General features: G+C 70.9%; 48 protein-coding genes (1 of these 48 only partly in view). 16 read left to right on the forward strand and 32 right to left on the reverse strand.

Annotation, left to right across the window (positions count from 1 at the left end; translation table 11 throughout):
• The 6 genes from AB0B96_RS09170 to AB0B96_RS09195 form a co-directional block, all read right to left on the reverse strand.
• A protein-coding gene (locus tag AB0B96_RS09170; RefSeq protein WP_362897311.1) for a glycoside hydrolase family 2 protein crosses the window boundary here: on the reverse strand, window positions 1–2045 show its 5' portion. 328 nt of this gene lie to the left of the window's left edge; only the first 2045 of its 2373 coding nucleotides appear in the window; it begins with the start codon at window positions 2043–2045; its stop codon lies off the left edge, out of view.
• Window position 2046: 1 nt separating this feature from the next.
• Complete coding sequence (locus AB0B96_RS09175) at window positions 2047–2934, reverse strand: ATP-binding cassette domain-containing protein (RefSeq protein ID WP_362897312.1); 888 nt, start codon at window positions 2932–2934, stop codon at window positions 2047–2049.
• 17 nt (window positions 2935–2951) lie between these two features.
• A complete protein-coding gene (locus AB0B96_RS09180) occupies window positions 2952–3893 on the reverse strand; it encodes an ABC transporter ATP-binding protein (RefSeq protein ID WP_350947734.1) in 942 nt (313 codons plus the stop codon).
• The gene (locus AB0B96_RS09185) at window positions 3894–4709 is read right to left on the reverse strand and encodes an ABC transporter permease (RefSeq protein ID WP_350947816.1); all 816 of its coding nucleotides are present in this window, start codon (window positions 4707–4709) and stop codon (window positions 3894–3896) included.
• A gap of 86 nt (window positions 4710–4795) precedes the next feature.
• On the reverse strand, window positions 4796–5791 hold the full coding sequence (locus tag AB0B96_RS09190) for an ABC transporter permease (RefSeq protein ID WP_350947735.1): 996 nt from the start codon (window positions 5789–5791) through the stop codon (window positions 4796–4798).
• Between the two features lie 129 nt (window positions 5792–5920).
• The gene (locus AB0B96_RS09195; RefSeq protein ID WP_362897313.1) at window positions 5921–7702 is read right to left on the reverse strand and encodes an ABC transporter substrate-binding protein; all 1782 of its coding nucleotides are present in this window, start codon (window positions 7700–7702) and stop codon (window positions 5921–5923) included.
• A gap of 164 nt (window positions 7703–7866) precedes the next feature.
• On the opposite strand from AB0B96_RS09195, the gene AB0B96_RS09200 reads away from it, so the two are divergent.
• Window positions 7867–8895, forward strand: a complete 1029-nt coding sequence (locus tag AB0B96_RS09200) for a LacI family DNA-binding transcriptional regulator (RefSeq protein WP_362897314.1) — start codon at window positions 7867–7869, stop codon at window positions 8893–8895.
• A gap of 251 nt (window positions 8896–9146) precedes the next feature.
• Here AB0B96_RS09200 and AB0B96_RS09205 read toward each other — a convergent pair whose 3' ends face one another.
• From AB0B96_RS09205 to AB0B96_RS09250, 10 genes are all read right to left on the reverse strand, one after another.
• On the reverse strand, window positions 9147–10838 hold the full coding sequence (locus AB0B96_RS09205) for a DEAD/DEAH box helicase (RefSeq protein WP_362897315.1): 1692 nt from the start codon (window positions 10836–10838) through the stop codon (window positions 9147–9149).
• 368 nt (window positions 10839–11206) lie between these two features.
• Window positions 11207–11593, reverse strand: a complete 387-nt coding sequence (locus tag AB0B96_RS09210; RefSeq protein WP_362897316.1) for a metal-sulfur cluster assembly factor — start codon at window positions 11591–11593, stop codon at window positions 11207–11209.
• A complete protein-coding gene (gene sufU, locus AB0B96_RS09215) occupies window positions 11590–12027 on the reverse strand; it encodes a Fe-S cluster assembly sulfur transfer protein SufU (RefSeq protein ID WP_350947740.1) in 438 nt (145 codons plus the stop codon). Before sufU ends, AB0B96_RS09210 begins: the two co-directional genes overlap by 4 nt.
• Before the next feature lie 118 nt (window positions 12028–12145).
• Window positions 12146–13405, reverse strand: coding sequence for a cysteine desulfurase (locus AB0B96_RS09220; protein WP_362897317.1), 1260 nt, complete (start codon window positions 13403–13405; stop codon window positions 12146–12148).
• The gene (gene sufC, locus AB0B96_RS09225; protein WP_362514373.1) at window positions 13405–14139 is read right to left on the reverse strand and encodes a Fe-S cluster assembly ATPase SufC; all 735 of its coding nucleotides are present in this window, start codon (window positions 14137–14139) and stop codon (window positions 13405–13407) included. The genes AB0B96_RS09220 and sufC overlap by 1 nt, the downstream gene beginning before the upstream one ends.
• A 37-nt stretch (window positions 14140–14176) precedes the next feature.
• Window positions 14177–14494, reverse strand: coding sequence for a non-heme iron oxygenase ferredoxin subunit (locus AB0B96_RS09230; RefSeq protein ID WP_350947742.1), 318 nt, complete (start codon window positions 14492–14494; stop codon window positions 14177–14179).
• Window positions 14491–15612 carry a Fe-S cluster assembly protein SufD gene (gene sufD / locus AB0B96_RS09235; protein ID WP_362897318.1) on the reverse strand — a complete coding sequence of 374 codons (1122 nt, stop codon included), beginning with the start codon at window positions 15610–15612 and terminating at the stop codon, window positions 14491–14493. The genes AB0B96_RS09230 and sufD overlap by 4 nt, the downstream gene beginning before the upstream one ends.
• Complete coding sequence (gene sufB / locus AB0B96_RS09240) at window positions 15612–17024, reverse strand: Fe-S cluster assembly protein SufB (protein WP_344920891.1); 1413 nt, start codon at window positions 17022–17024, stop codon at window positions 15612–15614. The genes sufD and sufB overlap by 1 nt, the downstream gene beginning before the upstream one ends.
• Window positions 17021–17800 (reverse strand): metalloregulator ArsR/SmtB family transcription factor, encoded by a 780-nt coding sequence (locus tag AB0B96_RS09245; protein ID WP_362897395.1) that lies wholly within the window; start codon window positions 17798–17800, stop codon window positions 17021–17023. The genes sufB and AB0B96_RS09245 overlap by 4 nt, the downstream gene beginning before the upstream one ends.
• 105 nt (window positions 17801–17905) lie before the next feature.
• On the reverse strand, window positions 17906–19138 hold the full coding sequence (locus AB0B96_RS09250) for a multidrug effflux MFS transporter (protein WP_362897319.1): 1233 nt from the start codon (window positions 19136–19138) through the stop codon (window positions 17906–17908).
• Window positions 19139–19378: 240 nt separating this feature from the next.
• On the opposite strand from AB0B96_RS09250, the gene AB0B96_RS09255 reads away from it, so the two are divergent.
• The 4 genes from AB0B96_RS09255 (at window position 19379) to AB0B96_RS09270 (ending at window position 23844) form a co-directional block, all read left to right on the forward strand.
• Window positions 19379–20287 carry an ABC transporter ATP-binding protein gene (locus AB0B96_RS09255; RefSeq protein ID WP_350947745.1) on the forward strand — a complete coding sequence of 303 codons (909 nt, stop codon included), beginning with the start codon at window positions 19379–19381 and terminating at the stop codon, window positions 20285–20287.
• Between the two features lie 35 nt (window positions 20288–20322).
• Window positions 20323–21090, forward strand: coding sequence for an ABC transporter permease (locus AB0B96_RS09260; RefSeq protein WP_350947819.1), 768 nt, complete (start codon window positions 20323–20325; stop codon window positions 21088–21090).
• Window positions 21091–21269: 179 nt separating this feature from the next.
• A complete protein-coding gene (locus AB0B96_RS09265; RefSeq protein WP_362897320.1) occupies window positions 21270–22697 on the forward strand; it encodes a glycosyltransferase family 39 protein in 1428 nt (475 codons plus the stop codon).
• 229 nt (window positions 22698–22926) lie between these two features.
• Window positions 22927–23844 (forward strand): EamA family transporter, encoded by a 918-nt coding sequence (locus AB0B96_RS09270; protein ID WP_362897321.1) that lies wholly within the window; start codon window positions 22927–22929, stop codon window positions 23842–23844.
• A gap of 224 nt (window positions 23845–24068) precedes the next feature.
• Here the strand turns inward: AB0B96_RS09270 and AB0B96_RS09275 are convergent, their stop codons facing one another.
• From AB0B96_RS09275 to AB0B96_RS09325, 11 genes are all read right to left on the reverse strand, one after another.
• Window positions 24069–24761 carry a GntR family transcriptional regulator gene (locus AB0B96_RS09275; protein ID WP_362897322.1) on the reverse strand — a complete coding sequence of 231 codons (693 nt, stop codon included), beginning with the start codon at window positions 24759–24761 and terminating at the stop codon, window positions 24069–24071.
• Between the two features lie 138 nt (window positions 24762–24899).
• Window positions 24900–25625 carry an ABC transporter ATP-binding protein gene (locus AB0B96_RS09280; RefSeq protein WP_362897323.1) on the reverse strand — a complete coding sequence of 242 codons (726 nt, stop codon included), beginning with the start codon at window positions 25623–25625 and terminating at the stop codon, window positions 24900–24902.
• Window positions 25618–26529, reverse strand: coding sequence for an ABC transporter ATP-binding protein (locus AB0B96_RS09285; RefSeq protein ID WP_362897324.1), 912 nt, complete (start codon window positions 26527–26529; stop codon window positions 25618–25620). The genes AB0B96_RS09280 and AB0B96_RS09285 overlap by 8 nt, the downstream gene beginning before the upstream one ends.
• Window positions 26526–27551: a branched-chain amino acid ABC transporter permease gene (locus tag AB0B96_RS09290; RefSeq protein ID WP_362897325.1), complete on the reverse strand. Its 1026-nt coding sequence runs from the start codon at window positions 27549–27551 to the stop codon at window positions 26526–26528. The genes AB0B96_RS09285 and AB0B96_RS09290 overlap by 4 nt, the downstream gene beginning before the upstream one ends.
• On the reverse strand, window positions 27548–28441 hold the full coding sequence (locus AB0B96_RS09295; RefSeq protein WP_350947752.1) for a branched-chain amino acid ABC transporter permease: 894 nt from the start codon (window positions 28439–28441) through the stop codon (window positions 27548–27550). Before AB0B96_RS09295 ends, AB0B96_RS09290 begins: the two co-directional genes overlap by 4 nt.
• Window positions 28438–29610 carry a branched-chain amino acid ABC transporter substrate-binding protein gene (locus AB0B96_RS09300; RefSeq protein WP_362897326.1) on the reverse strand — a complete coding sequence of 391 codons (1173 nt, stop codon included), beginning with the start codon at window positions 29608–29610 and terminating at the stop codon, window positions 28438–28440. Before AB0B96_RS09300 ends, AB0B96_RS09295 begins: the two co-directional genes overlap by 4 nt.
• 388 nt (window positions 29611–29998) lie before the next feature.
• On the reverse strand, window positions 29999–31000 hold the full coding sequence (locus AB0B96_RS09305; RefSeq protein ID WP_362897327.1) for a proline racemase family protein: 1002 nt from the start codon (window positions 30998–31000) through the stop codon (window positions 29999–30001).
• Between the two features lie 130 nt (window positions 31001–31130).
• Window positions 31131–32024: a dihydrodipicolinate synthase family protein gene (locus AB0B96_RS09310; protein WP_362897328.1), complete on the reverse strand. Its 894-nt coding sequence runs from the start codon at window positions 32022–32024 to the stop codon at window positions 31131–31133.
• Window positions 32021–33535 carry an FAD/NAD(P)-binding oxidoreductase gene (locus AB0B96_RS09315; protein ID WP_362897329.1) on the reverse strand — a complete coding sequence of 505 codons (1515 nt, stop codon included), beginning with the start codon at window positions 33533–33535 and terminating at the stop codon, window positions 32021–32023. The genes AB0B96_RS09310 and AB0B96_RS09315 overlap by 4 nt, the downstream gene beginning before the upstream one ends.
• A gap of 7 nt (window positions 33536–33542) precedes the next feature.
• Window positions 33543–34022, reverse strand: coding sequence for a (2Fe-2S)-binding protein (locus AB0B96_RS09320; protein ID WP_362897330.1), 480 nt, complete (start codon window positions 34020–34022; stop codon window positions 33543–33545).
• A gap of 184 nt (window positions 34023–34206) precedes the next feature.
• Complete coding sequence (locus AB0B96_RS09325) at window positions 34207–35451, reverse strand: FAD-dependent oxidoreductase (protein ID WP_362897331.1); 1245 nt, start codon at window positions 35449–35451, stop codon at window positions 34207–34209.
• A gap of 242 nt (window positions 35452–35693) precedes the next feature.
• Here AB0B96_RS09325 and AB0B96_RS09330 point away from each other — a divergent pair, with 242 nt between their 5' ends.
• The gene (locus tag AB0B96_RS09330; protein ID WP_362897332.1) at window positions 35694–36698 is read left to right on the forward strand and encodes a COX15/CtaA family protein; all 1005 of its coding nucleotides are present in this window, start codon (window positions 35694–35696) and stop codon (window positions 36696–36698) included.
• Window positions 36699–36937: 239 nt separating this feature from the next.
• Here AB0B96_RS09330 and AB0B96_RS09335 read toward each other — a convergent pair whose 3' ends face one another.
• Together AB0B96_RS09335 and AB0B96_RS09340 are read right to left on the reverse strand one after the other, a co-directional pair.
• On the reverse strand, window positions 36938–38200 hold the full coding sequence (locus tag AB0B96_RS09335; RefSeq protein WP_362897333.1) for a PrsW family intramembrane metalloprotease: 1263 nt from the start codon (window positions 38198–38200) through the stop codon (window positions 36938–36940).
• 346 nt (window positions 38201–38546) lie between these two features.
• Complete coding sequence (locus tag AB0B96_RS09340) at window positions 38547–39500, reverse strand: heme o synthase (protein ID WP_350947761.1); 954 nt, start codon at window positions 39498–39500, stop codon at window positions 38547–38549.
• Between the two features lie 303 nt (window positions 39501–39803).
• Here AB0B96_RS09340 and tkt point away from each other — a divergent pair, with 303 nt between their 5' ends.
• The 6 genes from tkt to pgl all read left to right on the forward strand — a co-directional run bounded on the left by tkt (window position 39804) and on the right by pgl (window position 48072).
• A complete protein-coding gene (gene tkt / locus AB0B96_RS09345) occupies window positions 39804–41915 on the forward strand; it encodes a transketolase (protein ID WP_362897334.1) in 2112 nt (703 codons plus the stop codon).
• Between the two features lie 2 nt (window positions 41916–41917).
• Window positions 41918–43021, forward strand: coding sequence for a transaldolase (gene tal, locus AB0B96_RS09350; RefSeq protein ID WP_362897335.1), 1104 nt, complete (start codon window positions 41918–41920; stop codon window positions 43019–43021).
• Window positions 43022–43028: 7 nt separating this feature from the next.
• On the forward strand, window positions 43029–44657 hold the full coding sequence (locus tag AB0B96_RS09355) for a glucose-6-phosphate isomerase (RefSeq protein ID WP_362897336.1): 1629 nt from the start codon (window positions 43029–43031) through the stop codon (window positions 44655–44657).
• A 169-nt stretch (window positions 44658–44826) separates the two neighbouring features.
• Complete coding sequence (zwf, locus tag AB0B96_RS09360) at window positions 44827–46350, forward strand: glucose-6-phosphate dehydrogenase (protein ID WP_362897396.1); 1524 nt, start codon at window positions 44827–44829, stop codon at window positions 46348–46350.
• The gene (locus tag AB0B96_RS09365) at window positions 46351–47262 is read left to right on the forward strand and encodes a glucose-6-phosphate dehydrogenase assembly protein OpcA (RefSeq protein WP_350947765.1); all 912 of its coding nucleotides are present in this window, start codon (window positions 46351–46353) and stop codon (window positions 47260–47262) included.
• Window positions 47263–47319: 57 nt separating this feature from the next.
• Window positions 47320–48072 carry a 6-phosphogluconolactonase gene (pgl, locus tag AB0B96_RS09370; protein ID WP_362897337.1) on the forward strand — a complete coding sequence of 251 codons (753 nt, stop codon included), beginning with the start codon at window positions 47320–47322 and terminating at the stop codon, window positions 48070–48072.
• Between the two features lie 87 nt (window positions 48073–48159).
• On the opposite strand, the gene add is transcribed toward pgl, so the two are convergent.
• Window positions 48160–49194: an adenosine deaminase gene (gene add / locus AB0B96_RS09375; RefSeq protein ID WP_362897338.1), complete on the reverse strand. Its 1035-nt coding sequence runs from the start codon at window positions 49192–49194 to the stop codon at window positions 48160–48162.
• A 210-nt stretch (window positions 49195–49404) separates the two neighbouring features.
• Entirely contained in the window at window positions 49405–50436 is a 1032-nt protein-coding gene (locus AB0B96_RS09380; protein ID WP_362897339.1) for a GNAT family N-acetyltransferase, read from the reverse strand.
• A gap of 178 nt (window positions 50437–50614) precedes the next feature.
• Between AB0B96_RS09380 and AB0B96_RS09385 the strand changes: the two genes are divergently transcribed.
• The 3 genes from AB0B96_RS09385 to AB0B96_RS09395 all read left to right on the forward strand — a co-directional run bounded on the left by AB0B96_RS09385 (window position 50615) and on the right by AB0B96_RS09395 (window position 54978).
• The gene (locus AB0B96_RS09385) at window positions 50615–52015 is read left to right on the forward strand and encodes an FAD-binding oxidoreductase (protein WP_362897340.1); all 1401 of its coding nucleotides are present in this window, start codon (window positions 50615–50617) and stop codon (window positions 52013–52015) included.
• A gap of 233 nt (window positions 52016–52248) precedes the next feature.
• Window positions 52249–53862, forward strand: coding sequence for an amidohydrolase (locus AB0B96_RS09390; RefSeq protein ID WP_362897341.1), 1614 nt, complete (start codon window positions 52249–52251; stop codon window positions 53860–53862).
• Window positions 53863–54147: 285 nt separating this feature from the next.
• On the forward strand, window positions 54148–54978 hold the full coding sequence (locus AB0B96_RS09395) for an MBL fold metallo-hydrolase (protein WP_362897342.1): 831 nt from the start codon (window positions 54148–54150) through the stop codon (window positions 54976–54978).
• Between the two features lie 136 nt (window positions 54979–55114).
• On the opposite strand, the gene AB0B96_RS09400 is transcribed toward AB0B96_RS09395, so the two are convergent.
• Entirely contained in the window at window positions 55115–56350 is a 1236-nt protein-coding gene (locus tag AB0B96_RS09400) for a beta-ketoacyl-[acyl-carrier-protein] synthase family protein (protein WP_362897343.1), read from the reverse strand.
• A 70-nt stretch (window positions 56351–56420) separates the two neighbouring features.
• Between AB0B96_RS09400 and AB0B96_RS09405 the strand changes: the two genes are divergently transcribed.
• Window positions 56421–57002, forward strand: coding sequence for a TetR/AcrR family transcriptional regulator C-terminal domain-containing protein (locus AB0B96_RS09405; protein ID WP_362897344.1), 582 nt, complete (start codon window positions 56421–56423; stop codon window positions 57000–57002).
• Window positions 57003–57227 lie beyond the last annotated feature (225 nt).

Below are 57227 nucleotides of genomic sequence, written 5' to 3' on the forward strand. Positions count from 1 at the left end.
CGAGGGACGGCCACCGGGTCCGGGAGGGGGATCCTCGCCACCGAGCGGGGCGCCACCTCGACCTGGACGCTCTCCTTGGCCAGCGGCTCCCCGTCCAGGGCGAGTCGCCGAAGCTCCAGCTCGCCCGTCCAGGGCTGCGGACCGTCGTTGACCACGGCCACCGCGCCGTCCTGGACGGTGAGCAGGCGGTCGGCGTAGACGCGGCGCAGCGCGTACCACAGCGGCTTGCGCCGTCCGCGCCCGTCGACGGCCGACCAGGAGACGACCGGCCAGCAGTCGTTGAGCTGCCAGACGATCGTGCCCGCGCAGTAGGGCGCCAGGGAGCGGAAACGCTCGATGCCGAAGGCGATGGCCCTGGCCTGGTTGAGCTGGGTCAGGTAGTGCCAGTCGTCGTAGGTCCGCGGGGCGGGCAGATGCTCGCCGAGACCGCGCAGCAGCTTGGCGTTGCCCTCGTGCGCCTTCTGGTGGTGCAGGACCAGGGGCGCGTCGGGGGTGAGTTCGCCGCCGACGGCGTCGCGCAGGGTGGTGTGGGCGGGCGGGCCCTGGAAGCCGAACTCGGCGACGAAACGGGGGCGGTAGGCGCCGTAGCGGGTGTAGTCCTCACGGTTCCACACGTCCCAGATGTGCGTGGTGCCGCGCGAGGGGTCGTTGGGCGCCAGGTCGGGGCTCCCCGAATAGGGGCTGCCCGGCCAGTAGGGACGGGTGGGATCCAGCTCGGCCACCAGGGCGGGCAGCAGCTCGTAGTAGAAGCCCGCTCCCCAGGTGCGTCCTTCCAGGCCGTCCTGCCAGCCCCAGTCGGCGTGGCCCTCGATGTTCTCGTTGTTGCCGCACCACAGCACCAGCGAGGGACGCCAGGACAGCCGGGTGACGTTCTCGCGCGCCTCGGCCTCCACCTCCGCGGCGAACGGCTCCTCCTCCGGATAGGCCGCGCAGGCGAACGGGAAGTCCTGCCACACCAGCATGCCGAGCTCGTCGGCCAGGTCGTAGAAGTCCTCGCTCTCGTACAGGCCGCCGCCCCAGACGCGCAGCAGGTTGACGTTCGCGTCGGCGGCCTGGCCGAAGCGCTCGGCCAGCCGCTCACGGGTCACCCTGGCGGGGAAGCAGTCGTCGGGGATCCAGTTGGCGCCGCGCACGAAGACCGGCACGCCGTTCACGACCACGGTGAAGGCCTCGTCGGTGCGGTCGAGGCGGACGTCGCGAAAGCCGATCCGCCGCGTCCACGGCTCCCCCAGCGCCTCGCCGGTCCGCTCGGACAGGCGTACGGCCAGCTCGTAGCGGTCCTGGTCGCCGTAACCGCGCGGCCACCACAGCCGGGGGCCGGGCACCCGCAGCGCCAGCACGGCCTCGCACTCGCCGGGGGCCAGCACCGTCCGCACCGGGACCCCGGCCACCTCCGCGGTCAGCGTGAGGGGCACGTCACGGTCGGCGCGCTCGACCGTGACGTGCACCTCGACCCGTCCGTCCCCGCTCACCAGCGGGCGCACCGACGCGAGCCTGGCCACGCTCCAGCCCTCCAGGCCGATGGGGCGCCAGATGCCGGAGGTGACGACGGCCGGTCCCCAGTCCCAGCCGAAGTTGCAGGCCATCTTGCGGATGAACTGGTAGGGCGCCTCGTAGGCGCCCGGCCGGTCGCCCAGTTCGGCCCTGCGCGCCTCGGCGTACTCCACCGGGGAGGCGAAGCGCACCCGCAGCGAGTTCTCGCCCTCGCGCAAGAGCTCCCGCACCGCGAAGCGATAGGAGCGGTGCTGGTTGGCGACGCGGGCGACCTCCACGCCGTTCAGCTCGATCACGGCGACGGTGTCGAGGCCCTCGCAGACCAGGTCGGTGCGGTCGTGCCGGTCTGCGTGCCAGGCGAAGACCGTCTCGTAGTCCCAGGCCGAGCGGCCTATCCAGGTCAGCCGGCTCTCGTTGTCGTCCAGGTACGGGTCCTCGGCGAGCCCGGCCGCCAGCAGATCGGTGTGCACGCACCCCGGCACCGTGGCCGGGACGCCCGAGAGGTCCCCGCCCACCTGGTGAAGGGTCCAGCCGTCGTGTAGTTCCCTCAACTCACGCTCCCGCGGATGCCGTGGATGTGCCCTCGCCCCGCCGGACGAGGTGACCGGGTTCGGCCTCCACCAGCGTGGAGGGTCCCTCTCCTGTGTCCCCCGCGGGGGCGGTGGCGGGTTCGCCGTCCCACCGGACGGTGAGTCTCGGCACCGACGACAGCAATTTGATCGTGTACGGGTGGAGGGGGTTGCCGAACACCAGGTCGGTGGGACCGGACTCGACCACCTGTCCCCGGTACAGGACCACGGCCCGTTCGCTGATGTAGTTGCCCAGCGACAGGTCGTGGGTGACGAACAGCACCCCGAGGCCGCGCGACTTCAGGTCGGCGAGCAGGTTGAGGACGTCGATCCTGGTGGAGGCGTCGAGCATGCTGGTGATCTCGTCGGCGACGAGGTATCTGAGGTCGAGCAGGAGCGCTCTGGCGATCAGCAGGCGCTGCAGCTGGCCGCCGCTGAGCTGGTGCGGGTAGCGGCCCAGGATCTGCCCGGGGTCGAGGCCGACGTCCTTGAGTGAGGTGTCGATCCTGCCGGCCCACTCGGAGTCGGCGACGCCGGGGAAGTACTCGTTCCTGATCATCTGGAGCACCCGGTCGGCCTTGAAGACCGGGTTGTAGCAGCTGAACGGATCCTGGAACACCCCCTGCACGTGCCGGTAGTAGGCCTTGCCCGGCCTGGCCGGCTCGCCGTCGAGGGTGATCCGGCCCTTCGTGGGGCGGACCAGCCCGAGTACGGTCTTGCCGAGGGTCGTCTTGCCGCTTCCGCTCTCACCGATGAGGGAGACCACCTCCCCCGGTGCCAGGTCGAGGCTCACGTCGTCCACGGCGGTGAGGGTCGCGGTGCCGAAGGCACCCACCCGGTAGGTCTTGGTGACCCCTTCGAGGCTCAACATCGTCCGAATCCTTCGGGTCAGGCCTTCCAGCAGGCGACGTGATGGCCGGGGGTGACCTCGACCGGCGGTGGGTCCTGCGCGCAGCGCTCGAAGGCGAGCGGGCAGCGGTCCCTGAAGCGACAGCCCGAGGGCGGGTCGAGCAGTGAGGGCGGTCTGCCGGGGATGCCCGACAGCCTGCGCTCGGCGTGGCGGACACCGACCTCGGGCAGCGAGGAGATCAGCATCCGGGTGTACGGATGGCGCGGCTCACCGACGATCACACCCGCCGGCGCCTTCTCGGCCAGCCTTCCCGCGTACATGACCATGATCGTGTCGGCGATCTGGTAGGTGAGCGAGATGTCGTGGGTGATGAAGATCATGCTGCGCACGAAGCCCCGGTCCCTGAACTCCACCAGGGTCCTGGCCACGGCCTTCTGGGTCGACACGTCGAGCGCGGAGGTGATCTCGTCGGCGATGAGCAGGGACGGGTCGAGCAGGGTGGAGACGACCATCACCATCCGCTGCTTCATCCCGCCCGACAGCTCGATCGGGTAGCGATCCAGGACGTCGCGGGGCAGTTCGACCAGGTCCAGGCGTCGCTCCAGCTCGGCGACGTCGAGGCGCTCGCCCCGGGAGGCGAGCAGCTCGGTGACCATCCGGCCGATCTTCCTGGTGGGGTTCAGCGCGCTCATGGAGTACTGCGGGATGAGGGAGACCCGGCTGAAGCGGAAGGGGTTCATCCGGCGGTCGTCGCCGATCGGCAGCTCCTCGCCGTCCAGCTCGACCCCGCCCCCGGCCAGCCGCATCCGCCCGTCCATCCTGATGAGGCTCTTGCCGAGGGTCGTCTTGCCGCAGCCGGACTCGCCCGCCAGGCCGAGGATCTCGCCGTCGCCGACGTCGAAGCTGACGCCGTCGAGCGCCTTCACCTCGCCGCGCAGGGTCCTGTAGTGGACCCGCAGGTCGTTCACACGCAGAGTCATCTACAGCTCCCGCAGTTTCGGGTTGAACACCTCGTCGAGGCCGACGTTCATCACGTAGAGGGCTCCGACGATGGCGGTGATCCCGGCCCCCGGCGGGATGAACCACCACCACATGCCCAGGTGAAGGGCGCTCCAGCGAGCCGCGTTGTTGAGCATCAGGCCGAGCGAGACGCCCTCGCTCGGGCCGAGCCCGATGAAGTCGAGCGAGGCGGCGATCAGGATCGACCCGCCGAACAGCAGGATGAAAGTCATGAAGAGGTAGGAGCTCATGTTGGGGGCGATCTCCCTGGCGATGATCTTCCAGGTGCGCACGCCGCTGAGCCTGGCCAGGTCCACGAAGTCGCGCGAGCGCAGCGAGAAGGTCTGGGCCCTGATCGCCCTCGCCGCCCAGGGCCAGGAGGTGAGCCCGATGAAGAGCGCCTGCACGCCGACGCTGCGCACACCGAGGTAGGCGTTGACGATCAGCAGCACCGCCAGCGCGGGCAGGACCAGGACGATGTTGGTGATCATGTTCAGCACCTCGTCGACCAGCCCGCCCCGGTATCCGGCGGTGAAACCGACCGCCATGCCGATGATCGCGGCCAGCCCGCCGCCGAGCACCCCCACCTGGAAGGTGAGGCTGAGTCCGTAGACGAACTGGGCGAAGATGTCCTGGCCGAACATGGTGGTGCCGAACCAGTGCTCGGCCGAGGGCGGCGAGGCGGGGGCGGCGACGTAGGCGTTGGGGTCGCCCCCGACGATCACGGGGGCGGCCACGGCCAGGACGAGCAGCGGGACCAGCACGGCGAGCCCCGCCAGCAGTTTTCCGTTGCGCATCGCGAAGTACAGACCCTCGCGGCGCCTGGCGGGCACGGCCGTCACGACGGCCTTCCCCTCCTGGCGCGGGTCCGCGGGCACGGCGGTCACGCGGCCTCCCCTCCCATCCCGGTCCTGGTACGCGGGTCGACCAGGACGTAGACGATGTCGATGATGAAGTTGGCGATCAGCACTCCCACGACGATGAACAGGAAGGTCCCCTGCAGCAGGAAGAAGTCCTGGTTCTGGATCGCCTTGAGGATGAGGTGCCCCAGTCCCGGATAGGAGAAGACGATCTCGGTGACGAGTGCCCCGGCCACGAGCACGCCGAGTTGCAGCGCCAGGCCGGTGATCTGCGGCAGGACCGCGTTCCTGAACGCGTAGCGCCGGATGAGCCGCTGGGAGGCCCCGAGCGAGGACAGGTAGGTGGAGTAGTCGGCCTCCAGCTCATAGATGATCATGTTGCGCATCCCGATCGCCCAGCCGCCGAACGCGACGAGGAAGAGCGAGACGAACGGCAGGAACCAGTGCAGCGCCAGGCTCCCGAGAAACTCCCACGACCAGTTGGGCCGCATGGAGAAGCTGTAGCCGCCGGAGACGGGGAAGATCCCGGCCACGATGCCCAGTCCCCAGGCCATCAGGATGGCGAGCCACATGTAGGGCGTGGCGGTGAGCACGTACCCGATCGGCAGGGCCGTGTTGTCCAGCCACTTGCGTCTGGCCGCGAAGGCGCCGAACCTGTTGCCCGCCCACCAGCTGAGCAGGATGGAGGGGATGAGCAACGCCAGCGTGTACGGCACCGCCCGCACGATGACGTCGGTCACCGGGGTGGGGAACAGCCAGATGCTGGTCCCCAGGTCGCCCCGGAAGAGCGCCGCCCAGAAGTTGGCGTACTGCTCCCAGAGCGGCAGGTCGAGCCCGAACAGGTTCGAGTAGTGGGCCCGCATCGCCTCCACGGCGGCGGGCTGTGACACGTTCGCCCTGGCCAGCATGCTCTGGACCGGGTCGCCAGGCATGAAGCGCGGGATCATCCAGTTGATCGTGACGGCCACGAGGAAGGTGAGCCCGTACACGAGCAGCTTCCGGCCGAAATAGCGTCGCACGCGATCCTCCAGAATCGGCGAGATGGGCCCCTCCCCGCGCGGCCACGGAACCTGGCCGGCCGGTCGTCCCGCCCCGGGTGGGGCGAGGGCCGGGCGGGCGGCGCGGGAAGGGGGTGAGGATCGCGGGGATCAGCCTCCGGCGGGCTTCAGCTCGGTCAGGGTGAGCACCCCGCCCAGCTCAAGCCAGTTGCGCCACATGGTCGGCGGGCTCTTGGGCGTCGCGGCGTCGGAGGAGGGCCAGTTGGTCCAGACCGCGTTGCTGGTCTGCGCCCACAGGCCGTTGTACCAGAGTGGGATCACCGGCAGATCGTCCAGCTGGATCTTCTGGATCTCCGAGGCGACCTGCTTCATGCCCTCGAGGTCGTCGGCCTTCTTGCCGTCGAGATCCTGGACCAGGTCCCAGACCTTCTTGTTCTCGTAGCGGCCGAAGTTGACGGTGTTCTGCTGCTTGTTGATCGGCAGCCGGAACATGTAGTCGTAGTACATCCAGGGGGTGTTGGACAGCTGCCGCTCGTTGTTGAGCAGCAGGTCGAACTTGCCGGACGCGCGCTGGTCGACGAGCGCGTTGTAGTCGGGGAACTCGGGGGTGAGGTCGATCCCGGCCGCCTTGGCGCCCTCGGCGATCACCCGGCTCGCCTCCATCCAGTCGGTCCACCCCGCCGGGACGATGACCTTCAGCGAGACCTTGGAGCCGTCCTTGTTCTCCACGAACCCGTCGCCGTCGCCGTCCTTGTATCCGGCGTCGGCCAGCAGCTTCTTCGCCTTCTTGGTGTCGAAGGAGAAGCCCTTCTCGCTCACCACGGCCTGGTCGACGTACTTGTCCCACTGGGGCAGCAGCCCGGTGGGGCCGGCCGCCTTGACCAGGTTGCCGTATACACCCTCGACGATCTTCTTGGTGTCGACGGAGTTGGCGATCGCCTTGCGGAAGGCGGGATCGTCCAGCGGCTTCTTCTTGGTGTTGGGCACCAGGAAGGCGGTGTTGGCCGAGAGCATGTAGGGCGGTTCCGGATAGTAGGTCTTGATACCGAAGTTGCCCTTGACCAGGTTGGCCACCCCGGGCAGGAAGTTGTTGCTGAGGTCCAGGCCCTTCTGCAGCAGCAGGCCCATCGCGACCTCGTTGCTGGAGTTGACGATGTCGACGACGTACTTGGGCTTGACGTCCTTGCCCAGCGCGGCGGTGGCCCACCAGCCGTCCCGCTTGACCAGGGCCATCCTGTCCTGGTCGTGGCTGTGGTAGGCGTACGGCCCGGTGCCGACCGGCTTCTCGTTGACGCCGTTCAGCACCTCCTCCTCGGAGCGGCCCTCCCAGATGTGCTTGGGGACGATCGCGTTGCCGTAGACCCAGTTGGCCCACTGCTGGTAGTTGGCCTTGGAGAAGGTGAACCTGACCGTGCTCTGGTCGACCGCCTCGACCTTCTCCAGCCAGTCCCACAGGTTGGCGTAGGGGATGGTCTTCATCTTGCCGAGCTCGACCGTGAAGACCACGTCGTCGGCGGTGAACGGCTTGCCGTCGGCCCAGGTGACCCCCTGCCTGATCTTGAGGTCGTAGGTCTTGTCGTCCGTCCAGGTGCCGCTCTCGGCCAGCCAGGGGGTGAACTCGTCCGTCTGGGGGTCGTACAGGAACAGGGTTTCGTAGATGAGCCCCTTGGTGCCGACCGCCGAGTCCCAGGTCCGCAACGGGTTCCAGTTCGCGGGGGGACCCCACTGGGTGCCACTGGTGTACAGGGTCTCGTTGCGGGGGAACGCGGCGTTCGCGTCGCCCGCACCACCCGCACCGCCGGACGGGGCCGCGGCGCCGGAACCCTGCGGCGCCGCGCTCGGGGCGGACGGCGTCGTGGATCCTCCGGTGCACCCGGTCGCGACCATACAGGCCGCCATCCCGAGGATCGCGAACCTTCGTCGAATCCGCATCGACAGTCTCCTCTCCAGCATGGGAGCGCTCCCAACCGATCTAGACGCGACCGCATGCGCTGGCTGAACCGGATAAGTAACGTGACCGTAAAGTCAATGTGTCGGCACTGTCAATAGGCGACTGGACCGGTTCAGTTACAATCACCCCGATCGGGGAGAGTGACATGAGAAGACCGACGATCACGGATGTCGCCAGACAGGCCGGGGTCTCCAAGGGCGCGGTCTCGTACGCCCTCAACGGGCAGCCCGGCGTCTCGGAGAGCACCCGCGCCAGGATCCTGGCGATCGCCGAGGAGATCGGCTGGCGCCCCAACAGCGCGGCCCGCGCCCTGAACGGTGCGCGGGCCCACACCGTGGGCCTCGCCCTGTGCCGCCCGGCCCGCACCCTCGGCATGGAGCCCTTCTTCATGGAGCTGATCAGCGGCATCGAGAGCGAACTGTCGGCCCGTTCCTACGCGCTCACGCTGCAGGTGGTCACCGACCACAGGCAGGAGGTCTCGATCTACCGGCGCTGGTGGGCGGAAGGCCGCATCGACGGCGCCATCCTGGTCGACCTGCACGTGGACGACCCGCGCGTCCCCGAGTTCGAGGCGCTGGACCTGCCCTCCGTGGTGGTCGGTCATCCGTCGGGGGCCGGGTCGCTGGTCTCCGTCTGGTCCGACGACGACGGCGCCGTTCACGAGACGGTGGGATATCTCGTCGCGCTCGGCCACCGCAGGATCGCGAGGATCGCCGGACTGCCACGCCTGCTCCACACCGTGCTACGCGACCGTGCCTTCGCCCAGGCCTGCGAAGGCGTCGCCGAGCACGTGACCGTGCACACCGACTACACCGGCGAGGAGGGAGCCCGCGCCACCCGGCGACTGCTCAGCTCCGCCGACCGGCCCACCGCGATCGTCTACGACAACGACATCATGGCCGTCGCCGGGCTGTCGGCCGCCCAGGACCTGCGCCTGGATGTGCCGGACGACCTGTCCATCGTCGCCTGGGACGACTCCCCCCTCTCCCGCGTCGTCCGCCCGCCGCTCACCGCCCTGAGCCGGGACATCTCCGCCTACGGCGCCCACGCCGCCCGCAGGCTCCTCGCCCTCGTCACCGGGGAGGCCGGGGAGGAGGCGGGCCCGTACGAGGACGAGACCGCCCGCCTCACCCCCAGGGCCAGCACCGCTCCCCCGCCCTCCGAGGTCCGCTGAGGACCTCCACGTCGGGGCCGCGAGCTCTTCTCAGCGCCTGGTCAGGATGACGAGCGGCGCCGGATGCTCCATACCTCGACATACCTCGGCGCGTTCGAAGCCCGTGCTCGCCGCGAAGACACGCCCGTCGCCCTTCCCGCACAGGATCCGGCGGCCGCCCCCCGCCCGGCGACAGGGAAAGGGCCGGTACGACGGATGTCGTACCGGCCCTTCAGGGGCTCGCGGTGAAGCCCTCAGGTGCTACTTGGTGATCAGCGCCCGTAGCGGCCGCGTGCGGAGGAGCCGCGACCGTCGGCGCGGAACTCCCCGCCGCGGAAGCCGCCCTGGCGCTCGCCGCGGAACGACTCGCGCTCGCCGGCCGGACGCTCGGAACGGTGACCGCCGGCCGAAGCCGGACGGTCGGCGCGGAACGGCTCGCGCCGCTCGCCACCGCGGTAGCCACCGGCGGGACGCTCGGAGCGGAAACCGCCGCCCGAGGGACGCTCGGAACGGTAGCCGCCACCGGCGGGGCGCTCGGAACGGTACTGACCGCCGCCGGAGGCACCACGGTTGTCGTCACCGAAGGAACGCTCACGGGACGACTGGCCCTCGCCACCGTGGGCGGGACGGTCGGAGCGGAAGCGGCGCGGGCCACGCCCACCACCGTTGCCACCGAAACCACCGCGCCCCTGACGCTGCTTGGCGGCCGGTGCCGAAGGCTCCCAGACCGGGATCGGCTCGCCGCTGGGCATCCGCGCGCCGGCGACCTCCTCCAGGCGCGGGTGGCCCGGGGTCGCCTTGAGACGGAACGGCTTGATGCCCGCGCGGCGGGTCATCGCGTCGGTGGAGCGGCGCTCGTTGGGGAGCACCAGCGTCATGACGGTGCCCTTCTCCCCGGCGCGGGCGGTACGGCCACCGCGGTGCAGGTAGCTCTTGTGGTCCTGGGGCGGGTCGACGTGCAGCACGAGGCTGATGTTGTCGACGTGGATGCCTCGGGCCGCGACGTCCGTGCAGACCAGGACGTTGATCGCGCCTTCCTTGAACTCGGCCAGGATGCGGGTGCGCTGGTTCTGGCGCTTGCCGCCGTGCAGGCCGCCGGCGCGGATGCCGACCTGGGCGAGCTGCTTGCACAGCCGGTCGACCCCGTGCTGGGTGCGCACGAAGATGATGGTCCGGCCCTCGCGGTTCGCGATCTCGGCGGTCACCGGGAACTTGTCGTCGCGGTGCACCTCCAGCACGTGGTGCTCCATGGTGTCGACCGAGGAGGCGGCCGGAGCCATGGAGTGGGTCACCGGGTTGGTGAGGAAGCGGCGGACCAGCTTGTCGACGTCGCCGTCGAGGGTGGCCGAGAACAGCAGGCGCTGGCTGTCTGCCGGGGTCTGCTGCAGGATCGCGCTGACGACCGGGAAGAAACCGAGGTCGCACATGTGGTCGGCCTCGTCGAGGATCGTCACCTGGACCTCGTCCAGCATGCACTCACCCTGCTGCATGAGGTCGGTGAGACGGCCCGGCGTGGCGACGATGACCTCGACGCCGCGGCGCAGCGCCTCGATCTGGCGGCCCATGGACATGCCGCCGACAACGGTCTTCATCCGCAGCGACAGGCCGCGGCCGAGCGGCTCGAGGGCGTCGGTCACCTGCATGGCGAGCTCGCGGGTCGGCACCAGGACGACGGCGAGGGGGTGGCCCGGACGGGCCTTGGCGCCGGCGATGCGGGACATCATGGGCAGACCGAAGGCGAGCGTCTTGCCGGAGCCGGTCTGGCCACGGCCGAGAACGTCGTGACCGGCGAGAATGTCGGGGATCGTGGCCCGCTGGATGGGGAAGGGACTGTCGATGCCCGCACGGGAGAGACCGGTCACCAGCGGCTTCGGCAGACCGAGGAGGGTGAACTCGGACGGACCTGCGGGGGCCTGGGAAATCTCGGTGATGTCGGTGATTTCGGGCAGAACAGCGTCAAGCATGGTCACGAAGACTCGTGCCTTTCGATAGAAGAACGGGGCACGTCACTTCTGCGAAAGGACGAGCCTGGAACGCACGGCCTGAGGCCGCGCTGGATCAACACCCACATGAAGGGCGGTAGTGCGGTGCAAGTCGAGGCGCACCGCACGGGGCGGGTCTAGCTTACCCGCACGCAGTCAAACCACGATCAAGCATACCCGGCGTTCGCAGTGCCGGGTTCGGTCGGGGCGTCCGGCATGGGCCGGCCGCTTGTCCGTCGGTTGGAGTCAACACTCCGAGGCCGGGTTTTTCTTCCCGGCCTCGGAAATCCTCTCACACAATTGGCCACAGCCCGAACCGAGGGGGTGCGAGCCGTGCCGCGAAGTGCCGCTCAGACGTTGAAACCCAGCATCCGGAGCTGCTCGCGACCCTCGTCGCTGATCTTGTCCGGGCCCCACGGCGGGAGCCACACCCAGTTGATCTTGACGTCGGAGACCATGCCCTCCAGGGCCGAGTGCGCCTGGTCCTCGATGACGTCGGTCAGCGGGCAGGCCGCGCTGGTCAGCGTCATGTCGATGGTGGCGACCGGCAGGGCGGCCCCCTCGCCGCCCTCACCGGCCCCGTCGGCGGCGTCCAGGTGGAGCCCGTAGATCAGGCCCAGGTCGACGACGTTGATGCCGAGCTCGGGGTCCACGACGTCCTTGAGCGCCTCCATGACCTCGTCATGAGTGGCGTCACCGTCGTACGCCGTGGTGGGGGTCTCTACAGCCTTGCTCATTTGGTGCTCCTCACGACCGCGTCCTTGTAGGCCATCCACGCCAGTAGCGCGCACTTCACCCGGGCGGGGAACTTGGCGACCCCGGCGAAGGCGACGGCGTCGCCCAGCACGTCCTCGTCCGCCTCGATCTTTCCCCTGCCCTGCATGAGCCGGGTGAACTCCTCCACGACACCGAGGGTCTCGTCGACGGTCGAGCCGGTGGCCAGCTCGTGCAGCACGGAGGCCGCGGCCTGGCTGATGGAACAGCCCTGCCCGTCGTAGGAGACGTCCTCGACCTTGCCGCCGTCGCCCAGCTTCACGCGCATGGTGATCTCGTCACCGCACGTCGGGTTCACGTGGTGGACCTCGGCGTCGTACGGATCGCGGAGCCCCCTCCCCTGCGGGTGCTTGTAGTGCTCCAGGATCAACTCCTGGTACATGGACTCGGCGATCATAGGGTCGTGCTCACCTTCTCGTTCGCTGCGCCGTGCGCTCGTGCGTCGCCGGACGCCGTGCGGCGGGCGTCCGCCGCCCGCCGTCCGCCCGGACGCCGTCTCGACTGCTCGGGCATGGCTAGGCGAACACCTTCCGCACGTGGTGGAGGCCGCGGACCAGTGCGTCGATCTCGGCCGGTGTGTTGTAGAGGTAGAAGGACGCCCGCGTGGTCGCGGGAATCCCGAACCTGAGGTGGAGCGGGCGTGCGCAGTGGTGTCCCACGCGCACGGCCACCCCGAAGTTGTCATCCAGGATCTGCCCGACGTCGTGCGGGTGAATCCCCTCCAGGGTGAAGGAGACCGTACCGCCCCGGTCGGCGAGGTCCAGCGGGCCGACCACCCGCAGCCCGGGGATCTCCCCCAGCGCGCCGAGCGCGTACGCGGTGAGCTCGCGCTCGTGGCGCACGACGGCGTCCATCCCGATCTCCGACAGGTAGTCGACCGCGGCGCCGAGGCCGACGGCCTCGACGATCGGCGGGGTGCCCGCCTCGAACTTGTGCGGCGCGGGCGCGTAGGTCGAGCGGTCCATCCAGACCGCCTCGATCATCTCGCCGCCGCCCATGAACGGGGGCATCGCCTCGAGCAACTCGCCGCGGGCCCACAGCACGCCGATCCCCGAGGGGCCGACGACCTTGTGACCGGTGAAGGCGAGGAAGTCGACGCCCAGCGCGGCCACGTCCACCTGCTGGTGGGGCACCGACTGGGAGGCGTCGAGCATCATCAACGCGCCGACCTCGCGGACCCTGGCGAGCACCGGGGCGACCGGGTTCACCGTGCCCAGCACGTTCGACTGGTGCACGATCGAGACGATCTTCGTGCGCTCGGTGACGAGCTCGTCGAGGTTGGACAGGTCAAGGCGGCCCGAGTCGGTGACGGAGAACCACCGCAGGGTCGCGCCGGTGCGCTGCGCGAGCATCTGCCACGGCACGATGTTGGAGTGGTGCTCCATCTCCGAGACGACGATCTCGTCGCCGGGGCCGAGCCGGAAGCGGGGGTCCTCGCCGACGGGGTTGCCGAAGGCGTACGCCACCAGGTTGATCGCCTCGGAGGCGTTCTTGGTGAAGACGACCTCGTCGCGGTCGGGCGCGCCGATGAAGGCGGCGACCTTGTCGCGGGCGTTCTCGTACGCCTCGGTGGACTCCGCGCCCAGCACGTGCATGGCCCGGCCGACGTTGCTGTAGTGCATCGCCATGTGCTCGCGCATCGCCTCGACCACCTGGGTCGGCTTCTGCGCGGAGTTTCCCGAGTCGAGGTAGATCAGCGGCCTGCCGCCGGGAAGCTCACGGGAGAGGACGGGGAAATCCTTCCTGATCCTCTCCACGTCAAGGCCGGTGTCCATCAGGCGGACGCCTTCGTGTAGGCCTCGTAGCCCTCCGCCTCGAGCTTCTCCGCGAGCTCGGGGCCGCCCTGCTCCACGATCCGCCCGGCGGAGAAGACGTGGACGAAGTCCGGCTTCACATAGCGCAGGATGCGGGTGTAGTGGGTGATGAGCAGCACACCGGTCTCGCCGGAGCGGAAGCGGTTGATGCCCTCGGAGACCACGCGCAGCGCGTCGACGTCGAGGCCCGAGTCGGTCTCGTCCAGGACGGCGATCTTCGGCTTGAGCAGCTCCAGCTGAAGGATCTCGTGGCGCTTCTTCTCACCGCCGGAGAAGCCCTCGTTCACGTTGCGCTGGGCGAAGGCCGCGTCGATGGACAGGGCGTCCATGCCGGACTTGAGGTCCTTGGCGAACTCGCGGAGCTTGGGAGCCTCGCCGCGGATGGAGGTGACGGCGGTGCGCAGGAAGTTGGAAACGCTGACGCCGGGGACCTCGACCGGATACTGCATCGCGAGGAACAGGCCGGCGCGGGCGCGCTCGTCGACCGTGAGCTCCAGCAGGTCGACCCCGTCGAGCAGGACCTGGCCGCTCGTGATGGTGTACTTGGGGTGGCCCGCGATCGCGTACGCGAGCGTGGACTTGCCCGAGCCGTTGGGACCCATGATGGCGTGGGTCTCGCCGGCCCGCACGGTCAGGTTCACGCCGCGCAGGATCTCCTTGTCGGCGACGGTGACGTGCAGGTCGCGGATCTCCAGGGTGGACCCCGAGGGGACTCGGCTCGTGTCAGACACTTTATGACTCCTTCGAGAGCGAGACGAGGACGTCATCGCCGTCGATCTTCACTCGGTATACGGGAACGGGCTTGTTGGCGGGCGGGCCGGTGGGCTTGCCCGAGCGCAGGTCGAAGCACGAGCCGTGCAGCCAGCACTCCAGGGTGCCGTCGTAGACCTCCCCCTCGCTGAGTTTCACCTCGGCGTGGGAGCACACGTCGTGCAGCGCGTGGACCTCCTCGCCCTGGCGGACCAGGGCGACGGGGGTGCCGTCGACCTCAAGGCCGATGACTCCCTCGTCGGGGATGTCCGCGAGCTTGCAGACCTTCTCGAACGTCACTTCTCAAGCTCCGCCTCGACCCGGGCGAGCACCCGCTCGCGAAGCTCGGGAACCTCGATCTTCTCCAGCAGCTGCGCGAAGAAGCCCCTGATGACGAGTCGGCGCGCGTCCTCGAAGGGGATGCCGCGGGCCTGGAGGTAGAAGATGTGCTCGTCGTCGAGGCGGCCCGAGGCGCTGGCGTGGCCGGCCCCGGCGACCTCGCCGGTGAGGATCTCCAGGTTGGGCACCGAGTCGGCGCGGGCGCCGTCGGTGAGCAGCAGGTTGCGGTTGAGCTCGTAGGTGTCGGTGCCCTCGGCCTCGACCCGGATGATGACGTCGCCGATCCAGACCGCGTGGGCGTCGGTGCCCTGCAGCGCGCCGCGGTAGTCGACGTTGCTGCGGCAGCCGGGCTTGGAGTGGTCGACGAGCAGGCGGTGCTCCAGGTGCTGGCCGGCGTCGACGAAGTAGAGGCCGTTCAGCTCGGCGTCGCCGCCGGGGCCGGAGTAGGCGACCGACGGTGACAGTCTGACCAGGTCGCCGCCGAGGGTGACCACGAAGCCGCGGAAGGTCGCGTCCTTGGCCAGCAGGGCGTGGTGGTGGGAGACGTGCACGGCGTCGTCGGCCCAGTCCTGCAGGCTGACGACCTTGAGCGTGGCGCCCTCGCCCACGACGAACTCGACGTTGTCGGCGTAGACGGCACTGCCCTGGTGGTCGAGCACGACCACGGCCTCGGCCATCGGCTCCAGCCGCACGACCGTGTGGCCGTACGCGGTGCCCTCGCCGGAGCCGAGGAAGGTGATCACGGTCGGCTTGGAGGCGACCGCCTCGCGCGAGACCGTGAGCACGGTGGCCTTCTCGAAGGAGGAGTAGGCCTGGGCGCTCACCCGGTCGGCGGGCACGTAGGCCTTACCGACCCGCTCGTCGTCGCGGCCGACGGTCTCCACGGTGACCTCGGGGGCGGCGTCGACGTGCACGACCACGTTCGCCGAGGCCGCGGCGCCCTCGTGCAGACCCTTGAGCCGGGAGAGCGGGGTGAAGCGCCACTCCTCCTCCCTGCCGGTCGGTACCTCGAAGTCGGCCACGTCGTACGAGGCCTTCTCGTGGAGGGTCGACAGGGGCTTTCCTGTGTCGAGACCCATCAGCCGACGGCCCCTTCCATCTGCAGCTCGATCAGACGGTTCAGCTCCAGGGCGTACTCCATCGGGAGCTCGCGGGCGATCGGCTCCACGAAGCCCCGGACGATCATCGCCATCGCCTCGTCCTCACCCAGACCGCGGCTCATCAGGTAGAAGAGCTGGTCGTCGGAGACCTTGGAGACGGTGGCCTCGTGCCCCATGGAGACGTCGTCCTCGCGCACGTCCACGTAGGGGTAGGTGTCGGAGCGGCTGATCTGGTCGACGAGGAGCGCGTCGCACTTGACGGTGCTGGCGCTGCCGTGAGCGCCCTCCTCGATCTGGACCAGGCCGCGGTAGGAGGTGCGGCCGCCGCCGCGGGCGACGGACTTGGAGATCACCGAGGAGCTGGTGTTCGGCGCGAGGTGCACCATCTTGGCCCCGGCGTCCTGGTGCTGGCCCTCACCGGCGAAGGCGACGCTGAGGGTCTCGCCCTTGGCGTGCTCACCCATGAGGTAGACGGCCGGGTACTTCATGGTGACCTTGGAGCCGATGTTGCCGTCGACCCACTCCATGGTCGCGCCCTCGTACGCCACGGCGCGCTTGGTGACGAGGTTGTAGACGTTGTTCGACCAGTTCTGGATGGTCGTGTAACGGCAGCGCGCACCCTTCTTCACGATGATCTCCACGACGGCGCTGTGGAGCGAGTCGGAGGAGTAGATCGGCGCGGTGCAGCCCTCGACGTAGTGGACGTAGGAGTTCTCGTCCACGATGATCAGGGTCCGCTCGAACTGGCCCATGTTCTCGGTGTTGATCCGGAAGTAGGCCTGGAGCGGGATCTCCACGTTGACGTTCGGCGGCACGTAGATGAAGCTGCCGCCGCTCCAGGTGGCCGTGTTCAGCGCGGCGAACTTGTTGTCGCCGACGGGGATCACGGTCCCGAAGTACTCCTTGAAGATCTCCTCGTGCTCCTTGAGGGCGGTGTCGGTGTCGACGAAGATGACACCCTTCTCCTCAAGGTCCTCACGGATCTTGTGGTAGACCACCTCGGACTCGTACTGGGCGGCGACGCCGGCGACCAGGCGCTGCTTCTCCGCCTCGGGGATGCCGAGCTTGTCGTAGGTGCTCTTGATGTCTTCCGGCAGGTCCTCCCAGGAGGCGGCCTGCTTCTCCGTCGAGCGCACGAAGTACTTGATGTTGTCGAAGTCGATGCCGCTGAGGTCGGAACCCCAGTTGGGCATGGGCTTCTTGCCGAAAAGGCGCAGCCCCTTCAGACGAAGGTCCAGCATCCACTCCGGCTCGCTCTTCAGCGCGGAGATGTTGCGGACGACCTCTTCGGACAGGCCACGCCGGGCCGTCGCTCCCGCGGCGTCCGAGTCGGCCCAGCCGAACTTGTAATTCCCGAGGCCTTCCAGCTCCGGGCGGTCGGTGACAGTCACCTTCCGGTCTCCTTGCTCGATGTGTCGATCGTTTCGTGGATTGCCGGCGATCGCGCCGGATCGGGTGCCGGGGAGTCTCCTGCGCCCGGCCCCGGTGCTCTGTGAGGGCTGACGTGCGTGGTGCACACGCCGTCGCCGTGGGCGATGGTCGCGAGCCGCTGCACGGGGGTGCCGAGGATGCGCGCGAACGCCTCCGTCTCGGCCTCGCACAGCTGCGGGAACTCCGCGGCCACGTGCGCGACCGGGCAGTGGTGCTGGCACAGCTGCTCGCCGCCGAGGCTCGCCTTGCTCGCCGAGGCGGCGTAGCCGTCGGCCGACAGCGCCTCGGCGAGGACACGGACCCGCTGGTCGGCGGGGACCTCGCTCATCCTCGGTCTCAGGCGGTCGACCAGGCCGGCCACCTGGGAGTGGGCGAACTCGGCCACGGCCTCGGGACCCACGCGCTCGGCCAGGAAGCGCAGCGCGCTCCCGGCGAGGCCGTCGTAGGCGTGCTCGAAGGCGCTGCGGCCGGCGTCGGTTATCGCGAACAGCTTCGCCGGTCGCCCGCGCCCGCGCTGGCCTCGCGGCCTCGCGGTGCGGGCCTCGGCCATCCCCTCGGCCAGCAGGGCGTCGAGATGCCTGCGGACGGCGGCGGGGGTGAGGCCGAGCCGCTCGCCGAGGGCGGCGGCGGTGATGGGCCCGTGTTCCAGGATGAGCCGGGCGACACGCGCTCGCGTGCTGCGCTCGGCGGACACGCCGGAGGGCCGCGCGATGGCGGCTCCCTCGGTGTCCTGCATCCCGGTCACGTATTTCACAACATCAGTGTGCCGTAATTGCTTCCCGAGTTACAAACCCGATGTACGGTCGTCCGGAATGTGGTTCATCACGCAGGTAAGGCTTACCTAAGCTGGGGAAACGCTCCGCGCGGTCCCACGCAGCCCGGCGAAGGCGGCGAGCGCGGCGAGGGTGAAACCGGCCAGCACGACGGCCATCGGCAGTGCGGATCCCTCCCCGCCCAGCCCCACCAGCGGTGCGGCGACGGCGCCGAGCGCGAACTGCAGCACGCCCGTCAGCGCGGCCGCGCTACCGGCGATCCGCGCGGGCTGACCGGCCAGGGCGAGCGCGCCGCTGCCCGGCAGGACGAGGCCCGCCCCGCACATCATCGTGAACAGCGCGGTGACCAGCACCGGCAGCGGCAGGTGGAACAGGGCCGCGGCGAGCACCCCGGCGGCTCCGGCCACGCCCAGGAACAGCCCGGCGAGAATGAGCCGGGCCGGGTCCAGGCGCCCGGCGAGGCGCCCGCCGACCTGGGCGGCGATGGTCAGGCCCAGCGCGTTCAGCCCGAACACCAGCGAGAAGGTCTGCGCCGAGGTGCCGTAGACGTCCTGGAGCACGAAGGGCGACCCGGAGATGTAGGCGAACATGGCCGCGAAGTTCAGCCCTCCGGCGAGGGTCGCGGCCATGAAGGGGCGGTCGCGGAGCAGGTGCCAGAAGGTGGTGAGGGTGTGCCTGAGCCCGCCCCTCTCACGCCGCTCGGCGGGAAGCGTCTCGCGTACCCCGGACAGCGCGAAGACCAGCAGCAGCAGGCCCGCGACGCTCAACGCGACGAACACGCCCCGCCAGGAGGTGTGGGCGAGCAGTTGCGCGCCCGCGATCGGGGCGAGGATCGGGGCGAGGCCGGTCACGAGCATGAGGGTGGCGAAGATGCGGGCGATGGCCGCCCCCTCGTACAGGTCGCGGACGATCGCGCGGACGATCACCAGCGCGGCGCCGCCCGCGATGCCCTGGAGCAGGCGGAAGCCGACCAGCCCGTACACCGAGGGCGAGAAGGCGCACAGCAGGGAGGCCGCGGCGTAGGCGGCGATGCCGATCAGGAGCGGGCCCCGGCGTCCGCGCGTGTCGCTGATCGGGCCCGCGATGACCTGCCCGACCGAGAATCCGATGAGGCAGGCGGTGAGGGTGAGCTGCACCTGTGCCTGCCCGCTGCCCAGGTCGGCGGCGATGGAGGGGAAGGCGGGAAGATACATGTCGATCGCGAGAGGGCCGACCGCCGACAGCGCTCCCAGGATGGCGAGCAACAGTCCCCTGCGCCGTACGATCGGCGCCACCTCCGGCTCGACGGCGGCCGCGGTCATACCCGTATCCCCTTTTTCGCAGGCTACGCCCCCACTGACGGGCGATGACGGCCCACAGGGGCCGAAGCGTCCCAACCAACAACCGGTCACCCGAATTCCTGCTTTTCGGAAATTTCCTCGAAAAAACCTTTAGGTGTGAACGGAGGGCGGCCGGGCGCCGCGCGGGAAACGGGTTCCCGGCGGCCGCGGACGCGTGGTCCGGGAGCGTGACCGGCGGGCGCGGTCCCTAAACTCGTGGCCATGGACTCCCCAGCCGTCGAGATCGTCGACCTGGTCAAAAGATACGGCGGGACGACCGCGATCGACGGCCTGACCTTCAACGCCGCCCGCGGCGCGGTCACCGCGGTGCTGGGCCCCAACGGGGCCGGCAAGACCTCCACCCTGGAGATCTGCGAGGGGTTCCGCCGGGCCGACGGCGGCACCGTTCGGGTGCTCGGGCTCGACCCGTCGAGGCCGGAACTGCGGGCCAGGGTCGGGGTGATGCTCCAGGCGGGCGGCGTTCCCCCCGCGTCCCGCTGCGGGCAGTGGCTGCGGCTGATGGCCCGCTTCCACGCCCACCCGCTCGACCCCGCGGCGCTGCTGGAACGGCTGGGGCTGAGCGAACACGCCCGCACCCCGTACCGCAGGCTCTCCGGCGGCCAGCAGCAGCGCCTGTCACTGGCCGGAGCGGTCATCGGCCGCCCGGAGCTGGTCTTCCTTGACGAGCCGACCGCGGGCCTGGACCCGCAGGCCAGGCACGCCTGCTGGGAGCTGGTGAAGGACCTGCGTTCCAGCGGGGTCTCGGTGGTGCTCACCACCCACCACATGGACGAGGCGGAGAGACTCTCCGACCAGATCGTGATCATCGACCGCGGCAGGGTCGTCGCCGAGGGCACGCCCTCCTCCCTCACCGGCGCCGAGCGGCAGCTGCGCTTCCGCGCCCGCCCCGGCCTCTGCTTGGACGAGTTGCTCGCCGCCCTGCCCGCCGGCAGCACGGCCAAGGAGTCGCCGGCCGGGCACTACATCATCGAGGGGCAGGTCGTACCCGGCCTCCTGGCCACGGTGACGACCTGGTGCGCCGCCGAGGGCGTGACCGCCGACGACCTCAGCATCGAGCGGCGCACCCTGGAGGACGTCTTCCTGGAGCTGACCGGGCGTGAGCTCCGGTGACGCCCTCGAAACCCAGACCGCAGGAGAGCCCAATGATGACGACCCTGGACCTCACGCCGGCCCCCGGAGCCGCGCCGCTGGGCCGGATGGTGGCGGCCCAGGCGGGAGCGGAGATCCGGGCGATGCTCCGCAACGGCGAGCAGCTGCTGCTCACGATGATCATCCCGGTGCTGCTGCTCGTCGGCCTCTCCTCCGCCCCGATCATCGACGTGGGCGGCGGTTCCCGGATCGGCTTCATGACCCCCGGCGTGCTCGCGCTCGCCGTGATGTCCACCGCCTTCACCGGGCAGGCCATCGCGACGGGCTTCGAGCGCCGCTACGGCGTGCTGAAGCGGCTGGGCGCGACCCCGCTGTCGCGGACCGGGCTGATGCTGTCCAAGACGCTCGCGGTGATCGCGGTGGAGGTCGTCCAGGTGACGGTCATCTGCGCGGTGGCACTCGCCCTGGGCTGGCACCCCACGGGCTCGCCGCTCGCGGTCCTGGCGCTCATCGTGCTGGGCACCGCCGCGTTCAGCGGGCTCGGCCTGCTGATGGCGGGGACGCTGCGCGCCGAGGCCACGCTCGCCGCGGCGAACCTCGTCTACCTGCTCCTGCTCGCCTGCGGCGGGGTCGCCTTCCCGCTGGCGAGGTTTCCCGAGGCGGTGCGGCCGGTGCTGGAGCTGCTGCCGATCTCGGCGCTGACCGGAGGGCTCCGCGCGGTCCTGAGCGACGGCACGGGAGCACCGCTCGCCGCCGTGGCGATCCTCGCGGCGTGGGCGGCCGTGTCGCTCTTCCTCACCTCCCGGACGTTCCGCTGGGAGTGACCCGCCCGGAAACCGGTTACCAGGGATCGCCTAAATCGGGAATTTCTCCACCTATCACCGCAAAAGATCAACCAGAATGATCGCCAAGATCTACCATCCTCCAGGTGATCATTACCGGAACGCGATCTTCATCCCGTCCAGCGACACGACATACGGGGCGAATTTGGCCAACTCTGGCCATGGGGATCGTTGCCACGCTTGTCTCCGTCGCGGGCTCGTCCACGGTCTCCCAGTCGGGGGACGAACTCGCCACTCTCAGCGCGGCCCGCCGCGGCGCCGCGGGACTCTGGGAGCTGGCCCAGCACATCGACGGGCACTTCCTGCCCTACTACGCCTTCATGCACCTGTGGCTGGAGTTCGGGCAGGCCGAGTGGTGGATGCGCCTGCCCTCGGCGCTCGCGACCGGCGCGGCCACCGCGCTCATCGCCGACCTGGGCCGCCGGCTGAGCTCGCAGCCCGCCGGACTGGCCGCCGCCGCCGTCTACGTCTTCCTGCCCTCGGTCTCCTACCACGGGCAGAACATCCGCTCCTACGCGTTCGCCGCCGCCGCGGCGGTCCTGGCCACCTGGACGCTGTACCGGGCGATCGAGGAGCCGGGGCGGCGCGGCGCCTGGTGGAGATACGCGGCCGCCGTCGCGCTGCTGGGCTGCACGCAGGTGTTCGCGCTGCTCGTCCTCGCCGCCCACCTGCTCGCGGTCGGGACGTACGGGCGGGGCGTCCTGCCCAGGGTGCTCGCCTGCATGGCCGTTGGCTGCGTCCCGGGGGCCGTCTGGACGGCGGTCGGCTTCGCCGAGCGGCACGCGATCAGCTGGATCACCCTGCCGGGACCCGACGTGTTCCTCGCCCTGCCCAAGATGGCCGGGGGCACCGCCCTGGCCGGGTGCGTGGTGCTCGCCGTCGCCGCCGCCGCTCCGTTCCTGGGCTGGAGACACGGCGCCGACCGGCTCTGGATCGTCCTGCTCGGCTCCTGGGCGATTCTGCCGCCCCTGCTGCTGTTCACCCTGTCCCACCTGGTCTCGCCGGTCTACGTCGACCGCTACCTGTTCGCGACGGTGCCCGCGTACGCGCTGCTCGCCGGGCTCACCCTCGCCGCGCTGCCTCACCTGGTCACCGGGATCGCGCTGGCGGGCGTCCTGGCGGCCGGGCTCCCCGGCCAGCTGGACCTGCGCGGGGAGGACGGGCACCACGAGAACTTCCCCCGGGCGGTACGGATCCTCGCGAGCGAGGGCCGGCCGGGGGACGCCCTCCTCTACGGACGTTCCTCCCTGCGCGAGGGCTTTCGCTACTACGACCGGACGCGGCACGGCGGTAAAGGGCTGCCCGACGACGTGCTGCTCGCCGGGCCCGCGCCCCTGTCCCACTCCTTCGGTTACCCGGAGCGCTCCGACGTGGCCGCCGCCGTGGCCGGGCGCGAACGGGTCTGGGTGATCTGGCGGGGCGGGTCGGAGGCGGCCTCGCGCGTCGGCCGGGTGATCACCCTGGTCAAGGAGGGATTCGTCCGGGCCAGGTCCTGGCGGACGGGTCGGGTACCCGGCATGACCGTCGCGCTCTACACCCGCGCGCCGGACGCCGGACGCCGCACGACCGGCGAGACTCCCCTTCCCTGACAGTGAGGATGGAGGTGAACGCCTCCCGGTGAGGTCCGGCTCGTCGCCTGACGAACCATGGGAGCGTCCTTCCGGCGGAGGGCGAACCGTCGGAAGCCCCTCCACGGGGTCGTCGCACGTCCCGGCCCGCCACCGATCAGGTGCCGTCTCACATCACGGACAGCCGTGAAAACGACGACCTCGACAAGTAAGGTGTCATATGTTGTTTTGCACATGACCAAGGAGAGTCGTGACCGCCGATGCCCTGCACGGGCCCGCCGAGCCGTACAAGCCGAGGCTGCCCAGGCCCGGAACGCTGCTGAGAGCGGCCTCCGACGCCATCCCGCCGTCCGGTCTGGTGCTGCTGGCCATCATGTCGGTGCAGGTGGGCGCGGGCCTGGCCAAGGACCTGTTCTCCCAGCTGCCGCCGAGCGCCGTGGTGTTCCTGCGGATCGCGACAGGTGCCCTGATCCTGGGAGCGGTCGTCAGACCCCGGTTGCGCGGCCTGTCCAGGGCGGACATCGGCGCCGGGGTGGCGTTCGGCGTGACGCTGGGCGTGATGAACCTGTCGTTCTACGAGGCGCTGGCCCGGCTGCCGATGGGCATCGCGGTGGCGATCGAGTTCCTCGGCCCGCTCGGCGTCGCGGTGGCGGCCTCGCGCCGCCGCCTCGACCTGTTCTGGGTGGTGCTCGCCGGGTCGGGCGTGGTGCTGCTCGCCCCGTGGGGCGGGGCCGCCTCCAGGATCAGCTGGGCCGGGATCGCCTTCGCCCTGGTGGCGGCGGTCTGCTGGGCCGGCTACATCCTGTTGTCGGCCTCGGTCGGCCGGCGCTTCCCCGGAACGAGCGGCCTCGCCCTGGCGATGATCGTCTCCTGCCTGCTGGTCGCCCCCGTCGGGATCGCCTCGGGTGGCGCCGACCTGCTCCAGCCCGAGCTGCTGCTGATCGGGCTCGGGGTGGGACTGCTGTCGTCGGTCATCCCCTACTCGATCGAGCTGGAGGCGCTGCGCAGGATGCCCAAACGGGTCTTCGGCATCCTGATGAGCATGGAGCCCGCGATGGCCGCGCTGGCCGGGCTGCTGATCCTGGGCGAGGTGCTCCAGATGCGCGAGTGGGCCGCCATCGGCTGCGTGGTCATCGCCAGCGTCGGCGCCACCCGCAGCACCGGCTGAACTCTCGGGTCCCACGCCACCGATTCGGCGACGGCGCCACCCACGGCTCTTCCGACCCGCCCCGACGCTTCTCCGGACATGGCCCCGGCACAGAGGTGAGACGCCGGTGGAGCCGGTGCGATGCCTCGACGAGAATCCTCTCGGGTGGGCCACCGGACTGAGGCGGGAACCCTCACGGGCGGCCGCGGATCCCCGCGTTCACGACGTTCACGAGGGGGAGGATGTCAATCCTCGGGCTGCCCCGGCCGGCTCGCCCAGATGCCGCGGACGTGCCGGATGTGGTCGCGCATCAGCCGCTCGGCGCCGCTCGCGTCCCCCTCCGACAGCAGCGCGAGCAGCGTGAGGTGCTCTCGGGCGGAGTCGGCGAGGACGCCTTGCCGGTGCAGGGAGGACAGGCCGTACAGACGGGCCCGGTTGCGCAGGTCGCGCACCACCTCCACGAGGCGGGAGTTGCCCGCCAGGGCGAGCAGGTCCAGGTGGAAGCGGATGTCGGCGTCGACGTACGCGAGCAGGTCGCCACGCTCGGCGGCGTCGACGATCGCCTGGGCGAGCGGGCGCAGTGTCTCGAAGCTCGGTGCGCGCCCGGCGTCGGCCAGCTGGGCCACCGTGGGCACCTCGATGAGCCTGCGGATCTCGGTCAGCTCGTCCAGATCCCTGTCGGACAGCTCCGTGACCCGGAAGCCCTTGTTGCGTACCGCCTCGACCAGGCCCTCCTTGGCCAGGTCGAGCATGGCCTCGCGCACCGGGGTCGCCGAGACGCCGAACTGGGCGGCGAGCACCGGGGCCGAGTAGACCATGCCCGGCCTCATCTCACCGGTGATCAGGGCCGCCCTGAGCGCGTGGGCCACCTGCTCCCGCAGGCTCTGCCGCTCGCTCACGGGCGGCAGGTCGAGCCGGCCGTCCGCCCTAGGAGCCATACCGGAGCCTCTCGCGTCGCTCACGTCCACGCCTGATCGGCGGAACCCGCCACCCTCCCATCCTCCCAGGCCATCCGCCTGCCTCCGAACACCCGGGGGCCGATCCGCGGGGTACGGCGCCGACGGCGGACCCGCCGGTCACCCGCGTTCGCTCCCCCCGGTTCCGCCGAGGTAGGCCTCGACCACCCGGGGGTCCCGGCGCAGCTCGGCTGCGGGCCCTTCCAGGACGCACTCCCCGCTCTCGATCACGTAGCCGCGGTGGGCGATCCCGAGGGCGGCGACGGCGTTCTGCTCGACGAGCAGCACCGAGGTGCCCTGGGCGTTGACGCCCGCGATGAGCTCCATGATCGAGGCGACCACCAGGGGCGCCAGCCCCATGGAGGGCTCGTCGAGCAGCAGCAGCCGAGGGCCCGTGACGAGCGCCCTGCCGATCGCGAGCATCTGCTGCTCACCGCCCGACAGCGTGCCGCCCTGCTGTGCGCGCCGCTCGGCCAGGCGCGGCAGCAGTTCGTAGACGCGGTCGATCCGCGCGCGGATCTCCGCCTGGTCGCGGACCAGGTAGCCGCCCAGCTGGAGGTTCTCGTGGACGCTGAGCGTGCTGAAGATCCTGCGGCCCTCCGGCACGTGCACCAGGCCGCGCGCGGTGATCCTGTGCGGTTTCCGCCCAGTGATCTCCTTCCCTTCGAAGAGCACCCTGCCGCCACTGGGCCGCAGCAGTCCCGAGACCGCGCAGAGCGTGGTGGTCTTGCCCGCGCCGTTGTTGCCCAGCAGCGCGACGATCTCGCCTTCGGCGACGCCGAGGGACAGTCCGCGCAGGGCGTGTACGCCGCCGTAGTGAACGTCCAGCCCGTCGATGTCAAGCATCGGCGTCTCCCCCGGCCGCGTCACCCGTCGCGTTGTTCTTCGCGTTGTCCTTCGCGTTGTTCTTCGCGCTGTCCTTGCCCGTGCCCTCTTCGACCGCGCCGTCCTTCTCCGTGGTCGTGGCTTCGCCGGTCCCGTCGTTCGCGGAGGTGTCACCACCGAGGTATGCCTCGATGACGGCCGGATCTCGCCGGACGTCCTCGGGGCGGCCGTCGGCGATCTCCCTGCCGAAGTTGAGCACGACCACGCGTTCCGAGACCTCCATGACCAGGCCCATGTCGTGTTCGATGAGCACGATCGCCACCCCCAGCGCCTGGATGCGCCGGATCAGGTCGAGCATCTCGGCCTTCTCGCCGTGATTGAGCCCGGCCGCGGGCTCGTCGAGCAGCAGCAGGTCGGGGCGCCGGGCGAGGGCACGAGCGATCTCGGTGCGGCGCTGCTCCCCGTAGGGAAGGTTCCTCGCCTGTCCGTACCTGTCGCCGCGCAGGCCGACGAAGTCCAGCCAGTGATGGGCCTGCTCGGTGCACTCGCGCTCGGAGCGCCGGTAGCGCGGGGTGTGCAGCAGGGCGTCCAGGACGCTCTGGCGCAGCCACAGGTGCGATCCCGCGCGTACGTTGTCCAGGACCGACAGCTCGCCGAACAGCCGCAGGTTCTGGAAGGTCCGCGCGACGCCCAGACCCGCGATCGCCGAGGGCCGCAGCCCCGGCAGGTCCCTGCCGCGCAGGGTGATCCGGCCCGAGGTCGGCCGGTAGAAGCCGGTGACGCAGTTGAACGCCGACGTCTTGCCCGCCCCGTTGGGCCCGATCACGGAGACGATCTCCGCCTCGCGCACCGAGAACGACAGGCCGTCGATCGCCACCAGCCCGCCGAAGGTCAGGCGCAGGTCGGTCACGCTCAGCAGGCTCACGGGACCTCCTTGGAACGGGCCGGCCAGATCCCCTGCGGCCGCAGGATCATGAAGGCGATGAGCAGTACGCCGAACAGGAAGAACCGGTAGTCGGCGAGGTCGCGCAGGATCTCCGGCAGGATGCTGATCACCACGGCCCCGACGACGACGCCGGGCGTCGATCCCATGCCTCCCAGGACCACGGCCATGAGCACCAGCGCCGACGACAGGAAGGTGAAGCTGCCCGGTGAGATGGCCGACAGCTGCGCGGCGAACAGCACCCCGGCCATGCCGCCCCAGACCGCGCCCGCGATGTAGGCGGCGAGCTTGACCCGGTAGGTGTGCACGCCCATCGCCTCGGCGGCGTCCTCGTCCTCCCGGACGAAACGCCAGGCCCTGCCCAGGCGGGAGCGGCCCAGCCGCGCCGCGCCGAGGACGGCGAGCGAGACGACGACCACGGTGAGGTAGTAGAAGAGCACCGGGCTCTCGACCAGATGCGGGATGCCGTAGATCCCCGAGGGGCCACCGGTGACGTCCAGGTTGTTGGCGGTGATCCGGATGATCTCACCGAAGCCGAGGGTGACGATGGCCAGATAGTCGCTGCGCAGGCGCAGGGTGGGTGCGCCGATCACGATCCCCGCGATGACCGTGGCCACGAGCACTGCGGGGATCGTGGCCGGCAGTGGCAGGTCGAAGCGGGTGGCCAGCACGCCGCTGGTGTAGGCGCCGACCGCGAAGAAGGCGACGTACCCCAGGTCGAGCAGGCCGCAGTAGCCGACCACGATGTTCAGCCCGGCGGCGAGCATCACGGCGATGGCCGCGCTGGTCATGACCGACAGCGCGTACGGCGTGGCGTTGACGAAGGGCGCCAGCAGCGCGATCAGCAGCCCGGCGAGCCCGGCCCACCGGTTCTGCATCAGCTTCGACGCCCTGCTGGGCGGTGAGTCGGTGCCGAGGCGGCGGACCTTGGTCGTCGTGGCTCCCGCGGGCCCGGCAGGCCCGGTGGGTCCGGTGGGTCCGGTGGGTCCGGCGGTCCCGGTCATACCCGCTCCGTGACGCGCTCGCCGAGCAGGCCGGTTGGCCGCACCGTCAGGAACAGGATCAGCACCCCGAAGGCGAACACGTCACGCCACTCACCGCCCAGCCAGAACGTGCCGAACGACTCCAGCAGCCCGAGCAGCAGACCGCCGAGCATCGTGCCCGGGATGTTGCCGATGCCCCCGATGACGGCCGCCGTGAAGGCCTTGAGCCCGATCAGGAAGCCCATCATGAAATCGATCTTGCCGTAGTAGGCACCGGCCATCACGCCCGCGGCCCCCGCGAGCGCCGAGCCGATGAAGAAGGTGCGGGAGATCACCGCGTTGACGTCGATGCCCATCAGCGCGCTGGTGCGCGGGTCCAGCGCGATGGCCCGCATCGCCCTGCCCTCGCGGGTGCGGGTGACCAGCAGGTTGAGCCCGGCCATGAGGAGCACCGCCACGCCGATCAGGACGATCTGCTGCACGGTGAGCCGGGCCCCGAGGATCTCCAGCGAGGTGCCACCCAGCCGTACCGGGTAGACCCGCGGGTCGGCCCCGGCCACCGCGCGCATCCCGTACTCCAGCGCGAAGGAGGCCCCGACCGCGGTGATCAACAGGGACAGCCTCGGGGCGCGGCGGAGCGGGCGGTAGGCGATCCGCTCCAGGGCCACCCCGGCCAGGCCGGTGGCGACCATGGTCGCCAGGAGCACCGCGAGCAGCAGCGGCAGTGCCATCGAGGAGGACACGCCGCCGACCGCGCCGAGGATGGCGAAACCGGCGAACGCGCCGAGCATGTACAGGTCGCCGTGGGCGAAGTTGAGCAGCTTGATGATCCCGTAGACCATGCTGTACCCCAGGGCGACCAGGGCGTAGAACGAGCCGACGAACAGCCCGTTCCAGACGAGCTGCGTCATTTAAGGGCGTCCTGCAGGGCGAACTTGTCGTCCTTGACGACGAGGATCTGGAAGCCGCCGTTCGCCAGGGTGTGCTCGGGAGTGAACTTCAGCGGCCCGGAGAACATCGAGAAGCCGTCGATCGCCTCAAGCGCCGCGATGACCTTGTCGCCGTCGGTGGCGCCCGCCTTGGTGACCGCCTCGGCGGCGAGCCGCACCGCGTCGTAGGCCTGGTTGGAGTACGGGCCCGGCTCGGAGGAGTACTTCTTCTGGTACGCCTCGATCCAGCCCTCGGCGCCCTGGAGGGTGTCGGGCGTCTGGGTCATCGTCGCGTACAGGCCCTCGGCGGCCTCGTCTCCGGCGATCTCGACCAGCTTGGGGGAGACCGAGCCGTCGCCCACCATGATGGAGTCCTTGTATCCGGCCTGCCGGAGCTGACGCGCGATCAGGCCGCCCTCCTGGAAGTAGCCGGTCCAGTAGACGAAGTCGGGCTTCTTGGCCAGCACGTTGGTGATGTTGGCGCTGTAGTCGCTCTCCTTCGGGGTGACCGCCTCGGTGATCACGGCCTCGGCTCCGCCGGGGGCCTCCAGGAGTGCCTGGGTGCGCAGCGCGATGTCCTTGGAGTAACTGGTGTTGTCGTGCATGAGCGCGACGCTCTTGGAACCCTGCTTGGTGATCCACTTCTCAGCGGCCGCGGCCTGCTGGGAGCCCGTGCCGTTGATCAGGAAGACGTGCTTGAGCTTCTGGTCGACCAGCTCCTGGGAGTTGGCGGCCGGGATGATCATCGGGATCCCCGCCTTGCCGAAGATCGGCAGGGTGGGGAGCGTCGCACCGGAGCAGTAACCGCCCACCGAGACGTCGATCCCCTCGGTGACCAGCTTGTTCGCGCCCGCCGCCGCGGACTGGGCGTCGCAGGCGTCGTCGGCGGTCTTCAGCTCCAGCCGTCGGCCGAGCACACCACCCTTGGCGTTGATCTCGTCGATCGCGAGCTGCGCCGCGTTGCTCATGTAGGGGCCGATCGCGGCCTCGCTGCCCGACTGCGGGATCAGCATGCCGAGGACGATCGGCTCGTCCTTCTCCGCGGTCGCCTGGCCCGCGCCTCCGTCACCGAGCAGCCCCTGGCCGCATCCGGTGACCAGGAGACCGAGGGCGGCCAGCGACGTGAAGCACTTCAGGGGGGTGGCACGCATGTGCGGCTCCTCACATCTAGTGATGTGTGATATTGCACGTGTAATGCAAGGACACGTCAAGGGCCGAAACAAGACCGTTAACGTTGGGACGCCGTTTCCCCTCGACGCGGGACCCGGCGCGGGGAGCATCGGAAACGGAGACGTATTCGCAGTTCAGATGGCATGGATCGGTCCGGTGCCCCCTCTCGGTGAAACCCGGTGCTCTCGGGACGCCGATCGTGGGCTCCTCACGCGGAGTGGCCTCCGACCGGCGGGATCGGCGGATCCGGCGGAAGACACCGCGGCCGGTCAGGCGATGGTCCGGATCCCCCCCCGGGAGGCCTCCGCCGACATTCCCACCGTCGGACGGCGAACCGGATCCCTGCCCGGGTCGAAGTCGTCAGAGTCGTCAGAGGAGGAAACCTCCGGGGAACGGGTCGCGGGGGTCGAGGAAGTACTGGGCGGTGCCGGTGACCCACGCACGCCCGGTGATCGTGGGAACCACCGCGGGCAGGCCCCCCACCTCCGTCCGGGCCACGAGCCGCCCGACGAAGCGGGTGCCGATGAACGACTCGTTCACGAAGCCGGTCTCCAGAGGCAGCTCGCCCCTGGCGTGCAGCTGGGCCATCCGGGCGCTGGTGCCGGTGCCGCACGGCGAACGGTCGAACCAGCCGGGGTGGATCGCCATCGCGTGCCGCGAGTGCCCGGCGTCGGAACCTGGCGCGACGAACTGCACGTGGTGGCAGCCGCGGATGCCGGGGTCCAGCGGATGGACGGGCTCGTCCCGCTCGTTGATCGCCTCCATGATCGCCAGGCCCGCGTCGAGGATCCGCTGCTTGTGCGCGCGATCGAACGGCAGGCCCACCGACTCGATGGGCAGGATCGCGTAGTAGTTGCCGCCGTAGGCCAGGTCGTAGACGACCTCCCCGAGGCCGGGCACCTTGACCGCGCGGTCCAGCCCGGCGCTGAAGGAGGGCACGTTGGTGATGGTCACCTCCGTGGCGGCGCCGTCCTCGACCCTGACCTCGGCGACGACCAGCCCTGCCGGGGTGTCCAGCCGGATGACGGTGACCGGCTCGGCGACCTCGACCATCCCGGTCTCGACCAGGACGGTGGCGACGCCGATGGTGCCGTGCCCGCACATGGGCAGGCAACCGGAGACCTCGATGTAGAGCACGCCGAAGTCGGCGTCCGGCCGGGTGGGCGGTTGCAGGATGGCCCCGCTCATCGCCGAGTGACCGCGCGGCTCGTACATGAGCAGGGTGCGGACATGGTCCATCTCGGCGAGGAAGTGCTCGCGCCGCTCGGCCATGGTCGAGCCGGGGATGACCCCCACTCCCCCGGTGATCACTCGGGTGGGCATGCCCTCGGTGTGGGAGTCCACCGCGTGGAAGATCCTCTTCGTTCTCATCGACGCTCCTCGCGGGAAGGGATGTGGGGGCGCTCCACCGGACCGTCGCACGACCTTGCCGGGGGAGGGCAGATCCGGCGGGAGCCGGTCACCGGGCGGCGATACCGGGGCGACGTCCGGGGACGGCCCACTAACGCAGCCCCTCGGCGAGGGCCTTCTCCGTCGCGGCGCGTACGGCGGCCTCCTGTTCGGGCACCAGGGCGAGCCTGGGCGGGCGGCACGGGCCACCGCGGCGGCCGGCCAGGTCCATGGAGAGCTTGATCGCCTGGACGAACACCGGTCTGGAGTCCCAGCGAAGCAGCGGGTGCAGCGCGCGGTAGAGCGGAAGCGCGGTGGCCGTGTCCCCCGCGGCCGCCGCCCGGTACAGGGCGACGGTCGACTCGGGCAGCGCGTTGGGGAATCCGGCCACCCAGCCGACCGCCCCGGCGGTGACCAGCTCCAGCAGTACGTCGTCGGCCCCGGCCAGCACGTCCAGCCCGGGGGCGAGCTCGGCGATCTCGTAGATCCGCCGGACGTCACCACTGAACTCCTTCACCCCGACGATCAGGCCCTCGGCGTGCAGGGTGGCCAGCAACCGGGGGGTGAGGTCCACCCTGGTGTCGAAGGGGTTGTTGTAGGCCACCACCGGCAGACCGGCCGCGGCCACCTCGCGGTAGTGCTCCACCACGGTCCTGTCGTCGGCGCGGTAGGCGTTCGGCGGGAGCAGCATCACCGCGCGGCACCCGGCCTCACCTGCCTGCTCGGCCCAGCGGCGGGCCTCCAGGGCGCCGTAGGCCGCGACACCCGGCATGACGCGGTCGCCGCCCACGGCGGCGACCGCGGTCTCCACGACCGAGGCCCGCTCCCGGGAGGTGAGCGTCTGGTACTCGCCCAGCGATCCGTTCGGCACGACGCCGTCGCACCCGGAGGCGACCAGCCACCGGCAGTGCTCGGCGTAGCCGTCCAGGTCGACGGAGAGGTCCGCGCCCAGGGGCAGCGCGGTGGCCACCGTCACACCGTGCCAGGGCTTCGCGGGGGTCGTCATCGTTCGTCCTTCCGAGGGGGTTCGGGCCGATCCGTCGCCGGGGCCGGCGGAGGTTCCGCACGTGCCGGACGCGGGAGAACCTCCGGTGCGCCCGTCTCCGCGAAGGTCTCCGCCTCCTCCGGGGCCGGCAGGGCCTCCCCTCGGCCGGGGGAGGCGGACGTCGCCGCGGCGAGGTCGCCGAGCCTGACGGGCTGGGCGATCGGGCGCCGGGGCGGCGCGGGGTCCTCCCCGGCGAGGCACGCGACCGCGTAGCCGCACATCCTGCCCTGGCACCACCCCATCCCCGGGCGCGCGAGAAGCTTGACGGAGCGCGCGTCGGCGGCCCCCATGGCCTGTGCCCGGCGTACGGCCGACAGGGGAACCTCCTCGCAGCGGCACACGAGGGTGTCCTCGCGGAGCCAATCCTGCCAGCCGGCCCGTACCGGGTAGGCCTCCTGCAAAGCGTGCGCGAAGGTGGAGAGCTGGGCCGCGCGGCGGGTCAGGGCCGGATCCGGAGGAACCGGGCGGCCCAGGTCGGCGGCGGCGGACCGGCCCGCGACGCGTCCCTCCACCTCGGCGAGCACGGCCCCGCCGACACCGGTGGACTCCCCCGCCGCGTAGACGCCGGGCACGCTGGTGCGCATGCCCGCGTCCACCGCGACGACCGGGCTGCCGTCGGGGTCGCGGCGGGTGGCGCAGTCCAGCTGGACCGGCAGGTCGAGCTGGGGGACGAATCCGTAGCCGCAGGCGAGGGTGTCGCACTCGACGGTCCTCGTCGCCGTCGGCCGCCAGTCGCCGTCCAGGCTCGCCACGGTGACGTGGGTCAGCGCGGTGTCGCCGTGCGCGGCGATTACCGCCTCGCGGCGGCGGTACGGGATCCGGTGGCGGGCCAGGCGCGCCCCGTACCCGAGTGCCTCCCCCACCCGGCCCGCGGCGAGCAGCGGGTGCCTGGCGAGCCCGAACCCGCCGTTCGCCTCGTGGACGCCGAGCACCCGCACCCCGGCGTCCGCCAGGCCCGCGGCGACGGGCAGCAGGAACGGGCCGGTGCCGGCGACCACGACCCTGCTTCCCGCACCGACCAGGTCGCCCTTGAGCAGTGCCTGCGCGCCACCCGCGGTGAGCACCCCCGGCAGGTCCCAGCCAGGGAACGGCAGCGGCCGGTCGTACGCGCCGGTGGCGATCAGCAGCCCTCGCGCGGTCACCGTGCGGGGCCGCTCCTCGCGGTCTCCCTCCAGGCACCGTACGGTGATCGTGCCGTCCGCGCGTTCGACCGCCCAGACCCGGTGGCGCAGGAGCACCTCGGCGCGCTCGCGAAGCGTCTCCCACTGGCGGGTGAACCTGTCGAGCCCGTGGTGCAGCGCGCCGGGCCGCGCGGCGCGGAAGCCCTCGGCGGGGCGCCGGAAGTACTGGCCGCCCGGCCTGGCGGCCCCGTCGACCAGTACGACGTCCAGCCCTGAGAGGGCCGCGGTGAGCGCGCCCGCGACCCCGGCCGGACCGGCACCGATCACGGCGAGATCGTGAATCCGCGTCATCGGCCGCTCACCCCTCCCTCCGCGTGTCGGAGACGCCGGGAGCACGAGGAGGGGGCGCGCCCGGGACGTCCTCCTCCGTACCGGAGGTGCAGGAATCACGGGAGACGTCCACATCCGGAGCGCACGCCCGCTCCCCCGGTCCGGCTCCGGCCTCGTCCCCCGGGTCTCGCGGGGCCTCCCGCGCGCCACGGGAAGGCGGTGGAGGACCGTCGGTGGTCACCCGGTCTCCCGGGAGCGCCTCGGTCAGGCAGGCGCGCAGGGAGGGGGTTCCGTTCACCGTGACCAGGCAGTCGAAACAGACCCCGATGCCGCAGAACAGCCCGCGCGCTCGCCCGGCGAACCTGGTGGTGCGCCAGGAGCGGATGCCCGCGCCGTGCATGGCGGCGCCGAGGCTCTGGCCGGGGATCACCGGGACGGGAGCACCGTCCACGCTGATCTCGAACTCCGGCTCGGGCCGCGCCCCCACCAGGCGGTACGGATCCCTCATCGGGCACCTCCGCGGGAAGGGCCCCGGCTGCGGCCTCGGTTCCAGTTCGGACTCCGCCCCGGCCCCGGACCTCGGCTCGAGCTCAGGCTCCGCTTCGGCCTCGGAGCTCGGCTCGAGCTCAGGCTCCGCTTCGGCCTCGGAGCTCGGCTCGGGTTCCGGCTCGGGTTCCGGCTCGGGGAGCAGGTCAAGACGCCTCCCGGGTGAAGCGGTCGGGACGGAAGGGGGTGAGGTCCAGGTCGGGGCCGAGGCCGGTCAGGAGCTGGGCGATCAGGTGGCCGGTGGCCGGGGCCAGGCCGATGCCCGCCCCCTCGTGACCGCAGGCGTGGTAGAGCCCCCGAACTCGGGGGTCCTCCCCGATCACCGGGAGATGGTCCGGGCAGTAGGGGCGGAAACCGCAGTAGGCGCGGATCACCCGGTACGCCGCCAGGGCGGGGAACAGCTCCACGGCCTGACGGGCGAGACGTTCGAGCACCGGGACCGACATCGTGCGGTCGAAGCCGACCCGTTCGCGGCTGGCGCCGATGAGCACGGGCCCCGACGGGGTGCTCTCCACGACGGCGGACGTCTGCAGCCCTTCCGCGTCGCTGGCCACTGCGGTGACGTAGGCGGCGGTGTAGACCTTGTGCCTGATCAACGGCCCGGCGAGCGGCTCGGTGACCAGGACGAAGCCGCGCCTGGGCAGGATCGGGACGTGCGCGCCGGCGAGCGCGGCGAGTTCGCCGCCCCAGGTGCCCGCGGCGTTGACGACGGCTCCGGCGAGGATGTCACCGTGGTCGGTGGTGACCCCGGCGATCCGGCCGCCGCCCGTGACGAAGCCGGTCACCGTGACGCCCGTGCGCAGCATCAGGGCGCCGCGGCCGAACCGTTCCGCGCCTCTCCGGATGAGGGAGGCCGCCGCCAGCATGGGCTGGACCTGGGCGTCCTGCGGGTAGAACACGCCACCGGCGAGCCCTTTCGCCAGGTGGGGCTCGTAGTCGCCGAGTTCCCCCGCGGCGACGGCGACGTGCTCGACCCCCTGTTTTCCCGCCAGGTCGGTGAGCGCCGCCAGGATCTCGTCCGTCTCGGCCACCACCAGGCCGCCCTTGGCCTCGAACTCGAACCCGCCGCCCGTGACGGGCCGGTCCACGACGCCCGCTCCCCCACCGCCCGGTCCGGCGTCGACGCGCTCGTCCCCCGGTGCGCCGTTTCGGTGCCCGCCCTCTGGCGCGGCCCCCGCCAGGTCGCGCCAGAGCCGGTTGGAGAGCAGCGCCAGGTCGAGTTCGGGTCCCGGCTCCTTGTCGGAGACCAGGATGTTGCCCTCGCCCGCACCGGTCGTACCGCCCGCCACCGCCCCCCGGTCGACGACCACGACGTCCAGGCCCGCGCGGGCGGCGTAGTAGGCGCAGGCGGCCCCCACGACCCCGGCACCGACGACCACGACGTCCGGCATCTCTCACCTCGTTCCCGCACCTCGGGCCCGTCAGTACTATGTCACATACCTTTGAACGGATCAATGCGCCTAAACGGACATCACGCGCAAAACTTCGGCTCAAGCCCACCTCTACCCTCAGGGGCGTACGGCACGCCGTCCCGTGGTACGCGCCTCGCGCCCGGTGGCCGCCACCCGGGGTCCGCCAGGGTCCGCCGGGGTCCACGGTGGGACCACCCCCCTCGCCGCCTAGCATGTGAGCCGTGAACCACCTCCTTGACCAGGCTCGCCGGTATGCCGCCGGATCGGCGCGAATCGTGGGGCCGCCGACCTTCCTCACCCTGCGCCGCTGGGCGCTGGCGGCGGTCGTCGTCAACGTCGGGATCACGGTGACGGGCGCCGCGGTGCGGGTCAGCGGATCCGGCCTGGGCTGTCCCACCTGGCCACGGTGCACGCCGGAGAGCTTCATCCCGGTGGCCCACGACGAGATCTCACCGCTGAACATGGCTATCGAGTTCGGCAACCGGCTGCTCACCTTCCTGGTACTCGCGGTCGGCGTGGCCTGCCTGATCGCCGCCCTGCGGCTACCGGCCCGCCGCCCCGACCTGGTGAGGCTGGCCTGGCTGCAGCCGATCGGCGTGGCCTTCCAGGGACTCTGGGGCGGCCTGGTCGTGCGCAGCGCGCTCAACCCGGTCACCGTGAGCGTGCACTTCCTCGCCTCCATCGGCATGATCGCCGCGGCGTACGCGCTGTACGCCCGCGCCGGCCTGAACGAGAGCCCGGGCGACGGCTCCCCACCCCGGCAGCGGATCCACCGCCATGTCCGCACGCTCGTCTTCGGGCTCGTCGCCGCCGTGTTCACCCTGCTCGTGGTGGGCGTGGTGGTGACCGGCACCGGGCCGCACTCGGGCGACGAGATGGCCTCCAGGTTCGGCTTCGACATCGAGACCGTGGCGAGGATCCACGCCGACGTCGCCTACGTGGTGATCGGCCTCACCTTCGCGCTGGCGTTCGCGCTGCACATCACCGACGCGCCCGGGTACGCCCGGCGGACCGCGTGGACGCTGCTGGGCGTGGAGGCCGCGCAGGGGGTCATCGGATACGTCCAGTACTTCCTGGGCGTGCCCGCGGCCCTGGTCAACCTGCACGTGCTCGGCGCGACCCTGGTCTGGGTCTGCACGCTGCGGGTGGTCTTCGCGACCGGCTCACCCAGGCCGCGGGACGCCTCGGAGGCGGTCACCGGCGAGCTCGACGCCGTCCGCGTCTGAGGCCCTGTGACGCGGACGTGACGCGCCCCCGCGGACGAGGGCCGCGTCCCCCATCTCCCCCGCGCATGAGCCGACCGTGACGCGCGCCCGCGTCCGAGCCGGTCCGAGGCCCGGCCCCGCGCTCCGATCCGGTGCGGGAAAGGTGATCCTCCACACAGGATCGGACGCGGCCACCGACCCGCGACGACAGGACGGATGTCGCGGGTGCGAACACGCCCGGTGGAACCAGCCCGGTGGAACTAGTGGAACGGCCCGCCCGGCGGCGGGCGACCGGGACCCCCCTGAGGATGACCGGGGAGGCCACCCTGCGGATAAGGGGGGCCGTCCTGCGGGTAGGACGGGCCGGAGGCGTGGCCGGCCGGAGCGTTCCCCGTGGCGGGCGGCCCGGAAAACTGGGCGCGGGCACCGGCCATGCACTCCAGCAGCGCCCGCTGCTCCTCGTTGAAGGTGGGCTCGTCGATCACGTGGCCCCTGGCCCGCTCATGGAGCAGACCGAGCTCGGTGGCCGCGAGCTGGTAGTCGCTCATCGCCCGCAGGGCCGTCCTGCCCCCGTGCTGCTTGGCCCACTGCCGGGCGTGGCGGCGCCCCTGCAGGGAGGAGAGCATCACCACGTCGCCCGCGGACACCAGCCCCGTCGCCCAGTAGGCGGGCAGGTAGGTCTGGATGAGCCCGATGATGCGCTTGCGGTCGCGGAAGATGATCCAGATCAGCACGAACAGCACGACCATCAGCAGCAGGTAGGCGACGGCCAGGCCGCCGAGGCCCGCGTAGGAGACGAAGCCGTTCCAGATGCCGTGCAGCAGCATCGCGCCGACCCACCCGGCCGCGATGACGAAGAGCCGCCCGGGCCCCCGGCGCTGCGCCGCGTAGGCCACCGCGACACCGATCATGGAGGTGAACAGCGGGTGGGCGAACGGCGAGAGGACCCCGCGCAGCACCACGGTCACCGCCAGGCCCTGCGCGCCCAGCTCGTTGAGCGCGGCCACGTAGTAGCTGACGTTCTCGCTCATGGCGAAGCCGAGGCCGACCATGCTGGCGTAGATGATGCCGTCGGTGGGCCCGTCCAGCTCGGCGCGCCTGAACCTGAGCAGGCCCAGCAGGACCAGGCCCTTCATCGTCTCCTCGACCACGGGCGCGCCGAAGGTGGCGGCGATGTTGCGCGCGTAGTCGTAGCCCAGCTGGACGGTGTTCTCGATGTAGACCAGGTTGAAGGAGTTGATCACTCCGGCGACCAGGACCGCGACCCCCGCGCCCCAGGCGAACGCGAAGATCAGGTTGCCGCGCGGCTCGGGCTCGATGCGGTCGAGCGCCAGCACCGCGGCCAGCAACACGGGAACGGGCGCCAGCGCGAGGCACAGGGCGATGAAGAAGTAGACCGGATCGCCGTTCAGCACGTCGAAGGAGAACGACACCAGGGCGCACACCCCGGTGAGGACGAGCCCGACGATCAGTCCGACCGACGGACGGTCCCTGAGCACCCAGCGGGGGTCACGGCCGGCCATGTGGCCACCGTAACCCTTGGTGTCCACCCCACGACTCGAATCGGGAGATTATCGGCCGAAGGTTGCCACACTTCGCCCCGCCACCCCTCGGCCGCCCCCCGCCAGGAAACGGACGATGCCGGACGGGAACCTCGAATCCGTGGACCGTGCCGGGCGATGAGCCGCGCTCGCGGCCGGAACCGGAATCAGGCTCCCGGGATTTACCGAAGACCACGAAACACCCTCCCCACGGTCAGGCCCACCCCAGGCCGGTCAAGAGAACATCTTCCCCCGGGAGACGTCTCCCCCGTCGCCGGGGCACGGAAACGGGCACCGCCCGAGGAGACCGCGCGAGACGATCCGGATCTCAGACGAGCATCGAGTCGATGGCGACGGCCAGGAAGAGCAGCGCCAGATAGGCGTTGGACCAGTGGAAGAAGCGCATCGGGCGCAGGTCGACACCGGTCTTGCCCGCGTTGACCCGGGCCAGGAGGCGGTGGACCTCCCACAGGCAGGCGGCGCCGAGGACGACGGCCACCGCGGGGTAGAGAAGGGTGGTCCCGGCCACCGGCCACAGCAGCAGCGAGCACAACACCGTGGCCCAGGTGTAGACGATGCTCTCCAGCACCACGCGGCGCTCCGTGGCGACCACGGGGAGCATGGGCACCTTCGCCGCCGCGTAGTCCTCCCGGTAGCGCATCGCGAGGGTCCAGGTGTGCGGCGGCGTCCAGAAGAACACCACGCCGAAGAGCACCACGGGGGCCCAGTCGAGGCGGCCGGTGACACCCGCCCAGCCGATCAGCACGGGCATGCAGCCGGCGAGGCCTCCCCACACCACGTTCTGCGAGGTCCGGCGCTTGAGGATCATCGAGTAGACGAGCACGTAGAACAGGTTCGCGGCCAGCGACAGGCCGGCGGCGAGCCAGTTCACCGCCAGGCCGAGCCCAACGGTGGACACCACGCCGAGGATGAGCCCGAAGATCAGCGCGTTCGTCGGCGGCACCAGGTCGCGGGCGAGCGGGCGGCGCCGGGTGCGGCGCATGGCGGCGTCGATGTCGCGGTCGATGTAGCAGTTCAGCGCGTTCGCGCTGCCTGCCGACAGGGTGCCGAACACCAGGGTGTTGACCGCGATCCACAGCGGCGGCAGCCCCTTGGCGGCCAGGAACATCACCGGCAGCGTCGTGATCAGCAGCAGCTCGATGATCCGCGGCTTCGTGAGGGCGACGTAGGCCTTCACGACGTCGCCGAAGGAGCGCGGCGCGGCCTCGGTGGCCGTGCCCGCCTCGGGCGGGGCCGTCGATTGCTTGTCGGTGAGCACCATCTAAGGTGCTTCCAGCACGTGCGGGGTCAACGCGTAACCTCTGATTAGAGCGGATCCGTGAATGCGGGCACCAGCCGGCCCTGAGGACTCACTGTAGTTGCAGGGGAGGCCGGTCCCGGCACGGGGTGCGGAAGCGGCGCGAGGGGACTCCCCGCGGGGGAGGCGCGCCGCCTGCCGCCCCCCCGGACCCGCCTCGGGCCGACCTACGCCCCGGTAGCCAGGTCGAACCCGTTAGGGTCCGGTGTGGGCGGGAAATACCAGACCGGCGCCACCATCACACGATTAGATCCGGAGATCGAGCACTTGAGCACTGAACTCGTGCCAGCCCTCGAATGGAGCGACCTGGACCGCCGCGCGGTCGACGTCGTACGCACCCTGGCCATGGACGCGGTAGAGAAGGCGGGATCGGGTCACCCCGGCACCGCGATGAGCCTGGCGCCGGCCGCTTACCTGCTGTTCCAGCAGGTGATGCGACATGACCCCTCAGACCCCTCGTGGGCGGGCCGTGACCGGTTCGTCCTTTCGGCTGGTCACAGCAGCCTGACCCTCTACATCCAGCTCTTCCTCTCCGGCTACGGCCTGAGCCTGGACGACATCAAGGGGCTCCGCCAGTGGGAGAGCCTCACGCCCGGCCACCCCGAGCACGGCCACACCGTCGGCGTCGAGACCACCACGGGCCCGCTCGGCCAGGGCCTGGGCAACGCGGTCGGCATGGCGATGGCCGCCCGCCGCGAGCGCGGCCTGTTCGACCCGGACGCCGCTCCGGGCGCGAGCCCGTTCGACCACAACATCTGGTGCATCGCCTCCGAGGGTGACATCGAGGAGGGCATCAGCCACGAGGTGAGCGCCCTCGCCGCCCACCAGAGGCTGGGCAACCTCACCGTCGTCTTCGACAGCAACCACATCTCGATCGAGGACGACACCCAGATCGCGCTGAGCGAGGACATCGTCGCGCGCTACGAGGCGTACGGGTGGCACACCCAGACGGTCGACTGGACGCGGACGGGCGAGTACGTCGAGGACGTCCAGGCGCTGTACGAGGCCCTGGAGGCCGCCCGCGCCGAGACCGGCAGGCCGTCGTTCATCCGGCTGCGCACGATCATCGGCTGGCCCGCGCCCAACAAGCAGAACACCGGCAAGATCCACGGCTCGGCGCTGGGCGCCGACGAGGTCGCCGCCACCAAGAAGGTCATGGGCTTCGACGTCGAGAAGAGCTTCGACGTCCCCTCCGAGGTCCTGGAGCACGCCCGCGAGGTCGTCGAGCGCGGCCGGGCCGCGCGGGCGGAGTGGGACAAGCTCTACCAGAGCTGGCGCGAGGCCAACCCCGAGCGCGCCGCCGAGTTCGACCGCATCTCCGCGCGACGGCTTCCCGCCGACTGGACCGGGGCGCTGCCGACCTTCGAGATCGGCTCCTCCGTCGCCACCCGCAAGGCCTCCGGTGAGGTGCTCAGCGCCCTCGCGCCGGTGCTGCCCGAGCTGTGGGGCGGCTCGGCCGACCTCGCCGAGTCCAACAACACCACGATGAAGGGCGAGCCGTCCTTCATCCCCGAGGAGTTCCAGACCAAGGACTTCCCCGGCGGCCCCTACGGCCGCACGCTGCACTTCGGCATCCGTGAGCACGGCATGGGCGCGATTCTCAACGGCATCGCGCTGCACGGCGGCACCCGCCCCTACGGTGGCACGTTCCTGGTGTTCAGCGACTACATGCGCCCGGCCGTGCGGCTGGCCGCGTTGATGAAGCTGCCGGTCACCTACGTGTGGACGCACGACTCCATCGGCCTGGGCGAGGACGGTCCGACGCACCAGCCCGTCGAGCACCTGTGGGCGCTGCGCGCCATCCCCGGTCTCGACGTGGTCCGCCCGGCCGACGCCAACGAGACGGCCGCCGCCTGGCAGGTCGTGCTGGAGCACAACGACCGGCCGGCCGCGCTCGCGCTCACCCGCCAGAACCTCCCGGTCTACGAGGGCACCCGCGACGCGGACAAGGTCGCCCGCGGCGGTTACGTCCTGCGGGACGCCTCCAACGGGCAGCCCTCGGTGATCCTGATCGGTACCGGCTCCGAGGTCGAGCTCGCCGTCGAGGCCCGCGAGCTCCTCGAGGCGGAGGGCATCGCCACCCGGGTCGTGTCGATGCCGTGCGTGGAGTGGTTCCAGGCCCAGGACTCGGCCTACCGGCAGACGGTGCTGCCCACGGCGGTGCGCGCGCGCGTGGCGGTCGAGGCGGGAATCGCGCTGGGCTGGCGGGAGTTCGTGGGAGACGAGGGTGTGGTGGTGAGCCTGGAGCACTTCGGTGCCTCGGCCCCCTACAAGACCCTCTACGAGCAGTTCGGCCTGACCGCCGAGCGCGTGGCCGCCGCCGCCAAGGCGAGCCTCGCCAAGACCGGAGCCGACAAGGGCGAGACGACGGGAAACTGATCATGAGTGAGATCCTGAAGAAGCTCTCCGAGCAGGGTGTCTCCATCTGGCTGGACGACATCAGCCGTGAGCGCCTGCGCACGGGCAACCTGCAGTCCCTGATCAACGACAAGCACGTGGTCGGTGTCACCTCCAACCCGACGATCTTCGCCTCGGCGCTGAGCAAGGGCGACGCCTACGACGGCCAGCTGCGCGACCTGAAGATCCGCGGCGTCGACGTGGAGGAGGCCGTACGGGCGATCACCACCTACGACATCCGCTGGGCCGCCGACGTGCTGCGGCCGGTCTACGACACCACCGGCCAGGTGGACGGCCGGGTGTCGATCGAGGTCGACCCCCGCCTGTCCAGGGACACCGACAAGACCGTCGCCGAGGCGCGCGCGCTGTGGTGGCTGGTCGACCGGCCCAACCTGTTCATCAAGATCCCCGCCACCGTCGAGGGCCTGCCCGCGATCACGCAGGCGATCTCCGAGGGCATCAGCGTCAACGTCACGCTGATCTTCTCCCTTGAGCGCTACCGCGCCGTGATGGACGCCTGGCTGACCGGTCTGGAGAAGGCCAAGGAGGCCGGCCTGGACCTGTCGGCCATCGAGTCGGTCGCCTCGTTCTTCGTCAGCCGCGTGGACGGCGAGATCGACAAGCGCCTGGACAAGATCGGCACCCCCGAGGCGCTCGCGCTGAAGGGCAAGGCCGCGGTCGCCAACGCCCGCCTCGCCTTCGCCGCCTTCGAGGAGGTCGTCGCGTCCCCGCGCTGGCAGGCGCTCGCCGCGGCCGGTGCGCGGGCCCAGCGCCCGCTGTGGGCCTCCACCGGGACGAAGAACCCCGACTACCCCGACACCCTCTACGTCGACGAGCTGGTCACCTCCGGCACGGTCAACACGATGCCGGAGAAGACCCTGGACGCCACGGGCGACCACGGCAACATCACCGGCGACACGGTCCGCTCCTCCTACGAGGAGGCCTGGAACACCATGGCGGCGCTCAAGGACGCCGGCATCGACTACGACGATGTCGTGCGCTTCCTGGAGGAGGACGGCCTGAGCAAGTTCGAGGCCTCCTGGAAAGAGCTGCTGGAGACCGTCTCCTCCGAGCTGAAGAAGGCGTGAGGACCATATGTCAGTGTCCGTGACGTTCAGCGAGGACGACTTCACCGAGCAGGCCTCGGAGACGGCAGGACAGCTCGTCTCCGAGGGGGTCCCCCAGGCCCTCGCCTCCGGCGACTCCACCCTGTGGGGCCCCGAGGCCGAGGCCGAGGCGGCGATCCGGCTCGGCTGGCTCAACCTCCCGCTGACGAGCAGGCAGCTGCTTCCCGAGATCGGCGCGCTGGTGGAGCGGGCCCGCGCCGAGGGCCTGGACCACGTGGTCCTGGCCGGCATGGGCGGCTCCTCCCTCGCCCCCGAGGTCATCACCACCTCAGCCGACGTACCCCTCACCGTTCTCGACACCACCGACCCCGGCCAGGTGCGCCGGGCGCTCGAGGACCGGCTGGAGAGCACGATCCTGGTCGTCGCGAGCAAGAGCGGCGGCACGGTCGAGACCGACAGCCACCGGCGGATCTACGAGAAGGCCTTCCGCGACGCCGGGATCGACCCGGCGAAGCGGATCGTCGTCGTCACCGACCCCGGCTCGCCCCTGGAGGCGAGCGCCCGCGAGGCGGGCTACCAGGTGATCCTCGCCGACCCGAACGTGGGCGGCCGCTACAGCGCCCTGACGGCGTTCGGCCTGGTGCCCAGCGCGCTGGCGGGCGCCGACGTCGAGCGGTTGCTCGACGACGCGGCCGAGGTGGCGCCGCTGCTGTCGCGGACCGAGGGCAACCCCGGTCTCGACCTCGGCGCGGCCCTGGGCGCAGCCGCCGAGGCCGGGCGCGACAAGCTCGTGATCGAGGACAGCCTGTCGGAGATCAACGGCCTGCCCGACTGGATCGAGCAGCTGGTCGCCGAGTCCACCGGCAAGTCCGGCAAGGGCATCCTGCCCGTCGTGGGCGCCGACCCCGGTGACGCCGACGACGAGCTGCTCGCCGGGATCGACACCGACGGCGTCGTGACCGTCGCCGGCCCGCTGGGCGCGCAGTTCCTCGTCTGGGAGTACGCCACGGCCGTCGCGGGCCGCGTCCTCGGCATCGACCCGTTCAACCAGCCGAACGTGGCCGAGTCCAAGGAGAACACCGCCAAGCTGCTCGACCAGGCCGAGCTGCCGGTCGGCACCCCGATCCTGGTCGACGGCCCGGTGGAGGTGTACGGCGAGTTCCCCGGCTCCGAGGACGTCAAGGACCTGTCGGACGTGTTCACCCGGCTGCTGGAGGCGATCCCGGAGCGCGGCTACCTCGCGGTGATGGCCTACCTCGACCGTGAGGCGGCCTTCGACGCCCCGTACGCCGAGGGCGCCTCGTTCGAGGAGATGACGGACGTGTGGAGCGGGGCCGACCCGGCGACGCTGCGCGGGCTGCTCGCCGTCCGTACCGACCGCCCGGTCACCTTCGGCTGGGGACCCCGCTTCCTGCACTCCACCGGCCAGTACCACAAGGGCGGCCCGCAGAACGGGGTGTTCCTGCAGATCACCGGCGCGGTCGAGGAGGACGTCGAGGTCCCCGGCAAGCCCTACACCCTGGGCCGGCTCCAGCTCGCCCAGGCCCTGGGCGACCTGGGCGCGCTGGCCAGCCGCGGCCGTCCCGCAGTACGACTGCACCTGACCGACCGCGCCGCCGGCGTCGCGCGCCTGCTCGCCGCCTCGCGGGAGGTCTGATGGAGCGCCGGAGGTTCGCATGAGCAAGGGGAGCTCCCGGGCGGGCGAAGCGGCCGGTGCCCCGGCATCGGCCACCGACACGGTCGTCCCGGTGACGGACGCGCAGGGAGAGAAGACGCCCACGACCACCACGGCCACCGACGTCGCGACCGCCGGCGTCACCGAGGCCATGATCGAGGCCAACCCGCTGCGCGACCCGAGAGACAAGCGCCTGCCGCGCGTGGCCGGGCCGTGCGTGCTGGTGCTGTTCGGTGTGACCGGCGACCTGGCACGCAAGAAGCTGCTGCCGGCGATCTACGACCTCGCCAACCGCGGGCTGCTGCCCCCTGGCTTCTCCCTGGTCGGCTTCGCCCGCCGCGACTGGAAGGACCAGGACTTCGCGCAGCTGACCCACGACGCGGTCAAGGAGCACGCGCGGACGCCGTTTCGCGAGGAGGTCTGGAAGCAGCTGTCGGAGGGCATCTTCTTCTGCCGTGGCGAGTTCACCGACGACGGTGCGTTCGACACGCTGGCGATGATGCTCAAGGAGATCGACCAGACCCGGGGCACCGGCGGCAACTACGGCTTCTACCTCTCGGTGCCGCCGAAGTTCTTCCCGGTCGTGGTCCAGCAGCTGAAGCGGACCGGCCTCGCCGACGGCCCTCCCGGATCCTGGCGCCGGGTGGTGATCGAGAAGCCCTTCGGGCACGACCTGCGTAGTGCCCAGGAGCTCAACGCGATCACCAGCGCGGTCTTCCCGGAGAGCTCGGTGTTCCGCATCGACCACTACCTGGGCAAGGAGACCGTCCAGAACATCCTGGCGCTGCGGTTCGCCAACAACCTGTTCGAGCCGATCTGGAACCGCGGTTACGTCGACCACGTGCAGATCACGATGGCCGAGGACATCGGCATCGGAGGCCGGGCGGGTTACTACGACGGCATCGGCGCGGCCCGCGACGTGATCCAGAACCACCTGCTGCAGCTGCTCGCCCTGGTCGGCATGGAGGATCCGACGTCGTTCGGGGCCGACTCGCTGCGCAGGGAGAAGGAGAAGGTCCTCAAGGCGGTGCGGCTGCCGTCCGACCTGTCCCAGGCCACCGCGCGCGGCCGCTACGGGCCCGGCTGGCAGGGCGGCGAGCCGGTGATCGGCTACACCCAGGAGGAGGGCATCCCGCCCGACTCGATCACCGAGACCTACGCGGCCATCAAGCTGGAGATCGCCAACCGGCGCTGGGCCGGGGTGCCGTTCTACCTGCGCACCGGCAAGCGGCTCGGCCGCCGGGTCACCGAGGTGGCCGTGGTGTTCCAGCGGGCGCCGCACCTGCCGTTCAGCAAGGACGACACCGAGATCCTGGGGCAGAACGCACTGGTCATCCGGGTTCAGCCGGACGAGGGCATCACGGTGCGCTTCGGCTCCAAGGTGCCGGGCACCGCGATGGAGGTGCGGGACGTCTCGATGGACTTCGCCTACGGCGAGTCGTTCATGGAGTCCTCCCCCGAGGCCTACGAACGGCTGCTGCTGGACGTGCTGATCGGCGACCCGCCGCTCTTCCCGCACCAGCGCGAGGTCGAGCTGTCATGGAAGATCCTCGACCCGATCGAGGACTTCTGGAGCTCCCAGGGCCCGCCGGAGGAGTATCCCTCGGGCACCTGGGGGCCGGCCTCGGCCGACGAGATGATGGCCCGCGACGGGCGCGTCTGGAGGCGGCTGTAGATGACCAGCTTCATGCTCAGCGGCACGACCGCCTCGAAGATCTCCTCGCAGCTCACCCACCTGCGCCACCAGATGGGCACCCCGGCGGTCGGCATGGTGCTGACCCTCGTGGTGGTCTGCGGCGAGAGCGACCAGTACGACGCGGTCCGGGCCGCGACCGAGGCCGCCAGGGAGCACCCCTCCCGGATCCTGGTCGTCATTCCCCGCGACTCCGAGGAGCCGAACCGGCTCGACGCCGAGATCCGGTTCGGTGAGTCGACCCCGGGCGAGGTGATCCTGCTGCGCCTGTACGGGGAGCTGACCAGGCACGCCGACTCGGTCGTCAGCCCGCTGCTGCTCACCGACACCCCGGTGGTGGCCTGGTGGCCCACCGACGGCCCCGAGGTGCCGTCCAAGGACCCGATCGGCATGCTGGCCCAGCGTCGCATCGTCGACGCGCGGTCGGCGGCCGACCCGGTCAAGGCGATCGTCGGCCGGGCCCGCGGTTACGTGCCCGGCGACACCGACCTTGCCTGGACCCGGCTGACGACGTGGCGGAGCCTGCTGGCCGCCGCGTTCGACCAGCCGGTGGGCAAGGTCAAGCGGGGCGCCATCGAGGCCGTGCCCGGCCATGCCAGCGCCCTGCTGCTCGCGGCCTGGCTCGGCGAGCGTCTCGACGCCCCGGTGAAGGTCTCCGACTCCAGCGGGCCCGGCCTGACCATGGTCAAGCTGATCGCGGCGGACGGCGACATCACCATCACCCGCCCCGACGGCCGGCTGGGCACGCTGTCGCGTCCCGGCCAGCCTGACCGCAGGGTCGCCCTGGCCCGGCGCCCGACGTCGGAGCTGCTCGCCGAGGAGCTGCGGCGGCTGGACCCCGACGAGATCTACGCGTCGGCGATCCAGCGACTCGCCCGGACCCACAAGTCCTGAGCCGTGAGCGCCCCGCGGCGATCGCCGCGGGGCGCCTCCTTTCGAAAGAGAAGCCCCGTGAGCGTTCCCACTGTGATCACCCACCGCGACGCCGACGTGCTCGCCAAGGCCGTCGCCGCCCGGGTGATCGTCCGACTCGTCGACGCCCAGTCGGCCAAGGGCTCGGCCCACCTGGTCCTGACCGGCGGGACCGTCGGCATCGCCACCCTCGCCGAGATCGCCGCCTCCCCCGCCAGGGACGCCGTCGACTGGCGCAAGGTGGACATCTGGTGGGGTGACGAGCGTTTCCTGGCGGACGGCGACCCCGAGCGCAACGAGACCGGCGCCCGCGAGGCCCTGCTCGATCAGCTTGACCTCGACCCCGCGCGGGTCCACGTGATGCGCGGCCCCGACTCGGGCATGACCGCCGAGGAGTCGGCCGAGGCCTACGCCGAGGAGCTCCGCAAGGCCGCACGCCCCGAGGACCACGGCCCGGCCCCGTCCTTCGATCTGATGATGCTGGGCATGGGCCCCGACGGCCACGTCGCCTCGCTCTTCCCCGGCCTGCCCGCCCTGCACGACACCCGACCCGTGGTGGCGGTGCACGACTCCCCCAAGCCCCCGCCCACCCGTGTCTCGCTCACGCTGCCGGTGATCCAGGGCGCCCGCGAGGTGTGGGTGATCGCCGCCGGCGAGGAGAAGGCCGAAGCGGTACGGCTCGCGCTGTCGGACTCAGGGACGATGCAGGTCCCCGCGGCCGGCGCCCGAGGCAGCCGGAACACCCTCTTCCTCCTGGACAGAGCCGCCGCCTCCAAGATCCCTACTGTCTGAGCCGGATCTCCTCCCCCTGAACCGCGCGTCTGTCGCGAATCGGCATGACCTGACGATCGCGATCTTCGAGACGGCCGTCGCGGGCTGTCAGGGTGCGGTCTCGGAGTGCCGGGCGGCGACGGTGTCGATCTCGGCGAGGATCTCCTTCTTGCCCGCCGGGTCCATGGACGAGGCCTCGACCGCGTTGCGGGCCAGGGTGGCGAGGGTGGCGTGGTCCAGGCCGAGGTGGTCGGCGGCGACGCGATACTCGCGGCTCAGCGTGGTGGCGAACATGGGCGGGTCGTCGCTGTTGAGGGTGACGAACAGGCCCTCCTCGATCATGCGGGGCAGCGGGTGCTCCTCGATGCGGGCGACCTGGCCGGTGCAGACGTTGGAGGTGGGGCAGACCTCCAGGGGGATCTGAGTCTCGCGCAGATGGGCGACGAGGCGGGGATCGTCCATGCAGGCGATGCCGTGGCCGATCCGCTCGGCGCCCAGGAGGTCGAGGGCCTCCCAGATGGTCTCCGGACCGCTCATCTCGCCCGCGTGCGGCAGGCTGCGCAGCCCGGCGGCGGTGGCGGCGCGGAAGGCGTCGGCGAAGGCGTCCCGATACTTCGGGCGGTCCTGTTCGATGCCGGCCAGCCCGAAACCTACCAGCGCCTGGGGAGGTTCACCGAGCGCGTGGTCCAGGGTGACGCGGGCCGCCTCGGCGCCGTACTCGCCGGGGATGTCGAACACGTACGCCATCCGCACCCCGTGCTCCTCGTGGGAGCGGCGGGCGGCGAGGTCGAGCGCCTCGGTGACCTCGCGCATCGGCATGCCCACGAGGTGGTGCGCGTACGGCGTGACGGTCAGCTCGACATAGCGGCCGTTCTGCCCCGCGAGGTCGGAGGCGAGGCCGAGCACCAGGGTGGCCACGTCCTCCGGCTCGCGGACGAGGGCGTTGATCGCCTGGTAGATGCGGGCGAAGTGCGGGAAGTCGGTGAACCTGTAGAAGGCGCGCAGCTCCTCCTCGTCCGTGGGGACGCCGCCGCCGGGGTGGCGGCGGGCGAGTTCGAGCACGGTGGGGACGGAGGCGGAGCCGACCAGGTGGACGTGGAGCTCGACCTTGGGGAGGGCGTCGATGAAGGCGTTGATCGTCATGCGGGGACCCTACGCACGCCGCCCCCGGCCGCGAAAGGCATTTACCGCGAAGCTGACACTAAAATGTCATTTTTCCCCGGGAGAGGCTGAGGCCGCGCACCCCGACCTCTCCCGGGGAGGACTGTGGCCCCACGGAGAAACCGAAAAGTGCGACCTCCCCGCTTCGGAATCCCTGAGCGATCTCGAAACGGGAAGGTCGCGTGATGGGGTTCAGCTCGGGGATGCCGGCGCCATCACGCCCACGGCCAGCCTGGCTTCCACCACGCCGGGGTCCTCGGTGTAGCTCAGGGTCGCGCCGAGCGAGATCAGGAGCCTGCGCATGCGGATGTTGTCGGACAGCAGCGTCGCCCTGACCTCGGCGAAGCCCAGGTCGCGGGCCTGGCGGACGAGCATCCCCGCCAGGGCCGTTCCCAGCCCCCTGCCCTGCCAGCGGTCCTCGATCAGGAACGCCATCTCGGCGGTGCCCGGGTCGGAGGTGAACATCAGGTTGGCGAGACCGACGACCTGGCCGTCGTGTCCGGCGACGACCGACTGCCCCCGGGCCCGGTCGCAGAGCCGCTCGAATACCTTCGGCGGCAGTACCGGCGCCGAGGTGAAGTAGCGGAACCTGCGGGCCTCGGGCGAGCAGCGGTCGTGCAGGTCGCGTACGGCCTCGCGGTAGAGGCGGGTGAGCGGGCGGACGTTGACCTCGACGCCGTCGGAGAGCGTGATGTCGCGGTCGGCCCCGGACTCCTCCACGGGTGGCTGCGCCAGGCGGACGAAGGAGGCCGCACGGGCGGCCTCGGTCAGCGTGAAGGGCAGCTCGGCCCTGCGGACCCTGATCGCGCGGCGCGGAGCCACGGGCACGGTCAGCAGGGTCGGGTCCGGAAGATCACTCATCTCCGAACCGTAGACCCAGCGGGAGTCGTCGGCGCGCAGCAGCTCTCCCAGCAGCTCCGGCAGGCGCCAGGGCGTCATGCGCAGCCGGGAGGCGAGCAGCAGGACGCGGGTGGGCTCGTCGGTCAGCTCGTGGGCGGTGGCGGCGACGACCTGGACCTGCCGTCCCCCGGCGGCCTCCAGCGCCTCGCGTACCGCCTCGGCTCCGGCGGGGATGTCCGTGACGAACTCGTCGACCGTGCCGTCCACGTCGGTCTGCACGCTCAGGCCCAGAATGTTGCCGCCCTTGGCGGCGAGCGCGGCGGTCAGCGAGGCCAGCCGTCCCGGCCTCTCGTCAACGGTCGTACGAATCCTCAGAAACCCCATCAGAATGCCCCTTCCGTCAGGGCATAGCCTGTCCCGGAGCTGTTACGGGACTGCTACACATGAGTGAGCCCATCGTTACGTCTAAGAAGATCACTCATTACGCGGCCGGACGGCGTTTCTGCAACGGTTTCCGTTGACAGGTGCACCCAGATAGACGGATACAGCAGAATGTGAGGCCATGAGCACGCGCGTTCCCCTGGCCGGGGACTTCGTCAACGGAGACGTCTCCTTCTGGTATCGCTCCCTCGGCATCCCCTCCCCCGGCGCCCCTCTCGCCGGAGACCTCGACGCCGACGTCGCCATCGTCGGCGCCGGATACACGGGCCTGTGGACCGCCTACTACCTGAAGAAGGCGAGCCCTGACCTGCGGATCGTCGTGCTGGAGAAGGAGTTCGCCGGATACGGCGCCTCCGGACGCAACGGCGGCTGGCTGGTCGGCGAGCTGGCGGGCACCCCCGAGCGCTACGCCAAGACGCACGGCGCGGACGCGGCCAGGCGGCTGCAGCGGGTGATGTTCGACACGATCGACGAGGTCGTCGCCGTCGCCAAGGACGAGAACATCGACGCCGAGATCGTCAAGGGCGGTGTCACCACGGTCGCCACCAACGCCGCCCAGGACCGGCGGCTGCACCGGCTGCTCGCCCACGAGCGCCACTGGGGCTGGACCGAGGAGGACGTGCGGCTGCTCGACCCCGCCGAGCGGGAGGGGCGCCTGCGGGTGAACGGCGCGGTCAGCGCGATCTGGAGCCCGCACTGCGCCAGAATCCAGCCCGCCAAGCTGGCCAGAGGTCTGGCCGAGACCGTGAGAGGGCTCGGGGTGGAGATCTTCGAGCGCACCCCGGTCACCGAGATCGCCCCCCGCGAGGCCCGCACGCCGCAGGGGACGGTCCGCGCCGAATACGTCATCCGCGCCACCGAGGGCTTCACCGCCGAGCTGAGGCAGTATCACCGGACGTGGCTGCCGATGAACAGCTCCATGATCGTCACCGAGCCGCTGGGCGCGCTGTGGGACGAGATCGGCTGGGAGGGCAACGAACTGCTCGGTGACATGGCGCACTACTACATGTACGCCCAGCGCACCGCCGACGGCCGGATCGCGTTCGGCGGGCGCGGCAAGCCCTACCTGTACGGATCCCGCGTGGACGATCGGGGCCACACCCACGAGTGGACGATCGAGGCGCTCTGGGAGCTGCTCACCGGGATGTTCCCCGCGGTCAGGGCCTCCCGTGTCGCGCACGCCTGGTCCGGCGTGCTCGGTGTGCCCCGCGACTGGTGCGCCACCGTGCACGTCGACCACACCACCGGCATCGGCTGGGCGGGCGGCTACACCGGCCACGGGGTGACCACGACCAACCTCGCCGGCCGTACCCTGCGCGACCTCGTCCTGCGCGAGGACACCGACCTGACCTCCCTGCCCTGGGTGGACCGCAAGGTGCGCGGCTGGGAGGTGGAACCGCTGCGGTGGATCGGCGTGCACACCATGTACGACCTCTACCGCCGGGCCGACGCCAGGGAGAAGGCCGGGCTCGGCCGCACCTCGGTGCTGGCCCGCGTCGCCGACTCCATCACCGGACGCTGAACGCGGGGTGGACGGCCCCGGACGCCCCCGCCCGTCGAACGCCGGACGTCGGTGAACGGGCGGTGGACGGGTGATGGACGTCGGTGAGTGTGGGCCGACGTCTCCGGACCTCGACCGGTGCCGGGAGAAAACTCACGCTGGACCTCGGCCGGTCGAGCGTGCAATGTAGGTGATCAAGCGGCATTCCGTGGCTTCAGCGGCCTTCGGGACATCGGCAGAAGGATGGTACGAAAGTGAGCGACCTGCTCTTCCGGGGCGGCCGGGTCTTCCTCGCCGCGGACGCCTTCGCCGAGGCGGTGCTGGTCCGTGACGGCCGGATCGCCGCCGTCGGCACGGAGGCCGACGTCGCGGGCCTCGCCGCCCCCGGCCACGAGGTGGTCGACCTGGACGGCCGCCTGCTCACCCCGGCGTTCACCGACGCGCACATCCACCCGGTCCAGGCGGGCCTGGAGCGGGCCAGGTGCGACCTGTCCGGGGTCTACGGCCTGCCGGAGTATCTGGAGCGGATCACCGCCTACGCCGCCTCCCACCCCGGCCACGAGTGGATCGACGGCGGCGGCTGGGACATGTCGGCCTTCCCCGGCGGCCTGCCGCACCGCTCCCAGCTCGACGTCGTCGACCGCCCGGTCTACCTGATCCAGCGCGACCACCACGCCGCCTGGGTGAACAGCCGGGCCCTGGAACTGGCCGGAATCACCCGCGACACCCCCGACCCCGCCGACGGCAGGATCGAGCGCGACGCCGACGGCACGCCGAGCGGAGTGCTGCACGAGGGCGCGATGGACCTGGTCGGCCTGCTCACCCCCCGTCCCAGCGCCCAGGACATGCACCAGGCGCTGCTCGCGGCCCAGGACCATCTGTTCTCCCTCGGCGTCACCGGCTGGCAGGACGCCATCGTCGGCTCCTACGCGGGCTACGACGACCAGCTGCCCACGTACGTCTCGGCGGCGGCCTCCGGCGCGCTGCGCGCCCGCGTCGTGGGCGCGCTGTGGTGGGACCGGGCGCGCGGCGCCGAGCAGATCCCCGAGCTGCTGGAGCGGCGCCGCTCCGCCGAGGGCCTGGAGCGGTTCCGCGCGACCTCGGTGAAGATCATGCAGGACGGCATCGCCGAGAACTTCACCGCGGCGGTGATCGAGCCCTACTGCCGCTGCGGCGGCACCGGCCTGTCGTACGTGGACCCCGTGCTGCTGAAGGAGTGCGTCGCCGAGCTGGACCGGCACGGCTTCCAGGTGCACTTCCACGCCATCGGCGAGCGGGCCGTCCGCGAGGCGCTGGACAGCTTCGAAGGCACCGACCCGGCCAACCGGCACCACATCGCGCACCTGCAGATCGTCGAGCCGTCCGACGTGCCGCGCTTCGCCAAGCTCGGCGTGACCGCCAACCTGCAGCCGCTCTGGGCCACGCACCACGCCCAGATGGACGAGCTCACCCTCCCCTTCCTCGGCGAGGAGCGCTCCAGTTGGCAGTACCCGTTCGCCGACCTGCTGCGCCACGGCACCCTGTTCTGCGCGGGCAGCGACTGGCCGGTCTCCGAGGCCGACCCGATCCAGGGCATGCACGTGGCCGTCAACCGCACCGAACCCGGCGGTTCGCTGCACGCGGGCTACCCGACGGCGCAGACCCCGTTCCTGCCCGGCCAGAGACTCACCCTCGCCACCGCGCTCACCGCCTACACCGCGGGCTCGGCCAGGATCAACCGCGACGACGACGCCGGCACCATCGTCCCCGGCAACCGCGCCGACCTCGTCGTCCTTGACCGCGACCCGTTCACCGAACCGGAGTCCGACATCTGGCGCACCAAGGTCGCGATGACCTTCCTCGACGGCGAACAGGTCTACCAGCGCTGACCTCGTCCGACGGCCGACGGTCCGGCTCCCGGCGCCCTCGGACCTTCCTGCGGGAACGATGCGCGCCGGACCGGAGGACACCTCCTCAGGAGACGAGCTCGCTGTCCAGGTAGGCGCCCCGGACCTGAACGGTGTCGTGCGGCTCAAGGCGGCCGGACAACGCGACACCCCTCCCCCGCGACACACGGAGCGGCGTAACGACGGCGGCTGTCACAGGAGGACGCCGTACCATTCCCGAACAGCCGGGTCGTACCACTCCCGAACAGCCGGTCGGCGGAGGACATCGTGAACGATCTGCCCATCTGCGTCACCTGCGGGGTCCAGTACGCCGAGGCGCGGGACGACTGCCCGATCTGCGAGGACGAGCGGCAGTACGTCGGCTGGGAAGGCCAGCGCTGGACCTCCCTCGACGAGTTGCGCGAGAGCGGGCACAGAGCGCACCTCGCCGAGGAGGGCACCGGGGTCGTCGGCATCGGCACCGATCCCGCCACCGCCATCGGGCAGCGCGCCCTGCTGGTCCGCACCCCCACGGGCAACGTGCTGTGGGACATGGTCACCCACCTCGACGACGAGCTGATCAGGCAGGTCGGCGAGCTCGGCGGGATCGACGCCATCGCGATCAGCCACCCGCACTTCTACGGCTCGATGGTCGAGTGGGCACACGCCTTCGACGCGCCGATCCACATCCACGCGGCCGACCGCGACTGGGTGGCCCGTCCCGACGAGTCGGTGCTCTTCTGGGAGGGCGACACGCACGAGATCCTCGAAGGGGTGACGCTGGTCAACGCGGGCGTGCACTTCGACGGCGGCCAGGTCATGCACTGGCGCGACGCCGAGGACGGCCGGGGCTCGCTGTTCTCCGGCGACATCCTCCAGGTCGTCCAGGACCGCCGCTGGGTCAGTTTCATGTACAGCTATCCCAACCTGATCCCCGAGCGCCCCGCGACCGTCCGCCGCGCCCTGTCGTTGCTGGAGCCGTACGCCTTCGACCGCGTCTACGGCGGCTGGTGGAAGCGGATCGTGCGCACCGACGGCGCCGAGGCCGTCCGCCGCTCCGCCGAGCGCTACCTCTCCTTCGCGCTGGACGACTCCCCCTGGAGTCCTACGCCTCCGTAAGAGAGCCGTACCTACGGGAATCCTTCGACTTTCCACCGATCCGCTGAGCCGGTACGACTCCGGCGCCGCGGATGTGCATCGCGGCGCCGGGTGAGGAGCGGGCTCGCTCCGCAGACCGTTCCCTGTGGGGACAGGGTCAAGGGGCGGTGAACAGCAAAGAGACGTTCTGGCCGCCGAACCCGAAGGAGTTGCACACCGCCGCGCCGAGGTGCTGCTTGCGGGGCTCGCCACTGACGACCTCAAGTTCGACGTCGGGGGATTTCCGGTCAAGGTTGAGGGTGGGCGGGATGACGCTGTTGGCGACCGACAGCAGGGTGATGATCGCCTCGACCGCGCCGGCGGCGCCGACGAGGTGACCAAGACTGGACTTGGGCGCGGTGAGGACGACGTCGTTCCCGAGTGCCCGCTGGATCGCGGAGGCTTCGCCGACGTCGCCCACGACGGTGGACGTGGCGTGACAGTTGACGTGATCGACGTCCGCCGGTCGGAGTCCGGCGGACGAGACGGCCCTGAGGATCGCCTGGGTTTGGCCGGAGCCCGCCGGGTCCGGGCCGGTGATGTGATGGGCGTCCGAGGTGATGCCGAACCCGGCCAACCGGCCGATCGGGCGGGCGCCCCGCGCGGCCGCGAAGTCCGCCCGCTCCAGGATCATGACGCCGGCGCCCTCGCCGAGTACGAAGCCGTCACGGTCGACGTCGAACGGCCGTGAGGCGCGCTCGGGGTCGTCGTCGCGCTTCGACAGCGTGCGCACCTGGGCGAAACCGGCGATGGTCAACGGCGTGATGGCGGCTTCCGTGCCGCCGGCGATGACGACGTCGACCTCACCGGACCGAATGAGCCGGGCGGCGAAGGCGAGGGCTTCGGCGCCCGACGCGCACGCCGAGACAGGTGTGTACGCACCGGCGCGGGCACCGTACTCCAGGCTGATCCAGGCGGCCGGTCCGTTCGGCATCAGCATGGGGACGGCGAGGGGAGAGATCCGCTGGGGCCCCTTCTCCTCGATCAGATCGTCCTGGTTCAGGAGGGTGTTGATGCCTCCGATGCCGGTGCCGATCACCACCGCGAGGCGCTCCGGATCGACCGCAGGCGCGGCGGCGTCGTTCCAGGCCTGCTGGGCGGCGACGAGCGCGGCCTGCTGGCAGCGGTCCATGCGCCGGGTCGTGACACGGGGCAGCACCTCGTCGGGGGAGACCGCCATGGGGGCGGCGATCTTCACGGGCAGTTCGTCGGCGTGGGCGAACGAAGCCACGAGGTCGTCGATCCGGCGGACACCGGAGCGCCCGGCGAGGAGGCCCTCCCACAGAGAAGTGACGTCCCCGCCGAGAGGTGTGGTCGCCCCCAGGCCGGTGACAACGACGTCCTGAACGCTCATGTCGATCTCCTCACCACGGAAACGGTGCCCGAGCTTGATCTCGCGGAGTTGTATCGCATACAAATATAGGGTGTCCACGAGCGATCCCCCCCGAAGCCGCGGCCGACGCACCCGGGCGCAGCTTCTCGAACAGGCCGTGACGCTCTTCGCCGGACGGCACTTCGGCTCCGTGAGCGTGGCCGAGATCGCGGCCGCGGCCGGCGCCCACCCGAACCAGATCACCTACTACTTCGGTTCCAAGGACGCCTTGTTCGTCCACGCGGCGTTCCTGATGCTGCTCCGCGACGCCGAACGCCTCAAGCCGGTCGGACACCGGCAGCGCACCCCCAGGGCGTTCCGCGAGGCGATGGCACGCACCGCGCTGGCACTGCCGGCCGTACCGATCGCCGTCCAGGCGATGTCGATCACACGGCATCGGCCCGAGTTGCAGCCGCTGGCGCAACACGACCTCGATCTGCTCTTCCGCCTGGCGGAGCGTTACCTCACCGCGGTCCTGGAGCGCCATGACTGGGTCATCGATCGTCCCGCCCTCGTCGAGGCACGGACCTTCTGGAGCGCCGTCCTGGGGGCTCGGCTGATCTCGGAGTCCGGTTTCGGTGGCCGCTCCAGCGACATCGATCTCGCCGGGGTCCTGACAGTTCGCACGAAGTAGATCCCGGAAAATCCACCTCCATGACCATGCTCAGCGCGGCCTTGCCGACCGATCACGTCACCTGCCGAGGTGGAATCGACGGTGTCGTGCTGCCGGTAGCGCTCCGGTTCGAAGGCCCGGTAGCCGCCACCGGCGGATATGGCTCGATCGACGCCCGCTCGACATCCGTCACGTCAAAGCGCGCCACATCCGACTCCCACCGGCCACGGCCGGCTCGCCACCGAA

The organism is Streptosporangium sp. NPDC049046 (assembly GCF_040649155.1).
Taxonomy (GTDB): Bacteria; Actinomycetota; Actinomycetes; order Streptosporangiales; family Streptosporangiaceae; genus Streptosporangium.

Bases quoted from the DNA above. Each gene is read 5' to 3' on its own strand.
- AB0B96_RS09305 (WP_362897327.1), bottom strand. From the start codon at position 31,000: ATGAGAACGAAGAGGATCTTCCACGCGGTGGACTCCCACACCGAGGGC.
- zwf (WP_362897396.1), top strand. From the start codon at position 44,827: ATGATCGAGGCCAACCCGCTGCGCGACCCGAGAGACAAGCGCCTGCCG.
- AB0B96_RS09355 (WP_362897336.1), top strand. From the start codon at position 43,029: ATGTCAGTGTCCGTGACGTTCAGCGAGGACGACTTCACCGAGCAGGCC.
- add (WP_362897338.1), bottom strand. From the start codon at position 49,194: ATGACGATCAACGCCTTCATCGACGCCCTCCCCAAGGTCGAGCTCCAC.
- AB0B96_RS09205 (WP_362897315.1), bottom strand. From the start codon at position 10,838: ATGCTTGACGCTGTTCTGCCCGAAATCACCGACATCACCGAGATTTCC.
- AB0B96_RS09200 (WP_362897314.1), top strand. From the start codon at position 7,867: ATGAGAAGACCGACGATCACGGATGTCGCCAGACAGGCCGGGGTCTCC.
- AB0B96_RS09365 (WP_350947765.1), top strand. From the start codon at position 46,351: ATGACCAGCTTCATGCTCAGCGGCACGACCGCCTCGAAGATCTCCTCG.
- AB0B96_RS09275 (WP_362897322.1), bottom strand. From the start codon at position 24,761: ATGGCTCCTAGGGCGGACGGCCGGCTCGACCTGCCGCCCGTGAGCGAG.
- AB0B96_RS09280 (WP_362897323.1), bottom strand. From the start codon at position 25,625: ATGCTTGACATCGACGGGCTGGACGTTCACTACGGCGGCGTACACGCC.
- AB0B96_RS09315 (WP_362897329.1), bottom strand. From the start codon at position 33,535: ATGACGCGGATTCACGATCTCGCCGTGATCGGTGCCGGTCCGGCCGGG.
- AB0B96_RS09295 (WP_350947752.1), bottom strand. From the start codon at position 28,441: ATGACGCAGCTCGTCTGGAACGGGCTGTTCGTCGGCTCGTTCTACGCC.
- AB0B96_RS09400 (WP_362897343.1), bottom strand. From the start codon at position 56,350: ATGAGCGTTCAGGACGTCGTTGTCACCGGCCTGGGGGCGACCACACCT.
- AB0B96_RS09185 (WP_350947816.1), bottom strand. From the start codon at position 4,709: ATGCGCAACGGAAAACTGCTGGCGGGGCTCGCCGTGCTGGTCCCGCTG.
- AB0B96_RS09175 (WP_362897312.1), bottom strand. From the start codon at position 2,934: ATGTTGAGCCTCGAAGGGGTCACCAAGACCTACCGGGTGGGTGCCTTC.
- AB0B96_RS09385 (WP_362897340.1), top strand. From the start codon at position 50,615: ATGAGCACGCGCGTTCCCCTGGCCGGGGACTTCGTCAACGGAGACGTC.
- AB0B96_RS09255 (WP_350947745.1), top strand. From the start codon at position 19,379: ATGGACTCCCCAGCCGTCGAGATCGTCGACCTGGTCAAAAGATACGGC.
- AB0B96_RS09320 (WP_362897330.1), bottom strand. From the start codon at position 34,022: ATGAGGGATCCGTACCGCCTGGTGGGGGCGCGGCCCGAGCCGGAGTTC.
- sufD (WP_362897318.1), bottom strand. From the start codon at position 15,612: ATGGGTCTCGACACAGGAAAGCCCCTGTCGACCCTCCACGAGAAGGCC.
- AB0B96_RS09210 (WP_362897316.1), bottom strand. From the start codon at position 11,593: ATGAGCAAGGCTGTAGAGACCCCCACCACGGCGTACGACGGTGACGCC.
- AB0B96_RS09260 (WP_350947819.1), top strand. From the start codon at position 20,323: ATGACGACCCTGGACCTCACGCCGGCCCCCGGAGCCGCGCCGCTGGGC.
- AB0B96_RS09180 (WP_350947734.1), bottom strand. From the start codon at position 3,893: ATGACTCTGCGTGTGAACGACCTGCGGGTCCACTACAGGACCCTGCGC.
- tal (WP_362897335.1), top strand. From the start codon at position 41,918: ATGAGTGAGATCCTGAAGAAGCTCTCCGAGCAGGGTGTCTCCATCTGG.
- sufU (WP_350947740.1), bottom strand. From the start codon at position 12,027: ATGATCGCCGAGTCCATGTACCAGGAGTTGATCCTGGAGCACTACAAG.
- AB0B96_RS09310 (WP_362897328.1), bottom strand. From the start codon at position 32,024: ATGACGACCCCCGCGAAGCCCTGGCACGGTGTGACGGTGGCCACCGCG.
- AB0B96_RS09245 (WP_362897395.1), bottom strand. From the start codon at position 17,800: ATGCAGGACACCGAGGGAGCCGCCATCGCGCGGCCCTCCGGCGTGTCC.
- AB0B96_RS09265 (WP_362897320.1), top strand. From the start codon at position 21,270: ATGGGGATCGTTGCCACGCTTGTCTCCGTCGCGGGCTCGTCCACGGTC.
- AB0B96_RS09340 (WP_350947761.1), bottom strand. From the start codon at position 39,500: ATGGTGCTCACCGACAAGCAATCGACGGCCCCGCCCGAGGCGGGCACG.
- AB0B96_RS09325 (WP_362897331.1), bottom strand. From the start codon at position 35,451: ATGCCGGACGTCGTGGTCGTCGGTGCCGGGGTCGTGGGGGCCGCCTGC.
- AB0B96_RS09195 (WP_362897313.1), bottom strand. From the start codon at position 7,702: ATGCGGATTCGACGAAGGTTCGCGATCCTCGGGATGGCGGCCTGTATG.
- AB0B96_RS09380 (WP_362897339.1), bottom strand. From the start codon at position 50,436: ATGGGGTTTCTGAGGATTCGTACGACCGTTGACGAGAGGCCGGGACGG.
- AB0B96_RS09335 (WP_362897333.1), bottom strand. From the start codon at position 38,200: ATGGCCGGCCGTGACCCCCGCTGGGTGCTCAGGGACCGTCCGTCGGTC.
- AB0B96_RS09220 (WP_362897317.1), bottom strand. From the start codon at position 13,405: ATGGACACCGGCCTTGACGTGGAGAGGATCAGGAAGGATTTCCCCGTC.
- AB0B96_RS09300 (WP_362897326.1), bottom strand. From the start codon at position 29,610: ATGCGTGCCACCCCCCTGAAGTGCTTCACGTCGCTGGCCGCCCTCGGT.
- AB0B96_RS09290 (WP_362897325.1), bottom strand. From the start codon at position 27,551: ATGACCGGGACCGCCGGACCCACCGGACCCACCGGACCCACCGGGCCT.
- AB0B96_RS09250 (WP_362897319.1), bottom strand. From the start codon at position 19,138: ATGACCGCGGCCGCCGTCGAGCCGGAGGTGGCGCCGATCGTACGGCGC.